Annotated in this window: 53 protein-coding genes and 1 tRNA gene (1 of these 54 only partly in view); 39 read left to right on the forward strand and 15 right to left on the reverse strand. The window is 64.5% G+C overall.

The genetic code is table 11. The features are described from left to right. The first annotated feature begins 56 nt into the window (after window positions 1-56). The 4 genes from trpB (at window position 57) to GTA51_RS12315 (ending at window position 3905) form a co-directional block, all read left to right on the forward strand. Window positions 57-1241: a tryptophan synthase subunit beta gene (trpB, locus tag GTA51_RS12300; protein WP_160961489.1), complete on the forward strand. Its 1185-nt coding sequence runs from the start codon at window positions 57-59 to the stop codon at window positions 1239-1241. After that, the gene (gene trpA / locus GTA51_RS12305; RefSeq protein ID WP_160961490.1) at window positions 1238-2008 is read left to right on the forward strand and encodes a tryptophan synthase subunit alpha; all 771 of its coding nucleotides are present in this window, start codon (window positions 1238-1240) and stop codon (window positions 2006-2008) included. Before trpB ends, trpA begins: the two co-directional genes overlap by 4 nt. Window positions 2009-2139: 131 nt before the next feature. Continuing rightward, complete coding sequence (locus GTA51_RS12310) at window positions 2140-2763, forward strand: LysE family translocator (RefSeq protein WP_160961492.1); 624 nt, start codon at window positions 2140-2142, stop codon at window positions 2761-2763. Between the two features lie 41 nt (window positions 2764-2804). Then, on the forward strand, window positions 2805-3905 hold the full coding sequence (locus GTA51_RS12315) for a hybrid sensor histidine kinase/response regulator (RefSeq protein WP_160961494.1): 1101 nt from the start codon (window positions 2805-2807) through the stop codon (window positions 3903-3905). On the opposite strand, the gene GTA51_RS12320 is transcribed toward GTA51_RS12315, so the two are convergent. Then, window positions 3880-4299 (reverse strand): response regulator, encoded by a 420-nt coding sequence (locus tag GTA51_RS12320; protein ID WP_160961495.1) that lies wholly within the window; start codon window positions 4297-4299, stop codon window positions 3880-3882. The two genes, GTA51_RS12315 and GTA51_RS12320, sit on opposite strands and share 26 nt — an antisense overlap. Before the next feature lie 356 nt (window positions 4300-4655). Between GTA51_RS12320 and GTA51_RS12325 the strand changes: the two genes are divergently transcribed. Then, on the forward strand, window positions 4656-5630 hold the full coding sequence (locus GTA51_RS12325; protein ID WP_160961497.1) for an ABC transporter substrate-binding protein: 975 nt from the start codon (window positions 4656-4658) through the stop codon (window positions 5628-5630). A 72-nt stretch (window positions 5631-5702) separates the two neighbouring features. After that, window positions 5703-7553: a methyl-accepting chemotaxis protein gene (locus GTA51_RS12330; protein ID WP_160961499.1), complete on the forward strand. Its 1851-nt coding sequence runs from the start codon at window positions 5703-5705 to the stop codon at window positions 7551-7553. Between the two features lie 31 nt (window positions 7554-7584). On the opposite strand, the gene phoU is transcribed toward GTA51_RS12330, so the two are convergent. Next, a complete protein-coding gene (phoU, locus tag GTA51_RS12335) occupies window positions 7585-8241 on the reverse strand; it encodes a phosphate signaling complex protein PhoU (RefSeq protein ID WP_160961500.1) in 657 nt (218 codons plus the stop codon). 182 nt (window positions 8242-8423) lie between these two features. Between phoU and GTA51_RS12340 the strand changes: the two genes are divergently transcribed. Next, window positions 8424-9812 (forward strand): MFS transporter, encoded by a 1389-nt coding sequence (locus GTA51_RS12340; protein ID WP_160961502.1) that lies wholly within the window; start codon window positions 8424-8426, stop codon window positions 9810-9812. A 195-nt stretch (window positions 9813-10007) separates the two neighbouring features. Here GTA51_RS12340 and GTA51_RS12345 read toward each other — a convergent pair whose 3' ends face one another. Further along, on the reverse strand, window positions 10008-10628 hold the full coding sequence (locus tag GTA51_RS12345; RefSeq protein ID WP_160961504.1) for a MarC family protein: 621 nt from the start codon (window positions 10626-10628) through the stop codon (window positions 10008-10010). A gap of 77 nt (window positions 10629-10705) precedes the next feature. Beyond that, window positions 10706-12142, reverse strand: coding sequence for a pyruvate kinase (gene pyk, locus GTA51_RS12350; RefSeq protein WP_160961505.1), 1437 nt, complete (start codon window positions 12140-12142; stop codon window positions 10706-10708). Window positions 12143-12322: 180 nt separating this feature from the next. Between pyk and GTA51_RS12355 the strand changes: the two genes are divergently transcribed. The 5 genes from GTA51_RS12355 to GTA51_RS12375 all read left to right on the forward strand — a co-directional run bounded on the left by GTA51_RS12355 (window position 12323) and on the right by GTA51_RS12375 (window position 15550). Then, a complete protein-coding gene (locus GTA51_RS12355) occupies window positions 12323-12634 on the forward strand; it encodes a DUF1844 domain-containing protein (protein WP_160961507.1) in 312 nt (103 codons plus the stop codon). Window positions 12635-12648: 14 nt separating this feature from the next. Next, window positions 12649-13701 (forward strand): N-acetyl-gamma-glutamyl-phosphate reductase, encoded by a 1053-nt coding sequence (gene argC / locus GTA51_RS12360; RefSeq protein WP_160961508.1) that lies wholly within the window; start codon window positions 12649-12651, stop codon window positions 13699-13701. Window positions 13702-13814: 113 nt separating this feature from the next. Then, window positions 13815-14060: a Nif11-like leader peptide family natural product precursor gene (locus GTA51_RS12365; protein WP_160961510.1), complete on the forward strand. Its 246-nt coding sequence runs from the start codon at window positions 13815-13817 to the stop codon at window positions 14058-14060. 3 nt (window positions 14061-14063) lie between these two features. Further along, window positions 14064-14759 (forward strand): DUF1847 domain-containing protein, encoded by a 696-nt coding sequence (locus tag GTA51_RS12370; protein ID WP_160961512.1) that lies wholly within the window; start codon window positions 14064-14066, stop codon window positions 14757-14759. A gap of 17 nt (window positions 14760-14776) precedes the next feature. Continuing rightward, window positions 14777-15550 carry a bestrophin-like domain gene (locus tag GTA51_RS12375; protein ID WP_160961513.1) on the forward strand — a complete coding sequence of 258 codons (774 nt, stop codon included), beginning with the start codon at window positions 14777-14779 and terminating at the stop codon, window positions 15548-15550. A 31-nt stretch (window positions 15551-15581) separates the two neighbouring features. Here the strand turns inward: GTA51_RS12375 and GTA51_RS12380 are convergent, their stop codons facing one another. Genes GTA51_RS12380 through GTA51_RS12395 form a run of 4 tightly spaced genes read right to left on the reverse strand, consistent with a single transcriptional unit; the run spans window position 15582 to window position 20501 of the window. Then, complete coding sequence (locus GTA51_RS12380; RefSeq protein WP_160961515.1) at window positions 15582-16106, reverse strand: cysteine hydrolase family protein; 525 nt, start codon at window positions 16104-16106, stop codon at window positions 15582-15584. A gap of 53 nt (window positions 16107-16159) precedes the next feature. After that, window positions 16160-17353, reverse strand: a complete 1194-nt coding sequence (locus tag GTA51_RS12385; RefSeq protein WP_160961517.1) for an MFS transporter — start codon at window positions 17351-17353, stop codon at window positions 16160-16162. Then, a complete protein-coding gene (gene asnB / locus GTA51_RS12390; protein ID WP_160961598.1) occupies window positions 17350-19260 on the reverse strand; it encodes an asparagine synthase (glutamine-hydrolyzing) in 1911 nt (636 codons plus the stop codon). The genes GTA51_RS12385 and asnB overlap by 4 nt, the downstream gene beginning before the upstream one ends. A 2-nt stretch (window positions 19261-19262) precedes the next feature. Next, window positions 19263-20501: a glycosyltransferase family 4 protein gene (locus tag GTA51_RS12395; protein WP_160961518.1), complete on the reverse strand. Its 1239-nt coding sequence runs from the start codon at window positions 20499-20501 to the stop codon at window positions 19263-19265. Between the two features lie 235 nt (window positions 20502-20736). Between GTA51_RS12395 and GTA51_RS12400 the strand changes: the two genes are divergently transcribed. From GTA51_RS12400 to GTA51_RS12460, 13 genes are all read left to right on the forward strand, one after another. After that, entirely contained in the window at window positions 20737-21708 is a 972-nt protein-coding gene (locus tag GTA51_RS12400; protein WP_160961520.1) for a chemotaxis protein, read from the forward strand. Window positions 21709-21785: 77 nt separating this feature from the next. Further along, window positions 21786-22508, forward strand: coding sequence for a PilZ domain-containing protein (locus tag GTA51_RS12405; protein WP_160961521.1), 723 nt, complete (start codon window positions 21786-21788; stop codon window positions 22506-22508). Window positions 22509-22521: 13 nt separating this feature from the next. Further along, window positions 22522-22611, forward strand: a tRNA-Ser gene (locus tag GTA51_RS12410). A 302-nt stretch (window positions 22612-22913) separates the two neighbouring features. After that, a complete protein-coding gene (locus GTA51_RS12415; protein WP_160961523.1) occupies window positions 22914-24239 on the forward strand; it encodes a sigma-54 interaction domain-containing protein in 1326 nt (441 codons plus the stop codon). Window positions 24240-24515: 276 nt separating this feature from the next. Next, window positions 24516-24953, forward strand: a complete 438-nt coding sequence (locus tag GTA51_RS12420) for a hypothetical protein (RefSeq protein ID WP_160961525.1) — start codon at window positions 24516-24518, stop codon at window positions 24951-24953. Further along, a complete protein-coding gene (locus GTA51_RS12425; protein WP_160961526.1) occupies window positions 24950-25795 on the forward strand; it encodes an Mrp/NBP35 family ATP-binding protein in 846 nt (281 codons plus the stop codon). Before GTA51_RS12420 ends, GTA51_RS12425 begins: the two co-directional genes overlap by 4 nt. Window positions 25796-25807: 12 nt before the next feature. Then, window positions 25808-26302 carry an iron-sulfur cluster assembly scaffold protein gene (locus GTA51_RS12430; protein ID WP_160961528.1) on the forward strand — a complete coding sequence of 165 codons (495 nt, stop codon included), beginning with the start codon at window positions 25808-25810 and terminating at the stop codon, window positions 26300-26302. 40 nt (window positions 26303-26342) lie between these two features. Next, complete coding sequence (locus GTA51_RS12435; protein WP_160961530.1) at window positions 26343-26675, forward strand: NifB/NifX family molybdenum-iron cluster-binding protein; 333 nt, start codon at window positions 26343-26345, stop codon at window positions 26673-26675. 3 nt (window positions 26676-26678) lie between these two features. Next, entirely contained in the window at window positions 26679-27569 is an 891-nt protein-coding gene (locus GTA51_RS12440; RefSeq protein ID WP_160961531.1) for a nucleotide-binding protein, read from the forward strand. Beyond that, window positions 27562-28449, forward strand: coding sequence for an ATP-binding protein (locus GTA51_RS12445; protein WP_160961533.1), 888 nt, complete (start codon window positions 27562-27564; stop codon window positions 28447-28449). Before GTA51_RS12440 ends, GTA51_RS12445 begins: the two co-directional genes overlap by 8 nt. Window positions 28450-28463: 14 nt before the next feature. After that, entirely contained in the window at window positions 28464-28844 is a 381-nt protein-coding gene (locus GTA51_RS12450; protein WP_160961535.1) for a NifB/NifX family molybdenum-iron cluster-binding protein, read from the forward strand. A gap of 120 nt (window positions 28845-28964) precedes the next feature. Next, window positions 28965-29219, forward strand: a complete 255-nt coding sequence (locus GTA51_RS12455; RefSeq protein ID WP_160961537.1) for an FmdB family zinc ribbon protein — start codon at window positions 28965-28967, stop codon at window positions 29217-29219. 9 nt (window positions 29220-29228) lie between these two features. After that, the gene (locus GTA51_RS12460) at window positions 29229-29588 is read left to right on the forward strand and encodes a hypothetical protein (protein WP_160961539.1); all 360 of its coding nucleotides are present in this window, start codon (window positions 29229-29231) and stop codon (window positions 29586-29588) included. A gap of 84 nt (window positions 29589-29672) precedes the next feature. Here GTA51_RS12460 and GTA51_RS12465 read toward each other — a convergent pair whose 3' ends face one another. Together GTA51_RS12465 and GTA51_RS12470 are read right to left on the reverse strand one after the other, a co-directional pair. Beyond that, the gene (locus GTA51_RS12465; RefSeq protein WP_160961541.1) at window positions 29673-31586 is read right to left on the reverse strand and encodes an autotransporter outer membrane beta-barrel domain-containing protein; all 1914 of its coding nucleotides are present in this window, start codon (window positions 31584-31586) and stop codon (window positions 29673-29675) included. A 123-nt stretch (window positions 31587-31709) separates the two neighbouring features. Continuing rightward, complete coding sequence (locus tag GTA51_RS12470; protein WP_160961543.1) at window positions 31710-32933, reverse strand: GAF and HD-GYP domain-containing protein; 1224 nt, start codon at window positions 32931-32933, stop codon at window positions 31710-31712. Window positions 32934-33147: 214 nt separating this feature from the next. Between GTA51_RS12470 and GTA51_RS12475 the strand changes: the two genes are divergently transcribed. The 7 genes from GTA51_RS12475 (at window position 33148) to GTA51_RS12505 (ending at window position 42645) form a co-directional block, all read left to right on the forward strand. Next, on the forward strand, window positions 33148-34212 hold the full coding sequence (locus tag GTA51_RS12475; RefSeq protein ID WP_160961544.1) for a glycosyltransferase family protein: 1065 nt from the start codon (window positions 33148-33150) through the stop codon (window positions 34210-34212). 185 nt (window positions 34213-34397) lie between these two features. After that, the gene (locus GTA51_RS12480) at window positions 34398-35576 is read left to right on the forward strand and encodes a BMP family lipoprotein (RefSeq protein ID WP_160961546.1); all 1179 of its coding nucleotides are present in this window, start codon (window positions 34398-34400) and stop codon (window positions 35574-35576) included. A 26-nt stretch (window positions 35577-35602) separates the two neighbouring features. Next, window positions 35603-37087 (forward strand): ATP-binding cassette domain-containing protein, encoded by a 1485-nt coding sequence (locus GTA51_RS12485; protein ID WP_160961548.1) that lies wholly within the window; start codon window positions 35603-35605, stop codon window positions 37085-37087. Continuing rightward, the gene (locus tag GTA51_RS12490) at window positions 37084-38154 is read left to right on the forward strand and encodes an ABC transporter permease (protein WP_160961550.1); all 1071 of its coding nucleotides are present in this window, start codon (window positions 37084-37086) and stop codon (window positions 38152-38154) included. The genes GTA51_RS12485 and GTA51_RS12490 overlap by 4 nt, the downstream gene beginning before the upstream one ends. Next, a complete protein-coding gene (locus tag GTA51_RS12495) occupies window positions 38151-39134 on the forward strand; it encodes an ABC transporter permease (protein WP_160961551.1) in 984 nt (327 codons plus the stop codon). Before GTA51_RS12490 ends, GTA51_RS12495 begins: the two co-directional genes overlap by 4 nt. Window positions 39135-39251: 117 nt before the next feature. Continuing rightward, window positions 39252-41123 (forward strand): radical SAM protein, encoded by a 1872-nt coding sequence (locus tag GTA51_RS12500; protein ID WP_160961553.1) that lies wholly within the window; start codon window positions 39252-39254, stop codon window positions 41121-41123. A gap of 58 nt (window positions 41124-41181) precedes the next feature. Continuing rightward, window positions 41182-42645, forward strand: a complete 1464-nt coding sequence (locus GTA51_RS12505) for an oligosaccharide flippase family protein (protein WP_160961555.1) — start codon at window positions 41182-41184, stop codon at window positions 42643-42645. Between the two features lie 119 nt (window positions 42646-42764). Here GTA51_RS12505 and GTA51_RS12510 read toward each other — a convergent pair whose 3' ends face one another. From GTA51_RS12510 to GTA51_RS12525, 4 genes are all read right to left on the reverse strand, one after another. Continuing rightward, on the reverse strand, window positions 42765-43928 hold the full coding sequence (locus GTA51_RS12510) for a glycosyltransferase (protein ID WP_160961557.1): 1164 nt from the start codon (window positions 43926-43928) through the stop codon (window positions 42765-42767). Window positions 43929-44203: 275 nt separating this feature from the next. After that, window positions 44204-44557, reverse strand: a complete 354-nt coding sequence (locus GTA51_RS12515) for a hypothetical protein (RefSeq protein WP_160961559.1) — start codon at window positions 44555-44557, stop codon at window positions 44204-44206. Window positions 44558-44744: 187 nt separating this feature from the next. Further along, the gene (locus GTA51_RS12520) at window positions 44745-45872 is read right to left on the reverse strand and encodes a glycosyltransferase (RefSeq protein WP_160961560.1); all 1128 of its coding nucleotides are present in this window, start codon (window positions 45870-45872) and stop codon (window positions 44745-44747) included. Next, entirely contained in the window at window positions 45872-47086 is a 1215-nt protein-coding gene (locus GTA51_RS12525) for a radical SAM protein (RefSeq protein ID WP_160961562.1), read from the reverse strand. The genes GTA51_RS12520 and GTA51_RS12525 overlap by 1 nt, the downstream gene beginning before the upstream one ends. A 275-nt stretch (window positions 47087-47361) precedes the next feature. On the opposite strand from GTA51_RS12525, the gene GTA51_RS12530 reads away from it, so the two are divergent. The 7 genes from GTA51_RS12530 to GTA51_RS12560 all read left to right on the forward strand — a co-directional run bounded on the left by GTA51_RS12530 (window position 47362) and on the right by GTA51_RS12560 (window position 55284). Next, the gene (locus GTA51_RS12530) at window positions 47362-49173 is read left to right on the forward strand and encodes a YIP1 family protein (RefSeq protein WP_246198119.1); all 1812 of its coding nucleotides are present in this window, start codon (window positions 47362-47364) and stop codon (window positions 49171-49173) included. Window positions 49174-49515: 342 nt separating this feature from the next. Then, window positions 49516-50313 (forward strand): SAM hydrolase/SAM-dependent halogenase family protein, encoded by a 798-nt coding sequence (locus GTA51_RS12535; RefSeq protein ID WP_160961564.1) that lies wholly within the window; start codon window positions 49516-49518, stop codon window positions 50311-50313. Next, window positions 50310-51035: an adenosylcobinamide-GDP ribazoletransferase gene (locus tag GTA51_RS12540; protein ID WP_160961566.1), complete on the forward strand. Its 726-nt coding sequence runs from the start codon at window positions 50310-50312 to the stop codon at window positions 51033-51035. Before GTA51_RS12535 ends, GTA51_RS12540 begins: the two co-directional genes overlap by 4 nt. Before the next feature lie 59 nt (window positions 51036-51094). After that, the gene (gene fliJ / locus GTA51_RS12545; protein WP_160961568.1) at window positions 51095-51538 is read left to right on the forward strand and encodes a flagellar export protein FliJ; all 444 of its coding nucleotides are present in this window, start codon (window positions 51095-51097) and stop codon (window positions 51536-51538) included. Beyond that, a complete protein-coding gene (locus GTA51_RS12550) occupies window positions 51531-52238 on the forward strand; it encodes a MotE family protein (RefSeq protein WP_246198120.1) in 708 nt (235 codons plus the stop codon). Before fliJ ends, GTA51_RS12550 begins: the two co-directional genes overlap by 8 nt. A gap of 177 nt (window positions 52239-52415) precedes the next feature. Then, window positions 52416-53231, forward strand: coding sequence for a tRNA pseudouridine(38-40) synthase TruA (gene truA, locus GTA51_RS12555; RefSeq protein ID WP_160961569.1), 816 nt, complete (start codon window positions 52416-52418; stop codon window positions 53229-53231). After that, window positions 53176-55284, forward strand: a complete 2109-nt coding sequence (locus tag GTA51_RS12560) for a hypothetical protein (RefSeq protein WP_160961571.1) — start codon at window positions 53176-53178, stop codon at window positions 55282-55284. The genes truA and GTA51_RS12560 overlap by 56 nt, the downstream gene beginning before the upstream one ends. 302 nt (window positions 55285-55586) lie before the next feature. On the opposite strand, the gene GTA51_RS12565 is transcribed toward GTA51_RS12560, so the two are convergent. After that, window positions 55587-56517: the 3' portion of a phenylacetate--CoA ligase family protein gene (locus GTA51_RS12565; protein WP_160961573.1), read on the reverse strand. It continues 371 nt past the right edge of the window; the window shows 931 of its 1302 coding nt (coding positions 372-1302); its start codon lies beyond the right edge, outside the window; the stop codon is at window positions 55587-55589.

Below are 56517 nucleotides of genomic sequence, written 5' to 3' on the forward strand. Positions count from 1 at the left end.
TGGGGAAACCCTTTTTTCAAAAAGGGTTTCCCCAGCCGCCGGAGGCATATCTCACTATGAAAAAGGGTTATTACGGCGAGTTTGGCGGGCAGTTCGTGCCGGAGCTGCTCATGCCGCCTTTGCTGGAACTGGAAGAGGCCATGCGCACGATTGTGCCGAGCGAGGGCTTTCAAAGCGAATTAAAGGCATTGTTGGCGGATTATGTCGGTCGGCCGTCGCCGCTGTACCGCTGCCCCAATCTGTCGCAAGAGTTGGGCTATGATTTGTGGCTCAAGCGCGAGGATTTGAATCACACCGGCGCGCACAAGATCAACAACACCATGGGCCAGGGCCTTTTGACCAAATATATGGGCAAAAAGGTGCTATTGGCCGAGACCGGGGCCGGCCAGCACGGCGTGGCCACGGCCACGGCAGCGGCCATGCTGGGGCTTGATTGCATCGTCTACATGGGGGCCGAGGACGTGGTGCGCCAGTCGCACAACGTACGGCGCATGAAACTGCTTGGGGCCGAAGTGGTGCCTATCGAGTCCGGCACCAAGACGCTCAAAGACGCCATCAACGCGGCGCTTCGCTATTGGATCGCCGAGCAGAATACCACCCACTATTGCTTTGGCACGGCGGCCGGCCCGCATCCGTTTCCGCTTTTGGTGCGCCAGTTCCAGGCGATCATATCCTTGGAAGCGCGCGCCCAGTGCCTGGACAAAATGGGCCGGCTGCCGGATTACGTGGTGGCTTGTGTGGGCGGCGGCTCCAACGCCATCGGCATGTTCCACCATTTCGTGCCGGATGCCTCGGTCAAATTGATCGGCGTCGAGGCCGGCGGCACGGGCGAGGCCGGCTGCTACCACAGCGCGCCCATCAGCCTTGGCACGCCCGGGGTGCTCCACGGCATGCGCACCATGCTGCTGCAAACTTCCGAGGGGCAAATCCAGCCGTCCCATTCCGTTTCGGCCGGCCTGGATTATCCCGGCGTCGGCCCGGAACACGCCCATCTCGGGGCCACCGGCCGGGTGCACTACGACGTGGCCGTGGACAGCCAAGCCCTGGCCGCCTTTGAGGCGTTGTGCCGACGCGAAGGCATCATTCCGGCCCTGGAGAGCTGCCACGCCGTGGCCTGGGCCTTAAACCCGGCCTCGGACATCCCCAAGGGGTCGCAGGTGGTGGTGTGCCTGTCCGGTCGCGGCGACAAGGATCTCGACATCATCGAGTCCTATGAGAACACGCAGGGAGGCGCGCAATGAGCCAGTCGATTCTGACCACCCGCATCATGGAGGCGCTGGCCGCCGGGCGCAAAGCGCTTATGCCCTTTTTGCCGGGTGGCTTCCCGGACAAGGAGCGGTTTTTCGACGAACTGGCCGCCCTGGATGCCGGCGGGGCCGACATCATCGAGATCGGCGTGCCCTTTTCCGACCCCGTGGCCGATGGCCCGGTGGTGGAACAGGCCTCCCTCGATTGCCTGCTCAACGGCACCTGCCTGTCCTGGCTGCTCTATGAATTGGAGAAGCGCAAAGGCCAGTACCGGGCAGGCATCGTGCTCATGGGCTATTACAACCCGTTTCTGCAATACGGCCTGGAGCAACTGGCTGAGGATGCGGCCAACGCCGGGGTGTCCGGGTTTGTCGTGCCCGACGTGCCGCTCGAGGAATCGGGACCGCTTCGCGCCGCTCTGGACAAGCACAACCTGGACCTGATCCCGCTGGTTGGCCTCAACACCTCCGAAGAACGGCTGGCCGCCTATGCCAAGGACGCGCGCGGCTTCGTCTATTTCGTCTCGGTGCTGGGCACGACAGGCATGCGTGATTCCCTGCCAACCGAGATCAAAGAGCGCCTGACGGCCGTGCGCCGCCTGTTTCACGTGCCCGTGGCCCTGGGTTTCGGCATCAAGTCCCCGGAACAACTCCTGGCCTTTGGCGATCTGGTGGATGGCGTGGTTTTCGGCTCGGCCCTTATCGCCCACATCAAGGCCGGCGGCACATCCGCCGAATTCATGCTCCGCTGGCGCAGCTGACCGCACCTGATACGGGCGACCGCCAGCCGCTGCCGCGTCCTGTCCCTGGGGCGAACGCAGCGGCAGGCGGGCAAAGGCTCCCGGCCGGCCTGCGACCCGGCCGGGCAGCCCCCCTGTCGCGGGAAGCCGCCATGCTCACCAAAACCTATCTCGCCTATCTGATGACCCTGGCCGCCAGCATGCCCACCCCCGGGCCGGCCATGCTGCAGGCCATGACCCTTGGCATGCGCCACGGTGCCCGGCCGGTGGCTGCGGCGGCCCTGGGCAATGCCTGCGCCACGGTCCTGCAGGTGACGGCCATTTTGTTCGGCCTGTCACTGCTCGCCCGGGAACCGATCCTGTTGCGGCTGGTCCGGTTTGCCGGCGCAGCCTACCTCATCTGGCTGGGGCTGCGCTTGTGGCGCGCCCCGTGCCGGCTGGCGCTGCCGGCAGGCGTCGCTTCCACCACCCGCCTGCCCCATCTCTTCGGCCAGGGCCTGCTCGTGGCGGCGGTTAATCCCAAGGCCTGGGGCTTTTTATCGGCCATGCTGCCGCCCTTTGTCACGGCCGGCATGCCGGACCTCGCGGCCGTCGCCCTGCTCGTCTCGCCGGTATGTCTGATCGGGTTTGGCGGCATGATGGCCTATGCCGTCTTCGGGGCTTGGCTTGTCCGTGTTCTGGAATCGCCTGCGGCCCTGCGCCGGGTGTTTCGGGCCATGGCCGTGGTTCTGTGGGCCTGCGCCGGCTTTTTCGCCGCCAGAGAATTCCCCTTGTGAAGCGCTTGGGGTATGGTCAGGCTGCCTGAGAAGGACGCCCCATGCCCCAATGCGCCAAAATCCTCGTTGTCGATGACGACCCGGCCGTGCTCGACGCCCTGCGCCGCACCCTTGGCCGCTGTTACGATCTGGAAACAGCCCTTGGCCCGGAAACCGGCCTGCGCCTGCTGACCGAACGCGGTCCCTTTGCCGTCATCGTCTCTGATCTGCGCATGCCGGGCCTGTCCGGCGTGGAGTTTTTGCGCCGGGCCAAGGCTCTCGCCCCCCAGGCCGTGCCGCTCATGCTCACCGGCCATGGCGACCTGGACACGGCCATGGAGGCGATAAACGAAGGCCGGATCTTTCGGTTCCTGACCAAACCCTGCCCCCCGGCGACCTTGCGCTGCTCCCTGGACGCGGCCCTGGCCCAGTATCGTCTGGCCGCCGCCGACCGGGAGCTGTTGCGGGTGACCGTGGAAAACGCCCGGCTGCGGGAAGACGTGGAACGCATCATGCGCCACGATCTGAAAACGCCGCTGACCACCATCATCAGCCTGCCCCAGGTCATGCGTCTGGCAGAGAATCTCGACGACGACCAGCGCGACATGCTTTCGCTTATCGAAGACGCCGGCTACACCGTCCTGGCCATGGTGAACCTGTCGGCGGCGCTGTTTCAAATGGAACGCGACCAGTACACCCTGGCCCCGGTCGCGGTCGCTATCGTGCCCATCGTCAAAAAGCTGTTCGCCGCCCATGCCTATACGGCCAACGCCCACAACCTGTCCCTGGAACTGACCCTGGACGGCCGCCCGCCGTGCGCTGGAGAAGCCTTTGCCGTCATGGGCGAGGAACTGCTGTGCTATTCCATGCTGGCCAATCTTTTGGCCAATGCCGTGGAGGCCTCGCCCGACGGCGGGCGGGTGTCGGTGGATTTGCGCCGGCAGGGGAAGCTGGCGTGCATCGTCCTGACCAATCAGGGCGCTGTCCCCGTAAGCATTCGGGAGCGGTTTTTCGAGAAATACGTCACGGCCGGCAAACCCAAGGGCACCGGACTTGGGGCCTATTCCGCCCGGCGCATCGCCCTGGCCCACGGCGGCGATATCATCTTGGCCACCGATGACACCACCGGCACCGTGGTCACGGTCTGCCTACCGCCAGCTTGAGCAGGCTCGGACAGCGCTCGCACACGGAACTGAGCTTTTTATACAGGGTGTCCGGCGAAAACGGTTTGACCACATAGTCGGTCACGCCGGCCTGCATAGCCGCCTGCACATGCTCGATATTGGCTTCGGCCGTAATCATGACCACCGGCAACCTGGCGTAGCTTTCGCTCTGGCGGATGCGCTCCAGCAGTGACAGGCCGGACAGGCGGGGCATGTTCCAGTCGAGCAGCACCAGATCCACCCGCGCGTTATTGATCAGCTTCCAGGCCTCGTCGCCGTCCTCGGCAAACTCAATGTGCTTAAGGCCCAACTGCCGCAGGATGTAGGCAATGGTTTTGCGCATGGGCTGCTGATCGTCCACCACCAGGACAACCATCCCTTTGGGAACATTCATGGCCGCCTCCTTGGCGTCTCAGCCAGAAGGATACGCCGGCGGACGGAAATATTCCATGTCCAAATGCGGCGGCACCGGCCGGGTGCAGCCAGAGGCCCCGGACCGAAACGCACCACGGGTGAGCTGGCGCAGCCCGTTATTTGATCAGAATGTGACGCCTCCATGTGCAATAGGGTCTTTTCCAGACGATTCGTTGACAAAGCCCCCAACAGCTTCCCCGTGCTGCCTTTTTCATGAATAGGTGTTGGGACCGTAACGGCCACGCGTCGCAGCGTCCGCATCATCCCCGCATCCTCCTGGACTCCTCAAAAAAAGCTGAGGCCAGGGGCAGCACCTTGAGACTTTGGAGGTATTTTGTGCGTCGTATCATTGTAGCCCTTGTTGTTCTCGGCTTCCTGACGTCAACCGCTTACGCCAAACAGTATAAAGTTGGGATGATCCACTGGATTGCCTTTTCACCGCTCAATGTGGCTGAGGCCAAGGGCCTGTGGAAAGACCAGGGCCTTGATGTGGAGGTCGTTAATTTCGGCTCCAACCAGGAACTCAACGCCGCCCTGGAAAACAAACGCATCGACATCGCTCTGGATATGCTCGGTTCCTGGGTGGGACTTACCATGAGCGGCACGCCCATCGCCATTCTGGGCGAGACGGACTGGTCCAACGGCGGCGACAAGATCATTGCCAAAAAGGGCCTGGACATGGCCGCACTCAAAGGCCAGACCGTCGGCATCTATTTGAATCAGCCGTCAGTGACCTTTTTCCTCAACAGATTCCTGGCCGCCAATGGCTTAAAGCTTGCGGATATCAAAACCGTCGAAGTCGAGCCCGAGGCCATGGCCGACAACTTTATCGCCGGCAAGATGCCCCTGACCGTCAACTATGATCCCCAGGCGCTACGCGCCATCAAGGAAGGCGACGGCACGGTGGTGGCCACCAGCGCCACCTATCCCGGCGTCATCCCCGAGGGCTTCGCGGCCCGGGCAGACACCCTGGCCGAGCTCCCCGCGGCCGATCTGGCCAAATTCTTCGCCGGCTGGACCAAGGCCGTGGCCTGGACCAAAGACCCCGCCAACTGGGCAGAGTATGCCACCATCCTCAACACCAAGACCTTTGAGGGCGAAAAGCCCTATTCCGAAGCGGAACTCAAGGAAATGCTCGCCGCCGTGTCCATCCATGACAAAGCGACGCAGCTTGCGCGCAACACCGTCGGCCTCAAGGCGTATATGACGGAGCTGCACGCTTTTCTCAAGGACAACAACCTGCTGCAGGCAGATTTCGCCTCGGATGCCATCCTGCAAAACACCGTCCTGATCGAGTCGCTCAAGCAATAAGCAAACAGCCCCGGCGCGTCGGAACCCTTCCGGCGCGCCAAACCGTGCGTCTTTTCCCAAGGGAGTTCTGCCGTGCAGCAAAAGTATCTTCCCCTTGTCACCAGGCTCGGCATTATCTACGCCGTACTGGCCGTGGCCTTTGTTGCCCAGACGGTCCTGTCCTACTCCAACGGGCAAAGGCTCAAAGCCGTCTATCAAAGCCAGATCCAGGCAGCCCGGGGCCTGGACGACCTCACCCAGGCTCTCTACGCCCTGCGGCTCAAGGTTTTTCAATATCTGGGGACAAGCAAGCCGGCTGAAATGGACGCCATAAAAACGGAAGCCGCCGCCCTTTCCGCCGCTATCGCCAAACAGCTCCAATACGGGGCGCTCGGGGAATTGGCGCCGCTTTTTGCAAAGGCCCAGGCGCAATACGACAGCATCATCAAGGAACACGGGGATTTTAAGACCAAACAGGCCTACCAGGCGATCTATGGCGACTCCCAGGCCACCTTCGAGCAATCCAAGACCAGCATCACCGGACTTTCCGGCAGAGCCCGGGCCCAAGCCGAGGCTGCGGAGCAGTCTGCGTTTAACACCATCCTCGGCGTCACCATCGGGGCGGCCGTTTTAGTGGCCGCCGCCCTCGGCTTTCTGGTCTATTACTCCAAGCGGGCCATCGTCTCCCCGCTGAATCGACTTTCGGTCTATGCCGCGAAAGTCTCCCAGGGCGAGATGGAGGCACCCATCGACGGCGTCTACCAGGCCGAACTGCACATTCTCAAAGAGTCCCTGTCCCAGATGGTGGTCAACTTGCGGGATCAGATCAGCCTGGCCGCCCGTGATGAGGAAAAAGCCAGACTGTGCGCCGACGAGGCCATCGCAGCCAGAAGCCAAAGCGAAGGGCTCAAGATCCAGGCCGAGAGGTCGTTTGACCGCATGAAGGACGCGGCCGGCCAGCTTGAGCAGATGGCCGACACCCTGGCCAGCGCCAGCCAGGAACTCTCCCACCAGATCGAGGAATCGGCCCAGGGCGCCAACATGCAAAAGAGCCGGGCCTCGGAGGCTTTCGATGCCATCACCCAGTTGAGTCAGGTCTCCCTGGAAGTGTCCCAGAAAGCTTCGACCTCGGCGCAACTGGCCGAGCGTACCCGCACCGAAGCCGACAAGGGATCGCAGGTGGTGGACTCGGTCGTGGAAATCATCCTGCAAGTCCATGCCAAAGCCCAGGCCAACAAAAACGACATGGCCGAACTCGGCAAACAGGCCCAGGCCATCAGCACCATCATTGACGTCATCAACGACATCGCTGACCAGACCAATCTCCTGGCTTTAAATGCCGCCATCGAGGCGGCGCGCGCCGGCGAGGCCGGCCGGGGATTCGCCGTGGTGGCCGATGAGGTGCGCAAGCTGGCCGAACGAACCATGAACGCCACCAAGGAAGTGAGCCAGGCCATCGGCAACGTCCAGGACGCAACGCGTCGCAATCTCGCCTACGCCGAGGAAACCAACAGCGCCATTGCCAACAGCGTGGAACGGGCCAACCAATCCGGCGATGCCCTCAAGACCATTGTTGGCCTCATCGACGAAACAGCCGGGCAGGTCCAATCGATCGCCGCCGCTGCTGAGGAGCAGTCGGCCACCACGGACCACATCATGGAGGCCCTGCGGCATGTGAGCAGCATTGCGGAAGAGACGGCACGGTGCATGGATGAATCGAGCGCAGCCGTGTCTGATCTGGCCCTGACTTCAAGCCGCCTGTCCGAACTCATCATGGAAATGCGCGAACAGGAGTCTGCCGAGGAGATCGCACCGACGCCCGCCCTGGCCCGGAGCGCTCCCCTGGGGAGGCTGGCCCTCCCGCCGCGCCTGCCTTCGCCAGTCGGTGGAACGCGGGCACAGCCCCTCAGAGCGCAGCCCGGACAGCGGCGCGAATATTCCTAACGTCCCGTCGTTTTTGTTGCGGGCTGCAGCCCTAATCGCAACGATGCCGGCTGCAAGCCCCTTCGCGGGTAAAGACCACGGATTCGGCGATGTTGGTGCACTGGTCGCACACGCGTTTGAGGCCGTGGGCGATAAAGCAGATCTGCACGGCCCGCTCCACCGGCCGGGCGGCGTCGCGCATGAATTCGGCCATCTCTTTAAGCAGCGCCACATTGAGTTCCAGGATGTCCAAGGACTCCTCGCACAGCCGCCGGGCCATATCCATGTCCAGATTGGTGAAGCAGACGGCGGTGTTGGCCAGAAAATCCCGCGTGGCCTCGGCCAGCTCCAACAGCTTGGGCGGCGGGGCAAACGCCTCCAACTCCAAAAGAATCAGACCGCGTTCGGCAATGTTGACGGCCTGATCGCCGATGCGTTCAATGTCGCCCACACAGCGCATGCAGCCAAGGATCGCCCGCAGATCGCCGGCCACGGGCTGGTACAGGGCCAAAACGCGCAAAATTTCCGCGTCCAGGGCACATTCCAGGGTGTCGATGGCGGCGTCCTCGACGATAACGGCGTCGGCCAGAGCCGGGTCGCGCGTAAACACCGAGCGCACGGCCTTGTCCACGGCGGCCTGGGCCATGTGGAAGGCGGTCAGGGTTTCGGTCTTTAAACGCTGTAAATCGGCCTCAATAATGCGTTCCACACACTCCCCCGTCGGTCGGCTGGTTCATGGTCTGACCGTTATGGGTACCCGTCGCCGGGAAAACTGGCAAGGGGCGCACCAAAATGTCACATTCCCGCCATCTTTCCCCGCCCGGCCGCCGGCCGGCTTGACGGCGTCGGCCGGAAAGCCGACACGGCGGGGAAACTGCCAAGGAAGTTCACATGATTCGTGACAAGGCCGGTTCCCCGGCCATGGTGCTCGCCACCGTCTGCATCGCCCAATTCATGGCCCCGTTCATGCTGACCGCCGTGGGCGTGGCCCTGCCGTCCCTGGGGCGCGATCTCGGGGCCTCGGCCATGCAGCTGGGCCTTATCGAACAACTCTACGTCGTGTCCCTGGCCATGGCCATGCTCACCTTCGGCCGCTTCGGCGATATCGTGGGCCAGCGCCGGGTGATGCTGCCGGGCCTGGCGCTTTTTACCGGCCTGACCTGCTCCCTGGGCTTCACCACCTCGGTGGAAATGATCCTGCTGCAGCGCTTTTTCCAGGGGCTGGGCGCGGCCATGATGCTCTCCGGCTCGCTGGCCCTGGTGGCTGCCGCCTATCCGCCGGAAATCCGGGGCCGCAAAATCGGCCTCGTTTCGGCCTTCACCTACGCCGGCCTGTCCATGGGACCGGTCCTTGGCGGCTACGTCACCGGCCATTTCGGCTGGCGGCTGGTGTTTCTCATGTCTGCGCCGCTGGGGCTGGCCGCAACCGGCATGTGCCTGTTTGGCATGCGCGAGGCGGTCAAAAACGCCTCGGGCGAGCGCATGGACTGGCGCGGCGGACTGGCCTACGCCGCCAGCGTCGGACTGGTTATGCTGGGCGCGGCCCATGCCCGGGAGATCCCGCTGGGACCGGCCATGATCGCCGGGGGCATTCTCGGTCTGGCCCTTTTCCTGCGCCTGCAAACCCACACCCCCTGCCCGCTCCTGGACGTGGGCCTGTTGCGCCGCAACCGCTTTTTCACCCTCAGCTGTCTGGCGGCGCTGGGCAGCTACGCCGCCACCTTCGGACTCACCTTTTTCATGAGCCTCTATCTGCAATACGCCAAAGGCCTGCCGCCGCGTCTGGCCGGTTTCGTCCTTTTGGCCCAACCCGTCATGCAGGTCATTGCCTCGCCCCTGTCCGGCCGGCTGGCCGAACGCATGGCCCCGGCGCGGCTGGCCACCATCGGCATGCTCATCAGCGCCGTCGGACTCTTCGCCGCTGCCGTGACCATCGGCCCGGATACGCCGCTGTGGCTGCTGGTCCTGGAACTGGCTGTCATCGGCACGGGCTTTGGCGTCTTTGTCACGCCCAATTCCACCGCCATCATGGCCAGCGTGCAAAAACGCCAGTTCGGGCTGGCTTCAGGCATGATCGCCAGTATGCGCACGCTTGGCATGGCCGTGTCCATGTCCAGCATCACGCTCATTTTCGCCCTCTTCATGCACGATGCGGCCATCGGCCCGGACACGCTGCCGGCCTTTCTGACCAGCCTGCGGGTGGGGCTGACAGCCTTCGCCATCTACTCCTGCGTGGGGGTGCTCCTGTCGCTGCTGCGCGGCGCGCGCAGCGCGCGCTAGCGAAGGGAGAGAGGGGACGAGTTGAAGAGAAGAAGAGAAGGCAGAAGAGGCCTCCGGCGGCCAAAGGGGTGGCCCCTTTGGAATCCCTCCTGAAAGGCAAGGGGTAAAGTGGGGACGGCGTTGCCGCGATGGTGGGCGGGAGCGGAGAAAGCACTTCCGTCGGGTGGGAATGCCGCAAGGCAAGCTTGACAGGGGCTAGTGCAGCACCGGAAAGGCGGCGATGACGCCCGTAATAATGAACTGGATGCCCAGGGCCAAGGTGATCAGGCCAAAAATCTTGGTGAAAATGTCCATGCCGGTGTGGCCGAGGAAACGGACGATGACCGGGGAATAGAAAAAAGTCAGGTAATTGATCAGCGTCACGCCGCCTATGGCCGCTCCGATCTTGAGCAGCCCGTTCATGGAACCGGCGCTTTCGGCAAATAAAATGATGGTGGACATGGTGCCGGCCCCGGTGGTCAGCGGGATGGCAATGGGGACCACGGCCAGCGGTATCATCTCGGACAGGGTGGCCGGAATGAACCCTGCGGGTTCGTCGCATTTGCTTTTAAGCATACCCAGGCCGCTGGTGACCAGGAGCAGGCCGCCGGCTATGCGGAAGGCGGCGATGGAGATGCCGAAAAATTCCAGCACTGCCGCGCCGATGACCAGGGAAACGACCATGGTGACCAGCGAACTGCCCGTGGCCACGGTACACATGCGGTGCTGGCCCGCAACGTCGATGCCCCGGCACAGATTCATGTGCAGCGGCAGGGCCGGGATGTTGTTGGCCACGGCAAAAAGGCCGAGCAGATAATGCTGAAAGGTCATTTCCATGGGTTGCCGCTTCCTTTGGCGCACAAACCGAAGCCGGGGAAGACGCCGTCAGCCGACGCCCTCCCCGGCTCCAGTTGTTACTTGCAATAGATCTTAATTTCGTTGGTGCCCGGCGTGTCGTTGCCCGGGGTCGGCCGGCCGGCCGTGATGACCACCGCCTCGCCCGGGGCGAAATCCGGACAATCATCCACGAACGACTCCACCCGCTCCATGTAGTCCGCCTCGCCGTCCCGGCCGAACTCGAGCAGGCGCGGCTTGACGCCCCAGGAGAAGTTCAAAAACCGCATGACCCTGGGATCGGGCGTCAGGGCGTAAATGGGCTGGCGCGGCCGGCGGGATGACGTCAGCCGGGCGTTGGTGCCGCTGACCGTGTGGCACAGGATGGCCTTGCTCTCCATATTGTCGGCAATGAGGCAGGCCGAATAGGCCACGAACTTGCGCGGATTCTTCTCGCGCTTGGGCGCATACGGAGCCTGGATGCGCTCCAGATAATACTCCAGGGCGTTTTCCGAAATCTGCTGCATCACCTTGACCGCTTCCACGGCATAATCGCCAACCGCCGTCTCTTCCGAAAGCATGACACAATCCGCCCCGTCGAGGATGGCGTTGGCCACGTCCGTGGACTCGGCCCGGGTGGGGATGGGGTTTTTGACCATGGACAAAAGCATCTGCGTGGCCACGATGACCGGCCGCTGGGCATGGCGGCAGGCCCGGATGATCTTTTTCTGCATGATCGGCAGTTGCGGGATGGGGCATTCAAGCCCGAGATCGCCGCGCGCCACCATGACCGCGTCGGTGACGGCCAGGATTTCGTCCAGGTTGTCCACGGCGTTTTGCCGCTCAAGCTTGGAGACCACCGGTGCCCAGACCCCGTGGCGCTTGATCTCGTCCTTGGTCTGCACCACGTCGGCGGCGTTCTGGACAAAGGAAATGGCCACGGCGTCCACGCCGACATCAAGCCCTTCGTGGAGATCCTTGATGTCTTTGGGGGTGAGTGCCGGCATGGGATGGTGCTTGCCCGGAAAGGCGATGCCCTTGTTGGAGGAGAGCAGGCCGGCGTTTTGGGCCTCGATCTCATAGAGCCGGTCGGCTTTGATCTCCCGGGTGACGTGGAATTGCAGCAGGCCGTCGCTCAAATTGACCGGCATGCCGACCCGCAGCCCGGCCAGCAGCTCAGGCACATCAAGGGAGACGAACACGCGATCGTCCCGGGCCGGATCAGGGCGTTCGTCGGGCAGGCCCAGCAGCAGCGCCTCGCCCTTGTCCACGGTGCGCGGCGAGGCAGCCACTTCGCCGATGCGGGTCTTGGGGCCGCACAGATCGGCCATGGCCGTGAGCGGCACGCCCATCTCGCTTTCCAGCGACCGGATGGTTTTGATGATGGGCGCGAAATAGGCCGCGTCGGCATGGGAAAAGTTCAGGCGGAAAATGCGCACCCCGTGCCGCACCATCTCGCGCATGGTGTCCGGCGCAAGGGATGCGGGGCCTAGGGTGGCGACGATCTTTGTCAGCATGGTGTTGCCTCCGGGGTCCGAAGCCGCATCCGGCCGGCCGGGCCGGGAAAAAGCGGATGCAAGCTGGACGGGTTTGGGGTAAGACTACCCCCGGCTGGTTGCCGTCTTGCGTCATTGCCTTCTGTAATAGGGAGTGCGGCGCAGGACAAGGCCCAATGCCACGCAAGGAGGACGTCGTTTATGGTCAACGCATCCGACACCACAGGGTCAGGCTCCTGCAAGGAGCGCCGGCCCGGCCAGGAGCCTTGCTTTCCCCCGGTCTCGTTTATCACCTTCATCCTGTCCCTGGCCCAATCGGCCATGGTGCTCATGGGCGAGGCCCCGGAACCGGAAAGCGGCCGCATCATCACCAATCTGGCCGAGGCCAAGCACACCATCGACATCCTGGCCATGCTCGACTGCAAGACGCGCGGCAACCTCTCCGCCGAGGAAAGCGACGTGCTGGCCAGCCTGCTGTGCGACCTGCGCCTGATTTTCGTCAAGAAACAGTAAGCCCGAGGACCGTCATGCAGACCATCCCCGTCGGACTTGTGGGCGTGACCGGCTATACCGGCATGGAACTGGCCCGGATTCTGGCCGTCCATCCGATCTTAAAACTCACCCGGGCGACATCCCGGGCCGAAGCCGGCAAGCCCTTAAAAGCCATCTATCCCTTTCTGGAAGGCTTCCCGGCCGGCGACGTGGGCATTTCCGCCCCGGACGCCGCCGATCTGGCCGGTTCCTGCAAGCTGGTCTTTCTGGCCGTCCCCCACGGCGCAGCCATGGACTATGCCGCCGAACTGCTGGCCGCTGGCCTTAAAGTCGTCGATCTGTCGGCGGATTTCCGCCTGCTCGACGCCGGCATCTATGCCGACTGGTACGGCCTTACCCACCGCCACCCGCAGCTTTTGCCCGAGGCCGTCTACGGTCTGCCGGAACTGTACGCCGAGCGCATAAAGACCGCCAAATTGACGGCCAACCCGGGCTGCTATCCCACCTCGGTCATCCTGGGACTGGCCCCGGCCCTCAAAAACGGCCTCATCAACATTATCGACATCATAGCCGACAGCAAATCCGGGGCCTCCGGGGCCGGGCGCAAGGCCGCCACAGGCATGCTTTTCTGCGAGGTCCACGACAGCTTCCGGGCGTACAACCTGGGCAAGCACCGCCACACCCCGGAGATCGAGCAGGAACTGGGCAAGCTGGCCGGTGCCGATATTACCGTGTCGTTTAATCCGCACCTGCTGCCCATCGACCGGGGCATTCTTTCGACCATCTATGCCAAGCTGACCCGGCCCATGCCGGTGGAAGAGGTGCGGGCCGTCTACGCCGCCCACTACGCCGACAAGCCCTGGGTGCGCGTGCTGCCGGTGGGCAAACTGCCGGAAACGCGCTTCGTTCGCGGCACCATGTTCTGCGATATCGGCCTGGTGGTCGATCCCCGCACCAATCGGCTCATCGTGGTGTCGGCCATCGACAACCTGTGCCGGGGCGCTTCGGGCCAGGCCGTGGCCTGCGCCAACCTCATGTCCGGCCTGCCCGTGGACGCGGGGCTTAACCTCGCGCCCATGATGCCCTAGACGGCACAACAATGCGGGGAGGGAAACCCTTTTTTCAAAAAGGGTTTCCCTCCCCGCGCCCCTCCCCTCCCAAAAACTTGCAACGGGGGAAGGGTGAATCGGGGGGGTATTTGATGACCCAGGACAATGTGCGCCGCTTTTATGAACAGTTCGAGACCAATCTGGAACTGCGCAAGCTGCTCTACGCGGCCGAGGGGGCCGAAGGCCGTGAGGCGGCCCTGCGCGAGGCCGGCTTTCATTTCACCAACGAAGAATTCGACTCCATGGTCGATGTGCTCCACGTCAAATGCCAGACCCACGAAGAAGCCGAACGCTTTTTCGAGTTCCGCAACTGGTGGAACTTCCTGCGCGGGAACTAGGCCATGACCGACACGCCCCAACTCCCCCAATGCGCCATCTGCCCGTTTGACTGGTCCGAACGCTGGTGCCGCGCCGCCAAGGGCAAGGCCCCGAGCGATTGCCCGTCGTTGCGCCTGCGCGATCTGGCCGACACATCGGTGGCCTGCATGGTGGCCGAGCCGTGCGCCACGTTTGCCAAGCAGGCCTCGCTCCAGGAAGCGTCGTGCTACGGCGGCCGCACAGAAGGCTACGGCGCGGTCGTGCCGCTCAAACCCCGCATTGTCGAAATCGTGGAATTCGCCCGACGCCTGGGCTATCGCCGCTTGGGACTGGCTTTTTGCATCGGTCTTCGGGCCGAGGCCGCAGTGGTGCACGAGATTTTGACCACCAACGGGTTCGAGGTCGCTTCCGTTGGCTGCAAGGTCGGCGGCAAGCCCAAGTCGCTCCTGGGCTTGGGAGCGAGCGATCAGGTCGATCCAAACGCCGCCCATGAAACCATGTGCAACCCGATCTTCCAGGCCCTGGCGCTCAATGAGGCACGCTCGGAGTTTAATATCCTCCTTGGCCTGTGCGTGGGGCATGATTCGCTCTTTTTCAAGCACGCCACAGCCATGGGCACGGTGCTGGCCGTCAAAGACCGGCTGCTCGGGCATAATCCCCTGGCCGCGATCTTTCAGTATGAAAGCTATTACCGGTATCTGAAACAGCCGCTGCCCTAGGCGGAGACAGGCCGGCCATGCACAACCTTTTCTGGTACAGCGAAACCGCGACCATCGTCATTCTCGGGGTGCCGACCCTGTTCTATCTCGTGGTGGCCTACCGCCGCAACGCGCCGCCCATCGAATATCTGTCGGAAACCATCTCCAACTACAGCCTGTTTAATTCGCTCTATTCCATCTTTTTAAGCATGGCCCTGGTCACCCTGCTCGTCAACTTCAACACCGTCCAGGACGACACCCGCAAGGAATCCGAGGCCATGGTCTCCATGGGCCGGCTGCTCAACGGCCTTTCCGACGCCGAGGGCCTCAAAAAAGGTCTGGTCGCCTACGCCAAAAGCGTGGTGGATTATGACATTGCGGCTTTGCAGGAAGGGAAGATGTCGCCCCAGGCGTCCGAGGCCTTCGACGCGCTTTGGAAGCAGGCCTATGCCATCCCGCTGACCAGCAAAAACGAGGAGACAATCCACCGGCTGGTGCTGGGGGATTTGACCGACATGACCAAATGCCGGCTGACACGGAGGATCAAAGCCGCGTCCAACCTGCATCCCTTGATTTTCAGCCTCATCGTGGCCGGCTACTATGTCATGCTCTTAAAGACCTGGCTGACCCGGGTGGGCAACAGAAAGACCCAGCTCGCCTTCGAGCTGCCCATGTTCGCCATGATCCTCCTGGTCATCACCGTCATCATCGATCTCAACACGCCCTTTGTGGGTATCGTCAACATCGACGTCTCTGCCTTTGACTTCGCGTTTAAGCGTGTCACCATCCTGGCCGGTCTGCCCTACCCCTGACCGGCCCGCCGCGTCATTCCAGCCTGCGCCCTTACCCCGCCAACGCCTCGGCGCTGGTCGTCACAATCCCGCGCGTCGAAACGGCATTGAGCGCAATAAGATGCAGCAACTCGCTGACCGTGGTGCAGCAGTCGCCCAAAATCGAGACGCGGTACTTCTCGGCCGCGCGGGAGATGGCCGTGTGGGTGACGCAGTTCTGGGTCATCATACCGCAAAAAAGCAGATGCTCGGCCCCGCAGCCGGCCAGCACCGTCTCCAGGTCGGTGTCCACAAAACCATCCGCATGGCCCTTGACCACCACCGGCGCGTCGGGCGCGGCAGCCAGCAGCCGGGGATGAAACGCCACCCCGGGTGTGCCGGGGTTAAAAAACGGCGCGCCACCGGCCTTGGCGACATGTTGCACCAGCACCACCGGGATGGCGAGCTCCTTGGCCCGGCCGATGGCCGCGACCACGGCGTCAAGGATCGCTTCCGCGTTCCAGAGCGGAAACAAGCCCCCCGGAAAATAGTCATTTTGCAGATCAATGACCACGAGCACTTTTTTTTCCTGACGCATGGAAATCCTCCGCTGTTACCCGTTGGCGCGGCCGCACGCCCCTTCCCCGCGCGCTATGCCTTGGCGGGCGTGCGGATGCACTGGGCAAAGGCCAGGGAGACGAGGCCGAGGCCCACGCCGATGAAAAACGGGATTTTGTAATCGACCATCCACAGGATGCCGCCGAGCACGGGCACGACCACGGCCGCGATGTGGTTGATGGTGAACCCCAGGGCCATGCCCGAGGCCATGTCTTCAGGGGCGGCGATTTTTTGGTAGTAGGTGCGAATGCCCACCGAGAAGTTAAACAGCAGGAAATCGAGGACGTACATGATACCGGCCACGATGTGGGAGTCGGTGTAGGCGTAGGTAAGAAACACCAGGATCATGCCGGCGTATTCAATGGAGAGCAGATGGCGTTCGCCAAAGCGGTTGATGGCCCGGCCGATCATGGGATTGAGAAAGTAGTTGATGCTGTTGTTAATCACGAATAGCAGGCTGATGGACTGGACAGAGTAATCGAATTTCTTGACCAGCAAAAAAATGGCAAAGACAATAAAGATCTGGCGGCGCGAGCCTTCGAGAAACGTCAGCAAATAGTAAAGCCAGTATTTGCGCCGCAGATACATCTTTTTTTTCTGGGGGACCGCGTTGGTTTCGCAGGGCTTTTTAACCAGTCCCCACAGACCGACCAGGATGACCATGGCGCCGGTGGCGGCAAAGATGCCGTTATAGCCCATGGTGTCGGCCATAAAGTAGATGAGCACGCCCACCGCGATGTTGGCCAGGGCTCCAACGGCCCGGATGCGCGACAGGACAACGGGCGCTTCGAAGGTGTTAAAGTGCTGCAGGGTCAGCGATTGGTTGAGCGGCTCGTAATAGTGAAAGCCGGTGGACATGAGCAGCGTGGTGGCGGTCAGGCCCCAGAAGCTTGGAAAATAGCCGGTGAGGCACAGCCCGACGCCCAGCAGCAGCACGGCCAGGGAGGCAGCGCGCTGTTCGGTGAAAATGAGGAGCACGTAAATGACGAGCATGGACAAAAAGCCCGGCACTTCGCGGATGGACTGGACAAAGCCAAGCTGTCCGGCCGAGAGGTGGGCCGCTTCCACGGCGAAGTTGTTAATAAGCGTCTGCCAGGCTTGCAGGCCGGCGGTGGTGGCGATGGTGGAGACGAGCAGGAAGAGGAGAATATCGTGGCGTCCCGTGGCGCGCAGGGCGTCGCGGGTGAGCGCGTATTCCGGGCGGGCCGGATCAAGGTGTCGTTTCACGGGATAATGGTTGGCTTGTGCTTGGCGAGCCAGAGTTGCAGGACGAGCAGCGTCCAGAGTTTTTTGCGGTGATCGGCCGTGCGCGAGGCGTGTTCGGACACGAGGCGGGCGACCTCTTTGGGATTAAATAGGCCCTGTTGCGTCAAATGGCGCTGCCCCAGCAGGTCGTCCACCTGCGGGCGCAGCTGCTTGCGCAGCCAGTCGGCGGTGGGGATGAGAAACCCGCGTTTGCCGCGTCCCAGGATGCCCTTGGGCAGCAGATCGGCCACGGCCTTTTTGAGCAGATACTTGCGATTGGTCCCGCGCAGCTTGTAGCGCGAGGGCAGCCGGCAGACAAATTCGGCCAGATCGCGGTCGAGAAAGGGGGCGCGGGCTTCCAGGGAGTGCATCATGGAGCAGCGGTCCACTTTGACCAGGATGTAGTCGAGCATGTACTGGCGGGCAAAGACATAGCCGACCCGGGCCAGAGGGTCGCCTGCGGCGTAGCTGTCAAACAGCTCCCGGGTGGGGGCGAAAAGATGGTGCGGGGCGAGCATGCCGGCGGCCGGATTGCGCCACAGTTCGGCCTGGGCGTCGGCGGTAAAGGCGGACAGCCAGGTCTGGACGCGCAGCCACTGGGGGGCGGTGGCCCCGGCCAAAAAAGTGTCGGCCACGAACCGGGGGTTGATATACCCGGCCGAGTGGGGGAGCATTTTGACCAGGGGTTCGATGAGGCGGCGGCGCACAAACGGCGGCAGCTTGTCGTAACCGGCGGCCAGACGAAAGGCCGGGAAATATTCGTAGCCGTAAAAGAGTTCGTCCGGGCCGTCGCCGCCCAGAGCCACGGTGACGTTTTCCCGGGTCACCTGGGAGAGCAGATAGGTGGGCACGATGGACGGATCGGCCATGGGTTCGTCAAAGCGGGCCACGATTTCGGGCAACAGCGACCCGCAGGTGTCGGCCGAAAGGATGCGTTCGTGGTGGTCGGTGGCAAAGCGCGAGGCGACGAGGCGAGCATAGCGCGATTCGTCGTAGGAAGCTTCGGTGAAGCCGATGCTGAACGTCTTGATGCGGCTGACCATGCCGGCGGTCAGCGCGGCCACGGTGGAGGAGTCGAGGCCGCCGGAGAGAAAAACGCCAAGGGGCACGTCGGCCACAAGACGGCGCTTGACGGCCTGGGCCAGCAGCAGGCGCAGCTTTTCACACAGCTCTTCTTCCGATTCCCTGGGCTCGGGACCGGGCAGCGGCATTTCCCAATAAGGCGCGGTGGTCAGCTGCCCGTCTTTGAAGAGCAGATAATGGCCGGGGCGCAGCTTATAAACGCCCTTGTAGATCGTTTCGGGCGTGGGCACGTATTCGTAGGCCGCAAAGCGCATAAGCGCCGCAACCGGCGTTTCCAGGCGCAAAAAGGGCAGCTTGGCCAGGGCGGTCAGTTCCGAGGCAAAAGCCAGGACGCCGCCTTGGATGGTGTAGGCCAACGGTTTTTTGCCGAAGCGGTCCCGGGCGGCAAAAAGCGTGCGGCTGGCCCGGTCCCACAGGGCAAAGGCGAACATGCCTTCCAGGGCGTCAAGGCCGGCCGGCCCGTCGAGGAGCCAGGCGGCGAGAATGACCTCGGTGTCGGACTGGGTGCGGAACCGAAAGCCCCGGGCGGCGTAGCGGGCTTTTAATTCGCGGTAGTTATAAATTTCGCCGTTAAAGGTCACCACGGCCCGCCCCTCGGCATCTTCCATGGGCTGGGAACCGGCGGCCAGATCGATGATGGACAGGCGGCGATGGCCCAGGGCGGCCGGGCCGTCGATAAGCAGCCCCTCGCCGTCAGGCCCGCGATGGGCCAAGGCCCCGGTCATGGCGGAGAGCAGCGCCCGACGCTCGTCAGCCGGGGGCGGGGTTGCGCCGTGGGGCCAGATGAAACCGGCGATGCCGCACATGGCTAGCTGTGCCTCCGGGTCGGGATGGACGCGAAAAAGTCGCATATCGCCTGGGTATTGGTGGCCGGATCGAACAGGGCGGCCACGCGGGCGCGCCCGGCCTCGGCCAGGGCCAGGGCCTGGTCGCGGTCGGCGGCCAGGGCCATGATGGCCTCGGCCAGGGCTTCGGGGTCGCGTTGGGCGACGAGGCGTCCGGTCACACCATCTTCAATCACTTCCGGGATGCCGCTGACGTCGGTCGCCACCACGGGAATGCGGTGGGCGAGCGCTTCCATGATGACGTTGGGGATGCCGTCGCGGTCGCCCGAGGCGTGGACCACGCTTGGCATGACGAAGATGTCGGCGGCGGCGTAGAGTTCGCTCATGCGGTCGTGGCTGACGAACCCGGGCAGAAAGACCCGGGCGCGCAGGCCGTGGATGCGGATGCGGCGGCGTATCAGCGCCGTTGGCCAGGGCAGGCCCGACCCGACCAGGGTAAGCTGGAAGGGAAAATTGCGCCGGGCCAGGATGGCGCAGGCGTCGATGAGCACGTCAAAGCCCTTGGTGCGGCAAAACCGGCCCACGGCCAGCAGGCGGTAGGGCGGCTCCAGGTGCACCGAGGCCGCGTCGCGGCCGGTGAGCGTCAGGCTGTTGTAAATCTGGCGGATCTTGCCGGCAGCTTCGGGCAAAATACCGGACAGATAGGCGATATTGGCCTTGTTGTTGGTATGGATGGCGGCGGCGTCGCGCATTTTATCGGCCAGGGCGCCGTCTTGGGGATAGATGTCGCCGGCCCGGGCCGAGAAGGAAAAGGGGATGCCGGACAGGCGCGAGGCCACCCAGGCGGCGGTGGCCGGACCGTTGGCCCAGCCGGCGTGGATGTGGCGGATGCCGTCGGCTAAAAACCGTCGGGCCAGGGAAAAACCGGCGCACATGGCAAAGACGTTTTCACCGGCCACTTCCAGGCAGCTCCAGCGCCGCCAGGGGAGGGTCGCCAGGATGCGGGCGGTTTCGACGGGCCTTTTTACCGCCCACCAGGCCATGTCGGCCAGGATGGCGGGGATTGCCCTGGCCCCGAGCCGGACCACGGACGGGGCCACGGCCGCCATTTGGGGCGAAAGGTGTTTGCGGGCCTCGCCGTACAGGGCATACACCTGAAACGGCATGCCGGCGGCCTTGGCGTTTTCCACCTCACGGAAAATAAACGTTTCCGAGGGCAGGGGATACCACAAGAGGATATAGGCTGTTTTGGGAAGACTCAAAATAGGTGCTCGCCGATTGAAGGCTTGGCGTTAGAGGACATCGGCGGCTTTGTAGTCCAGGGAAGCGGCCCCTGTAAAGCTGTGGGATCGGCCCGGCAAACCCTTGCGCCTGGAGCGGTGAAACGCTAAAGACATATTTGGGGCCTGCCGCATCCGGCAGCTTCGAGGCTCGGGGCGGGTTGGGTTCGACACAAAATCATTCGCGCGCGCAGGCGGGCGGCATTCGAGGGTGGCCATGGCGCAAACCAATATTTTGCTGGAGACGGGTACCAACGAGCTTGAGATCATCGAGTTCTATATCGATGAGGACGTCGAGCCGGGTGGGAAGCCGTACCGGGCGTATTACGGGGTCAACGTGGCCAAGGTGCTGGAAATCATCCGGCTGCCCAAGGTCACGGGCATGCCCCAGACGCCGCATCCGTGCGTGATCGGCACCTTCAACCTGCGTTCCCGGGTCATCCCGCTGATCGACTTGAGCCTGTGGCTTGGCAAGCCCATGGCCCGCGATGAAAACACCAAAGTCATCGTTTCGGAATTTAACAAGGTCATAAACGCCTTTATGGTGTCGGGCGTGACCCGCATCCATCGCCTGAGCTGGTCCGAGGTGGAACCGCCGTCGGGCTATGTGGCCCAGTTTGCGGCGAATAATTTTACGGGCGTGGTGAAGTTTCCCGACCATATCGTGCTGCTGCTCGATATGGAGCAGATCATCTGGGACTTAAATCCCGCCCTGGCCATGAAGACCGAGCGCGCCCGGGAGCAGATGGCCATTCCCGAACCCGACCGTTCGGCGTTTAAGACGCTTGTGGTGGACGATTCCAATTCCATCCGGCGGCTTATCGCCTCGTACCTGGAAAAAGACGGGTTCGAGGTCGTTCAGGACATCAACGGCCAAAACGCCTGGGATCGGTTGGTCCAGTGGCGCGAGGCAGCGGCCAAGGGCGACGCACCGCTGGCCTCCAACGTCAATCTTGTCGTAACCGACATCGAAATGCCTTCCATGGACGGGCATACGCTGTGCAAGAAAATCAAGGACGATCCGGAGCTCAAGGCGCTGCCGGTCATTTTGTTTTCGTCGCTCATTAACGATCAACTGTACCACAAGGGACTGTCTGTCGGAGCCGACGACCAGGTGACCAAACCCGAGGTGGGCACCCTGGCCGAGCGGGCGCGCAAGTTGATTGAGGCCGGTCGTTCCCACGGTTGACGCGCCAGGGAGGCAAAAGCCCCGCCCTGGCCCGGACGGGTTGTTTGTCCGCGATTTTAGCTTGGGCGGTTGTATCGATGCACATGCTGCTTGTGGCCCGCAGGGGGCGCGCCAGGGACCGTTTTCTCGAGGAGTTGGCCCGGCTTGGCGCACACTGCCAGGTGGCGGAAACCCCGGAAGAACTGACCCAGGCCGCGCGCCTTTGCCGGTACAACGGGGTGCTCTTCGATGTGCCGACCATTGTCCGGGAAAAGCATTTCGACAAGGGGGCGTTGCAGAAGCTGGCGGAGATTTATCCTTCGGCGCGCCTCAAATACGATGCCAGCACGGACGCGGTATTCGCGCTGGGGACGGACGCCGGGCCGCCTTCGCGGGACGGTTTGTCGGTCTTCGTGGCCGCCTGCCGGGACTTTTTGCCGCGCATCATCCGCCGCGGCGAGCGGGTGGAGGCGCATCTGCCGGCCATCTTGTGGCGCACGCGCCCGCCGGTTGGAGACCCGGGCGACGGTGACCCGGGCGGCGAACGGACCTGCACCCTCAATGTTTCCATATTGGGCTGTTTTCTCTTCACGACGACGCAGTGGGCCATCGGCGAAGAAGCCTGGGTGGTGTTTCCGGACGTGACCGAGGAGCCGGTGCGCATGCGTGTGGCCTGGCACGAACCCTGGGCCAAGCGTCGCACGGCACCCGGCGTCGGACTGGCATTTTTAGAGACGCCGCCGGCGCTTGTGGCGGAACTGGGACGTCTTGGCTGCGTTACGGGCGAAATGGCTATTGCGTGCGCGGGCAAAGGGCTTTAAACAGCCTGTCTGCGGAGGGATGGCCGAGCGGTTTAAGGCGGTGGTCTTGAAAACCATTGACGGGGCAACTCGTCCGGGGGTTCAAATCCCTCTCCCTCCGCCAGTTTACGGGAAGTCCCGTTGGCGTCGAACCGTTCCCTGGCGCCCGCCGCCGCAGGGACCGGAAAAAAACCTCCCCCATACGCCACGCCCGCACGTCACCGGGGCATTGCCTCCATCGTTTAGCAGCCTGCAGCGATTCGCCCACAGTCCGGTTCATGGCGTCGAGGCATGGGGCGCTCGTGGTCCTTTGGGTGCGCCTGCATGCAGGCCCTCCCTGCGGCCGGCGGCGCAGCCGGCCGTTGCCTGACGGGCAGGAGCGCGGCCGCCGTCGAACCGCTGCGGCCCGCAAAGAGAGAAACAGGCATGGCCCTTCCCGGCAACATCCCCTGCGAAGCCATCATGGAGTCCCTGGCCGACGGTGTTTTCACCGTGGACACGGATTGGAACATCACGTTTTTCAACCGGGCGGCCGGCGACGTGGCCGGCATTGCCCCGGCCAAGGCCTTGGGGCGCAAATGCTGGGAGGTCTTCCATTCCAGCCTGTGCGACGGGGCCTGCGCCCTGCGGGCCTGCATCGACGGGGACAAGACCTTAGCCAACCAGGCCATTTTCATCGTGCGCCCGGATGGCACCAAAGTCCCGGTCAGCATCAGCGCCGCCCCCCTGCGCGACGCCTCGGGCCGCATTGTCGGCGGCGTGGAAACGTTTCGCGACATCTCGGACCTGACCCGGCTGCGCAAGGAGCTGGAAGGGGTCTGCACCCTTGACGACATCCTCACCAAAAACAAAGCCCTGGCCAGGACGCTGGCGCTGTTGCCCAAGATCGCGGCCAGCGCTTCCCCGGTCCTGCTGCTGGGCGAATCCGGCTCCGGCAAGGAGCTGTTCGCCCGGGCTTTGCACAACCTGAGTCCGCGCCGGGCGGGGCCGTTTGTCGCGGTCAACTGCGGGGCCATTCCCGGGGAGTTGCTGGAATCCGAGCTGTTCGGCCATGTCCGCGGCGCGTTTACCGATGCCAAGGCCGACCGCAAGGGCCGCTTTGCCCTGGCCAAGGGCGGCACCTTGTTCCTGGACGAGGTCGGGGACATGCCCTTGGCCTTGCAGGTCAAGCTCCTGCGCGTGCTCCAGGAAAAGTCCTTTGAACCCGTCGGCTCGGACAAAAGCCAGCCCACCGACGTGCGGATACTCGCCGCCACCAACCGGGATCTGGCCGCCATGGCTGCGACCGGGGAATTTCGGCGCGATCTGTTCTACCGGCTGGGCGTGGCCCGCCTGGTCCTGCCGCCCCTGCGCGAACGTCCCGAGGACATTCCCTTGCTGGCCGCTGCATTTATCGACCGGTTTAATCTGGTGCAGGCCAAAGCGGTCACGGGCCTGTCCGAGGCGGCGCTCAAGCGCCTCGTGCGCCACGACTATCCGGGCAATGTCCGGGAACTGCAAAACATCCTGGAATACGCCTTTATTTTGCGCAGCGAAGGACGCATCGGCCTGGAGGATCTGCCTGACTATCTGCGGGCGCAGCCGGGGGAGGCGCTCCTGCCGGCCGCTTCGGGCACCATGCAGGCCGTAAAGCATCAGGCCGCCGTCGCCACCCTGGCCCGCCACGGCGGCAAACCCATGGCAGCCTGTCGGGAACTGGGCATCACCAAGGACACCTTGCGGCGCATTCTGGCCCTTGGTCCCGGAGATTAGGCGCGTTCGCGGGAGAGCTGCACCCTTGGGCGCATTTTTCGCCCTCGGCCAAAGCCCGCCCGACCTGCCCCTCCCGGTTCCAGGCCCCCCTTGCCCTGGCCTTGGCGTCAGCGAATTCCTGTCGTTGGGATAAAAAAAAGCCCCGGCACTTGCCTGCGGGCGTATTTTTCGCCTGGACTCCGTCGCACCCGCCTGCTCTGTGCATCTATCCCGCTCCCATTGTTCCGTATTTCTATCATGGCATCGACCATGCTTAAGCCTGGTCGAGGTTTCGCCATGCCCTTGATCCATCACACGCCCCATACAACACCCTGCTGCTGCACCCGCGTCTGCCTGGCCTGCCACGGCGACCGGCTGGCCTCGCTGTTGGAGACGGCCACCGCCTTTCGGCTCTTTCGCTTCGAAGCCCAAGCCGTGGTTGCAGAAGGGAGTTGGGACATGCCGGACGGCGGGCTTATTCCCCTGGCCGGGTTTCTGGCCGGGGCCGGCGTGGTGCTGCTGGTCTGCGGCGGGGCGACGTGCTGCTGCCTCAAGCATTTTACCCGCCACGGCGTGGCGGTCGCTCCCTGGATCGTTGGCGAGGTGTCTGCGGTCCTTTCCGCCCTGGGTCAAAACCGCCTGGATACCCTGCTCGCCCCGGGGGCGCGCCCGAGTCGCGCGCTGGCCCGCCGGGTAAGGGTTGGCACAAACGATTTGGAGAGCACGCAATCATGAATAAAGACGGCCTGCGCGATCTCAATGAAACAATTGGAAGCAAACCGCAAAACGGACTCGACGACGTCAAGGCCGTGATCGTCGTCCTTTCAGGCAAGGGGGGCGTGGGCAAGTCCACGGTGGCGGCCAATCTGGCCGCCGGGCTGGCCATGGAAGGCAAACGGACGGGCCTGCTCGACGTGGACGTCCACGGGCCGAGCATCCCACGCTTGCTCAAGCTCGGAGATTGCCGTCCGGCCATGACGGGGACTTTTATGGTCCCGGTCGAATGGCACTGGAATCTGGGTGTCATGTCCATCGGGTTTCTGCTGCCGGGCAAGGACGACGCCGTTATCTGGCGCGGCCCGGCCAAAGCCGGGGTCATCGAACAATTGGCCAAGCAAGTGGCCTGGGGCGAACGCGATGTGCTCGTGGTCGATTGCCCCCCGGGCACGGGCGACGAACCGCTCTCGGTGCTCCAGATCTTTGAAGACAAGGCCATGGCCGTCATCGTGACCTCGCCCCAGGACATGGCCGTGGACGACGTGCGCCGTTCCGTCACCTTCTGCCGGCAGCTTTCCACACCCATCCTGGGCATTGTGGAAAATCTGAGTGGTTTCGTCTGTCCGTCCTGTGGCGCTGTCCACGACATTTTCAGCGCCGGCGGCGGGGAACGGCTGGCGGCCGAGACCGGCGTCCCCTTTTTGGGCCGCATCCCCATTGATTCGGAAGTGGCCCGCTCGGGCGACGACGGCGACGTGTTCCTGGCCGTGGCCAGCCAGAATCCTTCGGCTCTGGCCTTTAAGGCCGTCATCGCCTCAGTGCTTAAAGCGCTTGAGGCCAAGCCCGCTGCCACAGCGTAAAGGAGGCTGCCGATGTCTGCCGAGCCGGATCAGGCAACGCTGGATATGATTCTCGATGTTTTTACCCAGGAGCAGCAGGCAGAGTTGATTGAGCGGTTTGGTGAGCGCGGCTTCGCCATCTGGCGCGACGCGCCGGACCGGTTGCGACTGGCCGACCCTGCCGTGGTCGGCGTGGTCACGGGCGCGTGCGGCGACACCATCTCCATTGCCCTGGCCATTGACGGCGAAGCCATTGTCCAGACCGACTTCGATACCGACGGCTGCGCCTCAAGCTGCATTGCCGCTGCCACCGCTGCCGCCCTGGCCCGGGGCAAAACCCTGGACGAAGCCGTGGACATTACCGAGCAGGCCGTTGTTGCGGCCGTGGGCCGGTTTCCCGACGACGACCGGCATTGCGCCTATCTTGCCGCTGCCGCTGTGCGCGAAGCCGTGCACCGCTGGATGCTTCAGGGCGGCGGGTCAACACTTGGAACGGGAACCGCCGTCGCCAGGGCCGCCAAGGCCTGACACCGCCCTTCCCGTCAAACACTTGGAAAAGGATGTTGCCATGAAGACGATTCTTGCAGTCAGCAGCGAAGGCCCCACGTTGGAAGCCGCCGTGGACCCCCGGTTTGGCCGGGCCGCCGGATTTGTTGTCGTCGATGCCGCAGACCAGGTCAGCTACCTGGATAACGGCGGCTCCCAGGCCATGGCCCATGGCGCGGGCATCGAAGCCGCCCGGCGCATTGCCGAGGCCGGGGCCAAAGTGCTGCTGACCGGGGTGGTCGGTCCCAAGGCGGCCAGCGCCCTGGCTGCGGCCGGGGTCACGGTGGTCGAAGGCCTGGAAGGCCTGACCGTTGGTCAGGCGGTGGCCAAGTACCGGGCCGGCCAAGGAGCGTAGGGGATGATCGCGGCCATCGCCAGCGGCAAAGGCGGCACGGGCAAGACCACCGTGTCGGCGTCCCTGGCCTCTGTCTGGACCCAAGCCCTGGGACGCCCTGTCCTGGCCGTGGATCTGGACGTTGAGGAGCCCAATCTCCATCTGTTCCTGCACCCCGTGATCGCCCGCAACACTGTCGCCAGCCTGGAAATTCCCGTGGTCGATGCGACCGTGTGCACCCGGTGCGGGGCGTGCCGCACCCTGTGCCAGTTCGGGGCCATCACCATTTTGGGTGACGCGCCCGTGGTCTTTGCCGAAATGTGCCACGGCTGCGGCGGCTGTCTGGCCGTGTGCCCGGTCGGGGCCATTACGCCTGGAGCACGCGAACTCGGCTGTATCGAGGAAGGGGCGGCCGGCTCGATAGGATTTCTTTCCGGCCGGTTGCGGGTGGGCGAGGCCATGAGTCCGCCGCTTATCCGGGCTGTCACCCGGCGTATGGAGGAACTGCTGGCCGGGCCGGCGGCGACAGCGCTGCCGGACGTCCTCCTCGACGCCCCGCCAGGGGTGAGTTGTCCGGCTGCGGCTGCCGTGGCCAAGGCCGACTGCATCGTGCTGGTCGCCGAACCAACCCCCTTTGGCGTCAACGACTTCATACTGGCCGTGACGGCCTTTGCGCCCCTGGGCAAGCCCATGGGCGTGGTGGTCAACCGGGCCGGGGCCGGCAATGACGAACTCTACGATTTTTGCCGGCAGGCCAAGCTGCCCATCCTGGCCGAAATACCCAACGACCGGCGCATTGCTGAAACCTATGCCCGGGGCGGGCTGCTGGCCGAGGTGAACGAGGACTGCCGCAGGCTGTGCCACACCCTGGCCCAGGCCGTGGACAGGCTGGCCCGGGAGGCGCGTCATGCCTGAAATCGTTGTCATTAGCGGCAAGGGCGGGGCTGGAAAAACATCGCTCACGGCGGCCTTTACCGCCCTGGCCCCCAAAAAAATCCTGTGCGATCTGGATGTGGACGCCCCGGATCTGCACATCCTGCTGGACCCGCACAATACCGTCAGAAACGATTTCGTGTCCGGCCATCTGGCCCACATCGAGCCTGATCTGTGTTCCGGGTGCGGCCAGTGCCGGGACTGGTGTCGGTTTGAGGCGATTTCGCCCCATGCAAACGGCGGCTGGCATATTGACGAGCGCCGCTGCGAAGGGTGCAAGACCTGCGTGGTCCTGTGTCCGCAGCAGGCCATTGCCTTTTCGCCGCGCACCTGCGGCTATAGCGCCGTCTCCGACACCCGCTTTGGCCGCCTCGTCCATGCCCAGCTCGATCCCGGCGCGGAGAACTCGGGCCGGCTGGTGTCGCTGCTGAAAAAAAAGGCCCGGGAGCTGGCCAAAAAGGACGGCCTGGACCTTATCCTGTGCGACGGCGCGCCCGGCATCGCCTGTCCGGTCATCAGCTCCCTGTCCGGGGCGACGTTGGCCGTGCTCGTCACCGAGCCCACGCCGTCCGGCATCCACGATCTGACGCGCGTGGCCGGGCTGTGCGACCACTTTCGTCTGCCGACCGCCGTCATCATCAACAAGGCCGATCTCAACGCCGAGGCGGCGGCCCGCATCAAAACCTTTTGCACCGATGGCGGCCATACCCTGGTCGGCAGCCTGCCCTATCACCCGGACGTGACCCTGGCCATGGTGCAAAAACTGACTCTGCCTGAATACGGCGGTCCCCTGGCCGCCAGCGTCGCCAGCCTGTGGGACGCCATAACCACTCTGGCCGGGCAAGCTCCCCGGCCCCTCTAAAAAGGAATACACTCATGGAAACCTGCCGCATTGCCATTCCCTCAACCATGCCCGGCGGCATGGACAGCGCCCTTGGCGAGCATTTCGGACATTGTGACTGCTACACCGTCGTGGACGTGGCTGACGGCAAGATTGCCCAGGTCGGCACGCTGCCCAACGTTCCCCACATGCAGGGCGGCTGCATGGCCCCGGTCAACCACCTCTCCCAAAACGGCGTCACCGTCCTTGTGGCCGGCGGCATGGGCATGCGCCCGCTGCAAGGGTTCATGCAGGTCGGCATCAAGGTCTATCACGGCGGCAGCGCTGCCTCGGTCAAAGACGCCGTGGACGCGTTCATGACGGGAACCCTGCTGCCCTTTTCGCAGAATCAGACCTGCGGCGGCGGTCTTGGCTAGGACTGTGTTCGGGCATTCCGGGTTTGGAGCGGCTCGCCGAACCCTTTTCCTGACAAGGGGGTCCGGGGGGGATTATCCCCCCCGGCCGCCGGAGGCATTCTTTTCTCAAGGAGACCGCCAATGCCGATTTACGATATTTCCTGTCCGGCCTGCGGCTATCGCGGTGAGGTGATCCGGCAACGGGCCGAAGACGCCCCGGCCTGTCCCCAGTGCGGGGCGGCCTCGGAAAAACTGGTGTCCCCGACAAGTTCGCTCACGGGCAAGGCGGCGGCCGGTCTGCCGGGCCCGGCGGACCATGGCTGTTGCGGTTCGCGGCCGGGGCAGGCGGGTTGCGCCGGTCCTGGCTCGTGTTGCGGCAAAACCCCGGCATTCTAGGAAGACAACATGCAGATAAGCATCATCACCCATCGTCCCGAGGACTTTACGGCCTTTGCCGCCGCCCTGGCTGAGAAAGGGGCGCAAACAAGCCTCGTTGCCACCGGGCAGGCCGCTTTGGATCAAGCGCGGCAGGCCCCGCCGACCCTGGCCGTGGTGGACGAGGCCTTGCCGGATATGGCGGCCTTTGCCCTGGTGTCCCAACTGTTGCAGGTAAACGCCTTCATCCACACGGCCGTGGCGACCAAGCTTTCGCCCGAAGCCTTCCACGAGGCTGGCGAAGGGTTGGGGATTCTGGCTGCTTTGCCCATGCAGCCAAGTGCCACAGACGCGCACACGCTCTTGGCAAACCTGAAGGCCTTGGTCTGATTGCTTTTTTCCGTTTCTGGCTGGCGGGGCGCGCCGTCTGTTGGAAGCCGGCTGGGCAGCTTCCAACGGACGGCGCGCAGCCCTTTAGAAGCTGACGTTGATTCCCAGTTCGCCGCCGTAGGTGACGACTTGCGGATTATCGATTGAGGCCGAGGCCGCGCCGCGCAGCAGCACCCGCTCACTGAGTTTAAACGACGTGCCCAGGCTGGCGGTGGTCCAGTCCGTGGCCGTTGGCGCGGCGGCCAGACTGTAGTGCTGGGCCGCCGTCGTGGTCAGCGCGGCCTTGACCAGACGGTCCTGGCCAACCAGTTCGTGGTTCCACTTGGCTTCGGCAAAGGGCTGCCAGCGGCCTATATCCACCAATACGCGCCAGCCGAGCTGGCTTACGGCCGAATCCCGGGTCTGGCCGCCAAACGACAAGGCGGTGACGCCGCTCGTGCCGGATTCGGTGAACCCTTTGATCCGCACCTGCTGCACAATCAAGCCCGCCACCGGGCCGGTGGTGACCGGTCCCAGGGTGAGGTCGCCGCCGGCGCGAAGGGCCAGCCCCAGGGATTGGCCGGTGGTGTGGGCGCTGTTTTGGTCCATGAACTTGCCCAACACCGCCTGCCGGGAGACGCTGTCCTGGTAGAGGCCACAGGACGCGGTCACGTTGCCCCAGACCGGACCATACCGGCCGGCGGTGTAGAGGCTTAGGGCCTCGCCGGTCTGCTCAAAGTCGCCGCCGTCCGAGGCGAATTTCTGGGTCTGGTGGCCAAGGGTCACGGCCGCGCCCACGATCACCCCGCCCGGCAATTGATAATCTGCTCCCAGCGAACCGGTCAGGGGCGTGCCGGAAGCATCGGGAAAGCCCGGGGTGTTTTTATAATCAAACGCATTCAGGCCGCCGCTGGCCCAGACGTTTAAGCCATTTGGCCCGCGATGCTGGCCGGTGAGGTCGATCTGGCCCTGGATGGTGGCAAATCGGGCCAGCCCATCCTGCACGGCGCATTCGGCCAGCAGGGAAATCTGGCTGGGGGCGCTTAAGAGACTGTACTCGTAATCCGACTCGATCTGCTGCCCGGCCGTGGTGAAGTGGACGCCGTTGGCACCGATGAAAAGCGAAGTCTCCAACTGGGCCGGCGTCACGTCCTGCCAGCTGTCGTAGAGGGGGCTTTGGGCCGAGGCCACGGCATTGGCGGAAAGCACCGAAGACGGGGTGAAACCGAACAGCACGGGGTTTTGCACCACAAAGCGGTACAGGCTGTCGATGTCGGCAGGAATAAAGCGCACGCCGGCAGCGGTGAGGCTGGTCCAGCGCATCATACTATAGGACTGGGACCGGGCGTAGAGTTCGGCGTTTGCAGCGGGAATATAGCCGCCTTCGCTGGCAAAGACCGCGTAGTTGTAGGAATTGGGCACGAGGATGGTGCGCGCCCCGGCCGCCTGCAGGGCAGCGACGTTTAAGGCCTGGCCGACAGCCAGCTCGGGCAGAAAATCGGGGTTGGCGGCGATCCAGGTCGCACCCATGGCCCGAACGAACTGCAAGTCGTTGTCGCCGGTCTTGACCACGTACAGGGCATGGGGATTGGCCACGCCGCCGACCGAGGCCAGGTAGTTCTGGATCTGTTGGTTGGTGGCCACATTGGTCCGGGCGGACACGCCGGAAAGGGGCGTGCTGTCGGCAGTGGCGCGCAACGGAGCGGAAAACGCGCCGCCATTGGCGAAGTTAAAGCCACCGCCGCCGATGGCCACACCGCTTTGGCCAAACCGGCCGGCCAACAGGATGGAATTGACGATGCCGGGTCCGGCAAAGGCTCCGCTGGCCCCGTTGGCAACAGCTGCTGCGACCAGGGCGTCCTGTGTCGCACTTCCTGTCGTATTGTAGCGGAAATAGCCGCTGTCCAGGGTGCTGTCGCCAAAGCCGACGTACTGGTTAAACCCTGCGGCGTCGGCCGGACCGGACAGGCGGCCGGCGATCAGCACCAGCAGCGCGATGAGAAAGAAGACGTGTTTCATGGGGGGAGCCACCTTGCGTGGAGTTGCCGCAGGGGAAATAGCGCCGGGAAAGACGCGCACTGCACCGCCGCAAGCATGGCACAGAGGGGTATCGTATATTTTGCCAGGCGCATAGCGTTCAGTTTAGTCCGGATATCTGGACCGTATGGCGGCGATGACGTCGGCGATGGACAAAAAAGCGTCCACCACGGCCGGATCGAACTGGCTGCCGGCGCCTTCGGCGATGATACGGGCCGCATCCGCCTCGGCGAAAGGCGGCTTGTAGACCCGGCGCGACACCAGGGCGTCGTAGACGTCGGCCACGGCGGTAATCCGGGCCGGCAGGGGAATATCCTCCCCGGCCAGGGGCACGCTTCCCGCCATGTCGTGGCCGGCCGGATCATCGACCCGGCCGGGGTAGCCCGAGCCGTCGAAACCCTGATGATGATACAGGGCCACGTCCCGGCTCCAGGCATCAACCTCGCTGGAGGGATTGTCGAACAGGGCGGCACCCAGCAGGGTATGGTTCTTCATGGTGTGGTATTCAGCGGCAGACAGCGGGCCGGGCTTGCGCAGGATCTGGTCGCTGATGCCCACCTTGCCCACATCGTGGAGCATGGCCGCAATGCGCATCATGTCCTTGCGCCGCTTGGCCTCCGGCACCGAGAGCCCGTGCCGGACGGCCAGGGTGTGGCAGATTTCGGCGGCGTAATCCCCCACCCGGCGCACATGGGGGCCGGTTTCCGCCGGATCGCGCAGTTCGGCCATGCGAGCCATGCGCAGGATGAACTCCTCGGTGACCAGCCCCGCTTCAACAACCGCCGTGGCCTGATCGGCTAAGAGCGTAAGCAGATCGATGTCGGCCGGGGTAAACCGGGCGGGGCAGCCGGCGGCGTCGCCGGGATTGATCAATTGGATGACGCCCACGACGCGCCCCCGGCTGGAAACCAGGGGCAGGGTGGCCACGGCCCGGGTGCGGTAGCCGGTGCGCTGGTCAAACGAGCTGTTAAAGTGCACGGGCAGGGCCGGGTCCATGGCGTAGACGTCGTCAATGACCAGGGGGGCGGCCTTGCGGGCGGTGAATCCGGCCAGGGACAGGCCGTCCACCGGCAGGCGCGAGGCCAGATAGACGTGGCGGGTCACGTCGTCGGCGGAAAACAGGCTGTCGTTGTGGACATAGCGGAAGACCAGATCGTGGCCGTCTGCCAAAAAGATGGTCCCGGCATCGGCCCCGACCAGGGCGCGCGCCTCGAAAAGCAGCCGGTCGAGGATGGCCCCCAGGCTTTTGAGGCCGCGCAGCGCATTGGTGATGGTGAGGACGCGGACCACCGTGTCGGCCGAGTGGGTACTGCTCTGGCCTGGGGCCATGGACGCCTCCGAGCTTTCATGCTGATACCACTTTCCTTACTTGTCGAAATGCTGCCCTGGCGTCAACCCGGCCACCGGGCGCGCAACGCAGCCGCCAGGGTCGTCCTTGCCGTTTGGCGCTCTCCGGGCTATCCACACCGCAACCGGATCGTTGCCGTCCCCACGCCTGGGGGCGGTCCATGGCCCGACCTTCCCGGAGGCACACCCCGCACCCATGGCCCGCATCCTCTACGGCGTCCACGGCACCCAGCACGGCCACGCCATCCGCGCCCTGATCCTGGCCCGGCATCTGGCCGCGCTTGGCCACGAGTTCCTCTTCGTCTCCAGCGAAGAGGGGGCGGGGCTGCTGGCCCGCGAATTTCGCGTGGAGCGCTTTGAAAACCCCGGCACGCGCTATAAAAACCAGCGCCTGGACACCCCGGCGACCCTGGCCCTGGCCGCCAAAACCCTTGCCAAACGCCCGGCGGAACTGGCCCGGCTGGCCCGGCTCATCGACGCCTTCAAGCCCGACGCCGCCATTTCCGACTACGAATATTTCGTGCCCATTGCCGCCAAGCGGGCCGGCATCCCCTGCCTGTCCATCGACCACCAGCATGTCATCTCCTGCTGCGACCATCCCGTGCCGCCGCGTCTGTTGCCGGACTACTGGGGCATCCGGGCCTCTATCCGCTTTTTGTTTTCGGCCTGCTCGGACTATCTGGCCATCTCCTTTTTCCAGCCGCCGGCCAAGCCCGGCGCGCGCGCTTTGGTGGCCCCGCCGATCCTGCGCCAGAGTGTGATCGAGCGCACCCCCAGCCAGGGCAGCCATATCGTGGTCTACCAGAGCTGCGGCATCTGCGACGCCTTTGCCCCGTATCTGCGCACCATCGACCGGGAATTCCGGGTCTATGGCTATAAAATGGACAAGGTGGACGGCAATCTGACCTTTCGCAACTATAGCGAAAACGGCTTCCTCGATGATCTGGCTTCGTGCGCCTATGTCGTATGCGGCGGCAGCCACAATCTCATGAGCGAGGCGTTGTATTTTGGCAAACCGGTGCTGTCCTTCCCGGTGGCCGGGGCCTTTGAGCAGCAGTTGAACGCCATCTATCTTGACAAGCTGGGCTACGGCCGGGGCGCGTCCATGGACCGTCTGGAGCCGGACTTGCTCCCGGCCTTTGAGCATAATCTCGATGCCATGCGCCGCCGCATCGCCACGGGGCGTTTTTGCGGCAACGACGAAGTCTTTGGGCTTCTCGACGCTTTTTTGCGCCACGGTCGTCTGCCGGGGCGCTCCTAGTGGTGTGTCCGGCACGTGCCGCGAGCCTTTTTCCAAGCCGCAACACTTTGAATTAATGCTTTTTATTTCCAAAAATCAGGAATGTTTTTTGGAAAGTCCCAACGAGGGGTTTCGCCCCTGGCGTATTGCCGGCGCTTTTGGTAATGCGCCCCCACGCCACGTCCACACTCAAGGAGAGATGCCCTATGCGTCGCCTCATGCCCCTGGCCCTTGCTGCCGTCCTGACCATTGTCTGCGCCGTTGCTGCTACGGCAGCGGAGAAGCCGCTCACCTTCGGCCTGTTGCTGGTCGGTCCCTACAACGACAAAGGCTATAGCCAGGCCCAGTACGAGGGCGGCAAATACGTCGAAGCGCAGCAGCCCGGCACGAAGATGCTGTACCTGGACAAGGTCAACCCGGCCGACCGCCCGGGCGTGACCATCCCCCAGTTGGTGGACGATCTGGCGGCCAAGGGAGCCACCCTTATTCTGGCCGGTTCCGACGACATGAAGGACGGCATCCGCGAGGCGGCCGAGGCCCATCCCGACCTCACCTTCGTCCATCTTTCCGGCGACGACGCCCTGACCGGCAAGGCTCCCAAGAATCTCGGCAACGTCTTTTCCAAGATGGAATACGCCAAGATGATGGCCGGTTTTTCCGCCGCCATGACCACCAAGACCGGCAAGATCGGTTTTCTGGGGCCGCTGATCAACGACGAGACCCGCCGTCTGGCCAACGCCGCCTACCTCGGCGCGCGCTACGCCTGGGAGACGGTGCGCGGCCAAAAGCCCGAAGCGCTGACCTTCAAGGTGAGCTGGATCGGCTTTTGGTTCAATATCCCGGGTGTGACCTCCGATCCCAATCAGGTGGCCGGTTCGTTTTACGACCAGGGCTACGACGTGATCATTTCCGGCATCGACACCCCCGAGGCGCTCACCGTAGCCGGGGCGCGCAAAAAGACCGGGGCCGACGTCTACGCCCTGCCCTACGACTTCAAGCTGGCCTGCCAGGGTGCCCCGGACGTGTGCCTGGGCGTCCCCTATTTCAACTGGGGACCGCCGCTTTTGACCATCGCCAAGGCCGTGGCCGCCGGGACGTACAAGCCGGGCTTTGAGTGGCTGGCCCCGGATTTCGCGGCCTTAAACGACCCGGATAAAAGCCCCATCGGCTTTACCGAGGGCAACGCCCTGTCGCCTGAGACCAAAAAGGCCCTGGCCCAGTTCATTGCCGATATCGGGTCGGGCAAGATCAACCTCTACGCCGGCCCGCTCCAGTACCAGGACGGCACCACTTTTGTGCAGGCCGGGTCCGTGGCCACGGACAAGGACATCTGGTTCACGCCGCAACTGCTGCGCGGCATGGAGGGTGCCAGCGCCTCCAAATAGGGGCGACTGGCCAGGGAAATAACCGCGTGGACGTCGTCCTGTCCCAAATCGTGAAGCGCTTCGGCCCGCTTGCCGCCAACGACGACGTCACCATGCGCTTTGCCCCGGGGACCATCCACGGCCTTTTGGGCGAGAACGGGGCCGGGAAATCGACGCTCATGCGCGTGTTGTGCGGCGTCCTGGCCCCGGATGGCGGGGAAGTTGTCGTGAACGGCCGGGCCTGCCCCGGCCTGACCCCGGAAGGGGCCGGGGCCCTTGGCATCGGCATGCTCAGCCAAGACCCGCTGGATTTTCCGCCGCTGCCAGTCTGGGAAAACTTCGCCCTGGGCGGCGGGCCGGTGCTGTCGCGCTCGCAAGCCAAGGCCCGGCTGGCGGCCGTGTGCGCGCGCATGGGCTTTGTCTTGCCGCCCGACGCGCCGGTTTCCCGCCTCACCGTGGCCGAGCGGCAACAGCTCGAACTGGCCCGGCTTTTTGACCGCGACGTGCGCCTGCTCATTCTCGATGAACCCACCACCGGTATTTCCCCGGCCCAGAAAGAGGCTCTTTTTGGCGTGCTGCGCGCCTTTGTGGCCGACGGCGAGCGGGTGGTGGCCCTGGTCACCCACAAGCTGGCCGAGGCCAAAGAGCTGTGCGACACGGTGTCGGTGCTGCGCCAGGGCCGGCTGGTCGGGAGCTTTGCCGCCCCGCTTTCGACCACCGCCATTCTGGGTGCCATGTTCGGGGCCGAGGCCGCCTGCGCCGTCGGGGCCGTGCCGCCCCGGCCCGCTCCGGTCGTTGGCGGCGAGGCGCTCTTGCGGGTCACGGACGCCGTCATTGCCGATGAAAAAATCGTGTTGCAACCGCTGTCCGTGGCCATCCGGCCGGGCGAGATCGTGGGGCTGGCCGGTATTTCCGGCGGCGGCCAGGAGGCCTTTTTGCGCGGGCTGGCCGGCATCGCCCCGGTGGTTGCCGGCTCCCTCGCCGTTGCCGGCCGGGAGTTGGCCGGCAAACCGGCGACCCGGTTTCTAAACGCCGCCGTCCACTATCTGCCCGCCTCGCGGCTGGAAGAGGGGCTTTTCCCGGGACTGACCCTTTTGGACCACGTCCGCCTGGCCTTTCCCGAACGCCGGGCCGAGGCCCGCGCCATTTTTGCCGAGCGCTGCGTCGGGCGCTTTCGCCTGACCAATCTGCCCGAAGCCAAGGCCGCCCGGCTCTCCGGCGGCAACCAGCAGCGGCTGCTGCTGTCCCTTGTTCCCGACGACACGCGCCTGCTTTTGGCCGACAACCCCACCCGGGGCCTGGACGCCGCCTCCATAGCCCAAATCTGGGACCATTTTCGCGAGCGTGCCGCTGCCGGGGCGGCAGTGGTCTTTTTTTCCGAAGATCTCGACGAATTGCTGGCCCACGCCGGCCGGGTGCTGGTTTTTTTCAATCGCGCCCTGGTGGCCGATTTAAAGGCCGGCATTTTTGACGCCGCCTGCGTCGGCGATCTCATGACCGGCCGCACCGTCCCCGGACAGGCGGTCGCATGACCGGGCGCACCTCTAGCCTTGCCCGGGCCGGCTTCTCCCTGGCCCTGGCCCTTTGTGTCACCCTGGCCATCGTGGCCGCCGCCGGCGCGCCGCCGCTGACCACCCTGGCGGTCATGCTCGATGGTGGCCTGGGCTCGGGACAGGCCGTCCTTCGCACCTTGTCCGCCCTGGTGCCGCTGCTGCTGTGCGGCGCGGCGTTATGCGTGACCTTTGCCGCCAATCTCTGGAACATCGGCGTGGAAGGGCAAATCACCCTTGGCGCGGTTTGCTGCGTCTGGTTTCTGCGCGATCTGGGCCTTGCCGGCCTTGTGCCGCCGTTTCTCGCCGTGCCAGGTGCCCTGGCAGCGTCCATGGTTGGCGGGGCGGCCTGGGCGCTTTTATCCGGCGTCCTTCGCACCCACGGCCGGGTGCATGAGATTTTTTCCGGCCTGGGCCTGAATTTCGTGGCCATGGGCGTGTCCCTGTGGCTCATCCTCGGCCCCTGGAAACGGCCCGGCATGGCCTCCATGTCCGGCACCGAACCCTTGCCCGCCGCCCTGTGGCTGCCGGCCCTGGGCGGGCGGCCCATGAGCTTGTGGGGCCTTATTCTGGCTGTGGCCGCCTTTGTCCTGGTGGCCTGGGTGCTCAACCGCACCTTTTTCGGCCTGACCCTTTCGGCCGTGCGCCAAAACGCCATGGCGGCCGAACGGCTGGGGCTTCGGCCCAAACGCCGGATGCTGGCGGCCATGGCCCTGGGTGGCGCGCTGGCCGGTCTGGCCGGCGGCGTCCTGGTGGCCGGCCTCTATCATCGCCTGATTCCGTCCATTTCCGGCAACTACGGCTACACCGCCATCATGGCCGTGCTGCTGGCTTCCGGCAGCCTGCGCTTTTTGCCGTTGGCCTGCCTTTTCTTCGCCGTCCTGACCGTTGGTTCCATCCAACTCCCGCTGGCCCTGTCGCTGGATTCCTCTCTGGCCGGGGTGGTGCAGGGCGTACTTGTGCTGACCCTTTTTGCCGCCAGACGCCTGTGGCCGGCCGGCAACACCGGGAGTACCGGGGGCACCAGGAACAGGGGGAGCGCGGCATGAGCCTGGACTACCTGACCGCGCTTATTGCCGCCGTGCTGTTCGCGGCCGCGCCGCTGATTCTGGCGGCCCTGGGCGAAACCATTTCCGAGCGGGCCGGGGTGATCAATCTGTCCCTGGACGGCACGGTGCTCTTTGCCGCCATGGTCGCCTTTGCCGCTGCCCGGGCCACGGACAATCCCTGGCTGGGGCTGGCTGCCGGCGGGCTGGCCGGGGCAGGCATCGCTGCCGTGCTCGGCGTTTTCGGGCTGCTCCTGGGCGCGTCCGAGCTGGCCGTCGGGTTTGTCCTGACCCTTTTTTGCCGCGAGCTGGCCTATTTCATGGGCCACGGCCAGGCCCGCCAGCCCGGCCCGGACCTTGGGGCGCTCAATCTGCCGTTTCTGTCCGATCTGCCGCTTTTTGGCCCGGCCATTTTTCGTCAGAGTCCGGTGGTGCTCCTGAGTCTGGTTGCCGTGGGGCTGGTCTGGTTTTTCCTTATGCGCACCCGGGCCGGACTGGTGGTGCGGGCGGTTGGCGAAGCGCCGGCAGCGGCCGTGGCCCGGGGGCTGGCCGTCACACGGACGCAGTTTCTGTGCTGTCTGGCCGGCGGCGCTTTGGGCGGTCTGGCCGGGGGGCTGTATTCGCTGTCGGTCAAGCCGGGTTGGGGCCATCCCCAGGGCTGCGAAGGAGCGGGCTGGATTGCCCTGGCCATCGTTATCTTTGGCGGCTGGAAACCGGTGCGGGTGGCCTTGGGCGCGCTTTTTTTCGCCGCCATCCAGGTGGCCGGCATTGCGCTGCAGGACGTGCTGCCCGGTCTTTCCGGCACGCTGTTTCAGATCGCCCCCTTCCCGGTCATGATCCTCACCCTGCTCGTGGTCAACCTGCGCCGCTCGGCCGCCTTTCGCGAGGCTGCCCGGCGGGTGCCGCTTCTGGGGCGTCTTGTGCCGCGCACGGCCGGCGGCGCGCCCGGGGCCATCGTCGGTGCCCTGGACAAGGGCTTTTAAGCCGCGCCGCAACCCGGTTTCCGGGGTGGCGCGGTTGCCACTGGCGGCCATTTACGGTAACGCAACGCCAAGTCGCCATGAGAGCGGCAAAATCATCGCCCAATGGACACCACTGCCATGCTAAAACGCCCGCTTACTCCGGAGACGTACTACAGGCTGCCCTGGAATCTGGCCGACAACGCCATTACCTGGCTTGAACCGACCACCAAGTGCAATCTCTACTGCGAAGGGTGCTACCGCGAAAACGATCCCTTCGGTCACAAGCCCCTGGCCGACGTCATTCGTGATCTGGAGCGGGTCAAGCAGATGCGCCGCACCGACGGCATCTCCATTGCCGGCGGCGAGCCGCTTATTTATCCCGACATCGTGCCACTGGTGCGCTATGTGGCGGCCCAGGGCTGGAAGCCCATCATCAATTCCAACGGGCAGGCGCTCACCCCTGAGCTGGTGCGCGAACTGGCCGCTGCCGGACTGGTCGGATTCACCATGCACGTGGATTCGCATCAGGTCCGCCCAGGGTGGAAGGGAGCCAGCGAAAAAGACCTCAATGCCCTGCGCTTAAAGCTCGCCGAGATGATCCACGAACACGGCGAAGGCAAAGTGTCGTGCTCGTTTAACGCCACGATTTACCGTGACACCCTGTCCGAAATCCCCATGCTCACCCGCTGGGCCCACGAGCACATCGACATCGTTCAGACGATGGTCTACATCCTGTTTCGCTCGGCCAGAAAACGCAGCAATTTCGATGTGTTCGCCAACGGCCGCCCGGCCGATGTGGGCGATCTCGTCTACCAGCTCGACAAACAGGAACAACACGAAGACATCGACTCCCAGGAGATCGCCGACGCCATCCGGCTGGCCTATCCCGAGCATGAGCCGTGTTCCTATTTAAACGGCACCGAGGACTCCCGGTCCATGAAATGGCTGCTGACCCTTCGGGCCGGCAACAAGGACGAGATCATTGGCTATCTCGATGCCAAGTTTGCCGAGTGGATGCAGATTTTCCACCATCTCTTTTTTGGTACCTACCTGGCCTACACCCGTCCGTGTTGGACGGCCTGGCTGCAAAAGCTCATTTTCCTGACGCCCTTTAACAAGAGCCTGCGCCAGATCTTTGGCAAGCTGCTCACGCGGCCCAAGATGTGGACCAAGCCGGTGCACATCCAGTCGATCATGGTCATCCAGCCCTGCGATCTGTTTGACGACGGTCGCCAGAACATGTGCGACGGCTGCCCGGACGCCATTTTCTACAAGGACAAGCTGGTTTGGAGCTGCCGGGTGGACGAGCTGGAGAAGTTCGGCGCGTTTATCCAGTGCGCCCCGCGCAGTTGTTGCGGCGGCGGCACCTGCGCTCCCCAGCCGGCCCCGGCTCCCGAAGCAGCCAAGGCACCCGAACCGGCCGCCGCCCCGGCACCCGAACCGACGCCGGTGCCTGAACCGACTCCGGCCCCCGAACCGGCCCCGACGCCTGTGCCCCAGGCCGAGCCGGTGCAAGCGCCCGAGCCGACTCCCGAACCTGCCCCGGCCCCCGAGGCCGTCATTGCGCCGGAACCGACGCCCGAACCGCAGCCCGAGCCGGTGCAAACGCCCGAGCCGACCCCCGAACCGGCCCCGGTCCCCGAGGCCGTCATCGAGCCGGAACCGACGCCCGAACCGCAGCCCGAGCCGGTGCAAGTGCCCGAACCGGCCCCCGTGCCTGCGCCTCGCCAGGACACCGCCCCGGCCACCAAGGGTATGACCGAACCGGCAGTCAAGGTGATGACGCCGCCGGCCGTGGTCGCCCCCGAGCCGACTCCGGCCCCTGCGCCGGAACCGACTCCGGCCCCTGCGCCGGAACCGACCCCCGAGCCGACGCCGGAACCGGCCAAGGCCGCACCAGCCAAGGCCGCCCCGGTCAAGGTAGCCCAGCCGGCCGCCGACAAGCCGGCCAAGGCTGCCCCGGCCAAGAAGTCCGGCAAGGCTGCCAAGAAAAAATCCAAGGCTCGTTAGCCGCACCGCCTGATCAACCCTGCCGACCGCCATGCGCGGTCGGCAGGGGGAATACCCGATGCCCCAAAAAACGACCGCCGCCCCCAAGGCCGTACCCCGCCAATCCTACGGCATTTTCTCAAAATTCCTGCAGCTTGCCGGCGCACAGTGGATTCACGACGCGCTGCATACCTTTTTCCTTATTTATCTGGCCCGGTTGTCCACCAGCGATTACGGCGAATTCATGGTGGCCTTTGGCCTGGCCTCCATTATCCTCTTTCTGGGCGAATTCGGCCTCAACCAGCCGCTGGTCGCTTCGCTGTGCAAGAAATACAGCCACAAGGGCGACATCCTGGCCCAGTACACCCTTTTAAAGGGCGTGCTGCTGGTGGCGGGGTGGCTCGGCGTGGTGGTCTTTATCCACTGGCAGGGCTACACGCCGGGGCTTAAAAATCTGGTCATGGTCATCTCGGCCGGCGTGGGGCTGGAAGCCATCGCCAGTTCCTTTTTCGTGGCCATCCGGGTTGAGGGCCGCCAGGATCTCGAAGGCCGCATCCGCGTGGTGGCCGGCATTCTCGGCTACGGCTACGCCATTGCACTCCTTTCCATGGGGGCTGCGCCGCATTGGATTGCGCTTTTCAAGCTCATCGAAAACGTGGTCAACCTCGTTGGCGGCGTGTGGATGGCGCTGCGCACCACCGACTTTAACGGCCTGTCGCTCAAACGCAAATCCATGGCCCGCACCTGGGCCACCGCCAAAAACGGCATGGTGTTCGTGCTCATGGCCCTGGCAGCCATCCTCTACAACAAAGCCAACCTCTACTTCCTGCAAAGCCAGGGCGGCCCCACCAAAGTGGCCCAGTACAGCGTCACCTGGGAACTGGTGGATGGCATCTCCATCCTAGTGTCCAATCTGCTGTTGCGCTCCATCCTCTATCCGCTGTTTGTGCGCTTGTGGAAAAGCGATAAGACGGAATTTACGCGACTGGCCAACAACTCGGTGCGCTGGCTGATCGGCGCGTCGATCCCGGTCATGTTTGTGCTTTTTATCGAATCCGACCGCATTATCGGTCTCATTTACGGCGGGGCCTACTACGAAGCCATGTGGATGCAGAAATGGCTGGTCGGCACGATCATCTGCGGCTTTGTGCACAATCTGGCCGCCTATCTCATGATGAGCCAGGGCAAGCAGCGCCTGCTGCTGTTCGTCTACATCGGCGGGCTTTTGCTCAACCTGGCCCTGTGTTCCACGCTCATTCCCATGGACCCGCTCCTGGGCACCTGTCTGGCCATGCTGATTACCAAGGCGGCCGTGGCCGTGGCCACCACCACCTATTGTCAGGTGAGCATGCGCATCATCGACATCAAATCCATGTGGCGCATCGCCGCGGCCTGCGCGGCCGGGGCGGCGCTCTATTTCGCCACCTATCGCTTCGGCATCCGCGAAATACCGGAAATCCTGGCGTTGGTGCCGTTTATCTTCCTGGTGCGCCAGTGGCAAAAGGAATTCAAGGCCCAGAAGGCGCAAGCCGGCATGAGCTGAGTGTCGCATGGCACCCAGCAGGAACGGCCGCGCGCCACGCAAAAGGGCCGCTGCTCCCGTACGGGAGCAGCGGCCCTTTCATTTCCCGGTGGGGGGGCCGGGGGCATCTTCCGTCTTCTCTATTCAGTTTCCCGGATCACCCGCTTGACCACGCCGCCCCAGCCGACTTTGTAGCGGATACCGCGCCAGGCCATGGTGTTGGTGGTAAAGGTGCGGCCAAAGCACCAGGCCAGCATCAAAAACGTCGCCGCATAGCCGCGCAGCCAGGGGAAAAGCGCCACCGGCCGGGGACATAAGCTGCGAAAGCACAGCCCCAGTCCGGTAAAGGCGGCCAGATAGGCTGCCCCGGCCACGGCCGATGCGCCGCTGCCAAAGCCAAAAATCCAGCCCCCGAGTATGCCGACAGCCAGGAGCTGCGGTGCGGCCAACAACAAGACGGCCACAATGGACACCAGCCATCCCGGCGGGATGCAGAATTTGAGATAGAGGAGTTGGCGCGTGAGCCAGTCGTCCCAGCGGGTGAGGCTCACCCCCGATAGCGGCGTGGCCAGACAGGCCGCTGCCACGGGCCAAGCGGCCACACCAAAGCGGTGCAGATGCGGCCCCATGGAGAAATCGTCCACGATGTTGTGGCCCCAGAGTTTGACCAAACCAAACCGGTCAAAGGCCGGCCGGGAGATGGCCATGGCCCCGCCCCAGGGCTGGGTGATGGCCCGGATGGGCTGGAGCAGATGCAGGGCCAGACAGGTGACAGCCATGCCGATGGTGGCGGTGGCCCCGTCGCCGGGCACGATCTTGTGAAAGCCGCTGGTCATGGGCGCGTCGCCGCGAGCGATGGGGGCTACGAGATTGGAAACAAAGTGGCGGTCGGCCACATGGGTCGAGTCGCAGAAAACAAACACCTCGGCCGTCTGGGCCGCCCGCACGCCGGCCAGGATATTGTGATTTTTCTGACCGCAGGTCGTCGCCGGCCCGGCCACCAGCTGCAACACCCGGGGATCGTTGCCGGCCTCGCCGCACACCAGGGCCACGGCCGGATCGTCGGCCTGCCCGGCGACGAAAATAACCGTCATATCCGGGTAGTCCTGATCAATCAGCGAAGAAACAGCCTGCCGCATGCCGGGCGTGTCGCCGGTGACCGGCACAATGACCGCCACCCGGGGGCAGATAGCAGGCAACGTCTCGGGACCGTCGCCGCCGCGCACATGCTTTTGGCCAAGCAAATAAAGGGCGGCAAGCACGCACAATTGCACGGCCATGACACCAAAAACAAACAACTCCACGCAGCCTCCTGAGGAGCGCCCCGGAAGTTTCGCCGGGCCGCATCGAAAAATTATACCCTGAGCCGGGTTCCGGTGGGATTGTCGCCAGCCACCAGCGCAACGGTGGTTCCTGGCTAGCACACACGCCGGCTCTCAGGGCCGGAGCCGACCAGTGTACCGACCAACGCCCAAAACCCCCTTGAAATACGTCTTCCTTTCAGGGGGTCCGGGGGGGATGATCCCCCCCGGCCGCCGGAGGCACTCTTCTCTTTCTTCTATCTTCTCTTCGTAAATAACTACGGCGTGCGCGTGGCGCGCAGTTCGACTTTGCGGCCACCTTTGGTGGTCAGGGTGCCGGTCAGTTCGTTGCCGCGCGCGTCGCCTTCAAAGACATGCCCGCTGCCGTGGATCATGTAGACGTGGCCGTTAAAGACGGCCCCGACCACATGGTAGACATTGGTTTCGCCGGTGAGGGCGCAGACCACCACTTCGCCTTTGACGGAATTGCCATCCTGTTCGATGGTGGCCGAGAGTTGCGACCCATAGAGCGAGGCACGCCACAAACCGGCCATCTGGGCTTCTGCACAAGCCAAGGCTGGCAGGGCCAGCAGCAGACTGGCGAGAAACGCAAGGAGGGCAAACAAACGCATGGGGTTCTCCATCCCGCACGCCCTTTCCGAAGAGGACCGACGGCGCGCGGGTCGTGTTGCGGCAAGGCGCTGACCGTGGCGGGTGTCAGCTCGCAACACGCTGCATCGACGATTTCTGTGTATAACACGTTGCATACTTGTGGACACGGCACGCGGGGCGACGGCACCCCAGCGGTCGCGGCGGTGGTCAATCCCTGGCTGGCCCAGCACCCGCCGGGCGCTGGGCCGGACCGCCGGCGAGCACATGCTCGAAGACGGCTTCGTGGCGGCGCACCATTTGCGCCATGGAAAAAAGCGCCTCCACCCGTTCCCGGGCGTTTTTCCCAAAGGCCAGCCGCTTGTCCTCGTCGGCCAGCAGCGCGGCGATATTTTCGCCCAGGGCTTCGGGATTGCGCGGCGGGCAGAGCAGGCCCGTTTGATCCGGAACGACCAGATCCGGGATGCCGCCAACGGCCGTGGCCGCCACCGGCAACCCCATGGCCATGGCTTCGAGCAGCACGTTGGGCAGCCCTTCGCGCACCGAGGACAGGGCCACAACCGAGGCCTGCTGGAAAAACGGACGCGGGTCGGGTGATGCGGGATAGGTGCGGATCAGGCCGCGCACCGGCGAGCGGCTGGCCAGGGTGCGCACGCGCGTGCGCAGCGGCCCGTCGCCAACCAGCCACAACTCGGCCCGGGGGCGCTTGGCCGCCACGTATTCAAAGGCCCGGATCAGCGTCTCGTGGTCCTTGTCCTCGCAAAACCGGGCCAGACACAGCACCACTTCGCGCACCGGCCGCAACTCGTCGGGCGGCGGCAGGAAATAGCCGGTGTCCACGCCGTTGGGGATGCAGGTGATGGCAGCGGCCGGCCGGCCCAGGGCTTCCAGGGTGCGGGCCAGCGGCGCGGCATTGACGATATGATGGCTGCAAAGGCCCTTTAAAAACCGCTCATGCTGCCGGGCAATGGCCCCGCCGCCGCGACAGGTGCCGATCACCGGGGCCAGTCCCTGCATTTTGGCAAAGATGCGGGCCCAGATGTTGGGCACGGCGGTCAGCGGCACGAGCACATCCGGCCGGTGCTCCTTGAGCCTGTGCCACAAAGCCGCAAGCGAGGCCAGCCCCACCGTGGGATTGGGCGAGAGCCACACCAGCGGGATGCCCGCAGCCTCGGCTTTGGGTGCAAAATCGCGCACGTCGGTAAGCATCCAGAATTCCGGGGCAAACAGCGACCGGTCCAGACGCGTCCCAAGCTCCAGGGCCTGGCGCTGGGTGCCGCCAAAAGCCAGATCCTGGAGCACAAAGACAACGCGGGCCGGTTTCTTCACGTCAGTCATCAATACCCCATCAGGCCACAGCAGCGGGTACACGAGGGCATAAGTCCTTCGGTGTGCAGGCTGGCCCGGAAACGCCTATAGGCTTCGCTGTTCCACAATTCGGTGATGGTTTTGTCGCGCACATTGCCCACGATATAGTCATGGTAGTCGCGGCACGGCGACATGTCGCCGTTGGAATCCAGTTCCACCGCCTGATAGATGGAGATGCACTGGTTGTAGCCGAAGGTGGCGTCGTGGTTGCTGTAGTATTCGCGCAGATCGGGCACGCCGGAGACGTTGGGAATGATATTGACCGGCGGGTTTTTAAAACCCTTGGAGCGACGCTTCACTTCGGCCAACTGTTTGTTGAGCGTCTCGTGGTCCTTGATGGTCCAATCGCCCACCCAGCCCCAATGGAGCTTGGGCTTAAAGCCAAACCGCCGGGCAAAGTCCTCGTCATGGGCCGTGGCGCTTTTTTCATCGATCCACCACGACAGGTAATAGACGAAAAGGTCCACCCGGTCCTTGTAGGCCTCGTAGATATCCACCAGATGATGGACGTTGGCGCTGGAGATGGTGGTCAGGGCGGCCACCAGCGGCAGTTTGGTGTTATGGGCCTTTTTGGCCTCGGCGATGGCGGACAGCGAATCCTGGATAACCTTGTAATTGTCGCCGCCGCCGGCCGAAGGCCGGGCCGCGTTATGGGTCTCGGGCGAATGGCCGTCGATGGAAATCTGGAGCAGGAACATGGGCGCGGCCGCCAATCGATCCGCCGCAGCCACGAGTCCGGTGGCGTTGGTGGCAATGGAGGTCGGCATCTTTAATTCGGTGGCCCGGTCGATGATGTCCAGCCAGCCTTTGTACATGGTCGGCTCGCCGCCCCACAGATAGACCGAGGGCCGGTGGCCGTTGGCTGCCAGATCATCGAGCAGGGCCAGATAACGTTCCGGGGAGATTTCCTGCTTCTTTAAATCTTTGAGATTGCTCCCGTGCAAAAAGCCCTGATCGCCCCACTGACCGCAGGTGTGGCAGCGCAGGTTGCACATATCCGTGATACGAATGGAGAGTTGCCGGATGCTGCGGGCATTGCCGGTTTCGGCCTGGGGATTGAGGAAGGAAAAGAGGAACTTCTCTTTTTCCAAGGCCGCCAACCGGCCGGCGATCCAGGGATGACGAGCCACTTTGACCGACTGTTTGAGAATCGTGCCAAGGGCGACGCTGCTGCGTTTGCTCATGAAGCCTCCAAAATAAAGCCTGACGGCGAAATGTCGCCTTACGCCGAAAAGGCCCATGGTTCAAGCATTGTGACGCCAAGCCCCTGGTAGGCAGGTCGCCCGGTCTTGTAAAGAGCGCCTGCGGGAAACCCTGGCGACCGCCGGCCCGGTGTCACCGGACTGGCCCCAATGGCCCGGTTGCCAATGGCCCGGTTGCCTTGCGGGCGGCGAGGGGCTACACTGGGGTTTGCAGATTTGCGCCCGGCGGCTTTCTCCGGGACGTTTTGCGAAGGTATATGATGCGCATCAACTGCCCCCAATGCGGTTTTTTCAGGGAGTTGCCTGACACCAAGGCTCCGGTGACCCCGACCATGGCCACCTGTCCCAAGTGCCGCCATCGGTTCCGGTTCCGCCCGGAGCCGACTCCCGCCACTCCCGCCAGCCACCTCCCGGTTGGCGAGGAAGGCGTTTCCTCATGGCGTCGGGGCAGCCCCACCAAGCTGGATCGACAGCAACCACCCCCGGCCGCCTGGGAACCCCTCGGCGACGCCGGCGAAAACGCCGCGTTGGACCCGGCCGAGGCCCACGCCGTTGCCGACGATGCCACCTTTGCCACGCCGCCCGCAGCAACGGCCCGGCCCCAGGACCACAGCCCGTCCCCCCACGACGTCCCGGAGCAGCGCCAATGGGCCGACCCGGACGCGGGGAACCCGTCGGCCAGCGAAGCCGCGACGGACGACGCGCTGGACCCGCCCAGCCATTGGGCCCAGCCGGTCGCTCCCGAACAGCCCGTTTTGCGCCGGCCGCTCGATCCCGAGCCGCCGCTGCGCTCCCGCGCCCGCACCAAGGCTGCCCCTGGCGCGCCCAGACAGCCCGCCGCACCGACGCTGCCGCCGATGACCGACGAGGCCGCATTGCCCCCTGTTGCCGACGAACCGGCGCTGGCCCGTCCGCCCCGGTCGGCCCGGTCGGCCGCGCCGGCGCCGCAACCCGAAAAAGCCGCCCCCCGCAGCATGCCGCCGGCTGCGCCCGAAATTTCCATCCCCCCGGTGGTACCCGAGGATTCCAGCCCCCAGCCGGAACCCGAACAGCGCACCCCGGCCGAGCCTTTGGTTGCGCCCACGGCTTCGCTGCGGCCAAGCGGCACCGGCCCGGCCGAACACCCCATTCCGGCCACTCCGGCCGAGCCTTTGGTTGCGCCCTTGGCTCCGGTTGCGCCGGCACCCGCGCCAGCCCCGCCGGCTGTCGCGCCCCAGCTCGCCCCGGTCCAGGCCGATGCCGACCAAACACCGCCAGCGTCTGACACGCTACCGCCGGAAACGTCCAAGCCGGTCGATACCCCCGGACCAGCCCCGCGCGCCGATGGTGTGCGCGATATCTGGGCCAGACTGCAGGCCATGGACGACAACCGGTCCAAAAAACGCCGCGCCGACCACCACCGGCCAGCCGAAGACGAGCCGGATGCACCGCCGCGCGATGCGGTCGTTGACCCCATCCCCTGGGAGCGCCAGGACGCCTACGGCTTTTTCCCGGGCCTGTTTTTGACGCTGAAAAAAATTCTGCTCCAACCCATGGAATTTTTCGGCTCCCTGCCCGAAGGGCGCCCCAAGACCAAGGCCCTGGTTTTCAGCCTGCTGATCAGCGAATTCCTGCTGGTCATCGATTTCCTGTGGTCGCTTATGAATCTGCGCGTCCGCGTCGGCGGTCCGGCCCAGCAGGACGCCCTGCAGGCCATGGGCAATTCGCCGAGCCTGTATTTCCTGGCCGCGCTGCTCCTGGTGCCGGTGGCCCTATCGGTCGGCATCTACCTCGACGCCTGGTTCACCCATCTGCTGCTGCTGCTGTTTCGCAGCAACAAAAAAGGCTTTAACGAAACCTTCCGGGTGCTGTGCTATTCCTCCGCGCCCACCGTGCTTTCGGCGGTGCCGGTGGCCGGCCAGCTCCTGTCCCCGATCATTCTCATCTGGTACATGGCGCTGCAGGCCATTGGCCTCAAAAAATGCCATGAGGGTGCCTATACCCAGACCCTGGCCGCCATTTTCATCAAATGGTCGATCTATCTTTTTCTGACGCTGGCCGTGCTGCAAAGCATCACGCCAGGGCAATGACCCCAGGGCCGCTCTTCGCCTGGAGATAACCGCTTGCGACCGGCGGCCTGCTGGAGATCTTCTTTCTTTTCGGCTGCTCTTTCTCCATACCATCGGCCCCGCTTCGGGGCCGTGGGCCGGTTGAGGTCGGGATTTGGGCCTGGACCGGCGCGCCAGCGACGGCCCAGACCCAAATCCCGACCCCATCCTAGCAAGCCCCCGCCGCCGACCCAGCCTCCCAACCGCCTGCCCCACTCGGGGGTCCGGGGGGGTGACCCCCCCGGCGGGTCCGGGCAGAGCCCGGTCTTCGCCTTTCCGCCTTTCCGCTTTTCCTTCTTACCGCCAGAGGAGGCCATACCCGCCATGCACACCGCGCCGCTTATCGCCTTGCTGACGGATTTCGGGCTGGCTGATCCGTATGTCGGCCAGATGCAGTCTGTCCTTATCGCGGCTGCGCCGGGCGTGCCCCGTGTGGACATAAGCCATGGGGTGGCCATGGGCGACGTGGCCCAGGCCGCCTTTTTCCTGGCCGCGACCTTGCCGTGGCTGCCGCCGGGAGCGGTGGTTCTGGCGGTGGTGGACCCGGGGGTGGGCACGGCCCGGCGGGTGCTGGTCGTTGAGATCGCGTCCCGGCTGGTGGTGGCCCCGGACAATGGGCTGCTCACCTTGGCCCTGGCCCACGAGACCGGCTTTCGGGCCTTTGACGCCACCCCCCGGTCGGTGCCGGCCAGCGCGACGTTTCACGGCCGCGACGTGTTTGCGCCGTTGGCCGCCCGGCTGGCCCAGGGTGAATCGCCGACGGCCCTGGGCTATGCCCTGTCGCCGGACGAGTTGGTGAGGCTGCCGGGGCTGGCCGCAACACGCCAGGGCGATGTGGTCACGGCCCGGGTCCTGTCTGTGGACGGGTTTGGCAATGTGGCCACGAGTTGCGACGTGGCCCGATTTGGCGGGCGGCTCTCCCGGGCGCAGGTGCTGGCACCGGTGGCGCGCCGGCTGGTGCCGGCTGTGACGTACGCCGATCTCGGGCCGGGCGAGGTGGGCCTTTTGGCCGGCAGCCAGGGCTATCTGGAGCTGGCTGTGGGCGGCGCTTCGGCCGCGGCGGCGCTCGGGCTGGCCCGGGGGGATCGCCTGGAACTGTTCTTGCCGCTGGCGGGCGTATGAAAATCGTTAGGAATTTTCTGGCGGCTTTGGGCTTTCTCACACGCCTTGGGCCGGTGGCGACAGACCCGGACATGGCGGGCTGCGTGCCGCTTTTTCCCGTGGTCGGGGCCACCCTTGGGCTGGTTTTGACCGTGCCGCTGGCCCTGGGCCTTTTCGGGGGCCATCCCCTGGCCGGGGCCTTTGTCTATGCCGTGGCCAATCTGGCCCTGACCCGGGGCCTGCACCTGGACGGCTTTGCCGACGTGGCCGACGCCTGGGGCAGTCTGGCCCGGGGCGAGCGCTTTTTCACCATCATGAAAGACAGCCGCATCGGGGCCTTTGGCGGCATGGCGTTGGTGGTGGCCATTGCCGGGCAGGCCTGCTTTGGGGCAGAACTCTTGTCGTCCGGGCAGGTGTGGCTTTTGGCCGCTGCGCCGGTTGCCGGGCGCGCGGCAGCGGTGGCGCTCATGCGGGCCTGCGCCGATATTCCCCGGCCCGGTCTGGGGTCGCTGTGCCTGCCTGGGGCCACCTGGCCCAACACGCTTTTTGCCGTGGGCTTGGGGTTGGTCTGTCTGCTGGCGGCAGGCGGGCTGCGGGCAGCGGTGTGGGGGACGGTGTTGGGTGGGCTGACGCTGTGGCGTCTGGCCCGGCTGGCCCGGCAAAACGGCGGCGTAAACGGCGATTTTTTGGGCGCGGCCATTGTCGGCTGCGAGTTGACGACCCTGGCCGGCGGGTTGTTGTAGCAAGTGGCCCGGGTTTTGCTGTTGGGGAGAACGACCGACAAAAAACCGGCAGGGGACACATGGCCAAACCTTTTCGTTTCAATCTCCAGCGCGTCCTGGACATCCGCGGCCAACTGGAAGAGCGGGCCAAGATGGAGCTGGGCAAGGCCATGGCCGCCTGCTCCGAGAAAGAGCGCGAGATTCACCGGCTGGAAAACGAAAAAAACGCCCGCGAATCCTCCATGTCCCAAAAGCCCACGGTGACGCCCGAGGAACTCTGGCTCTGGCAGGCCTACCGCACCCGGCTGGTGGACGACATCCGCACCTCCCATGTCCGGCTGGCCGAACTGAACGAAGTCCGGGAACGCTGCCGCCGCACCCTGGTGACGCGGGCCAAAGACAAGAAATTGCTGGACAAACTCAAATCAAATAAGGCCGAAATCCATGCCTACGAAGAACGCCTCGCCGAGCAGAACGAAAACGACGATATGGCGTCCATCCGCTATCAGCCGCCGCTTGTCTGAGCTGGGCGAGCGGGTGCTGGTGGTCATGGAGCGCGTCTCCGGCCGCATTGCCCCCCGGGCCACCAAGGTGCTCGGGATTTTCGTCATGCTGGCGGCCATCAAGCTCGGCATCCTTTTTTTCATGGGCCTGGATTTGCTGCTGCCCGATCCGCCTGTTCAGGTGACCCAGAATTCCCGTCTGGCCGCGCCGGTCCTGCCCGGACCGTTTGCCGGCCCCACGCCGGTCCTGGCCCAGCAGGCCCCGGCCCCCATGCCCCCGGCCACCATGCCGCCAAGCGCCACGCCGCCAGCCAATACCACGGGCGCGCCCGACTCCAACGCTTTGCTTAAGCGCCAGGACGAGTTGGATCAGCGCGAACAGGGGCTTAAAAGCCTTGAGGGCGAGCTCAATTCCCGCATTGCCAAGCTTAAAGAGATGGAAACGAGCATCAAGGCCATGCTGGAAGAGGCCAAGGGCGTGAAAGACCAGAAGCTGAAGCATCTTATCGACGTGTATTCCAACATGAACGCCAAGCAGGCGGCCAAGGTTCTCGAAACCCTGGACAACGGCATCGCAGTCAAAATTCTGGCAGGCATGCGCGGTCGCGGGGCCGGCGAAGTGCTCAATAACATGGAAGCCAAAAAAGCCGCCGGCTTAACGGAAATGCTCACCAAGATCCAACTGCCGCCCACGGCCGGGGAAAACCCCGGCGACATGTAGGGGGTGCGCCCGGTCTTTTCCGGGGAGCCGGGCCAGCAGGAGCCACGGGCACTTGGCCGGCGACATGGAGGGGATGCGTTCGGTATTCACCGAGCTGGTTGCCACGCTTTGACCATCGGGATTTATGATTGTCATTCACAAAAAGCAGCGATGTCATTTTGCCATCGCGACCGTAGTATGCCCAGAGTACGCCTGACGCTGGCCTATGACGGCACGCATTTCGCGGGCTGGCAGTTGCAGGCTCCGGGCTTTGGCCGCACGGTCCAGGGCTGTCTGGAGGAGGCGCTCGCCAGGCTATGCGCCGGCCCGGTGCGGGTCCACGGGGCCGGGCGCACCGACTCCGGGGTCCATGCCCTGGCCCAGGTGGCCCATTGCGACGTGCCGGAATCCCGGGCCGGCTTCCCCTGGCAAAAGGCGCTCAACGCCTTGCTGCCCAAGGACATGTCGGTGGCCCACGCCGCCGAGGTGGCCCCGGATTTCCACGCCCGCTTCGATGCCGTGGGCAAGGAATACCGCTACACGCTGTGGACCGACCCCGGCTCCCTCCTGCCCTGGCGACGGGCCTACGTCTGGGACGTGGGGCGCTACGGCCCCCTTGATGTGGCGGCCATGGACGCCTGCGCCGCGCTTTTCGCCGGCAGCCACGATTTCGCCGCCTTCCAAAACGCCGGCACCGACGTGAAATCCACGGTGCGTCAGATGCATGGCGCCTGGCGTCTGCCGGGCACGCCGGAACAGGAGATGGTCTGGCAGTTTCGGGCCGAAGGGTTTCTCAAACAGATGGTGCGCAATCTCATGGGCGCGCTGGTGGCGGTCGGGCGCAGTAAAGTTTCCCCCCAAGATATCCGATCAGTTCTGACGAAAGGGCAAAGAAGCCTTGCGCCGGGGACTGCTCCGGCCTGCGGGCTTTGCCTGCACGCGGTGGAGTACGCGTCAGATGGCCGGGGGCATAAGCGACATCTATTTCACCAGCCTGAGGCTGGCCAAGGGTGAGTCCGTAGCCGAGGCGTCTTCAGCCACGTCCGTGCCCTCGGTGCCCGGTGCCTCGTCCCAACTGCCGCGCGATGCCTGGACCAGCAGCGAGAATGCCGGCAACCTCCTTACCGCCGGCTTGTCCCTGCGTCTGTCAAAGTTCGAGCGGGCGCTGTCGCGATTTAACTGGCCGACCCTTGAAGCGGGCTGGCAGGACTCCCGGCTGGTGGTGCGTGATCCGGGCCTGACCGGCCAGATCCGGGCCGAGGCCGCCCCGGTGGGCACGGCCATCAATCCGCTCAAATACCTCTCCAGCGCCAGGACCTCCATCGCCGCCTCGGGCATAGCCCCGGGGGATTACCGGTTTGCCCTGACCCAGGGCGGGCACAAGGAAGCGTTTGCCGTGTCCGTGGCCGCGAACGACTCCTGGGGAAAAGTGCTGGGGAAGGTGGCCGAGGCGGTCAATAATTCCGGGAAATTAAGCGTTCACGCCGATGTCGCCCTGCAGCAAGCCCCCTTTGCCCTCGACACCTCCCTGCCGGGCACAGGCACGACCCTGACCCTGTCGGTCAACCCCAACCGCGTGGCCCAGGACGTCGCCTGGTCCGATACCTCCGGCCGGCTCCTTAACGCGCTTGGCCTGCGGGCCTCGGCCACGCCCACCGGCCCGGCCGAGGCCCGCCCCTGGCTTATCAGCTCGCCGCAGCAGGCCCGGCCGACGTTTCTCCATACCACAGGCTACGATCCCGGGGCCGCCACGACCCTGGCCACAGGCCTGCACACCTTTTCCTTTGCCACCGGCAGCGCAGCCCAGCCAACGACATATGTCTCGGCCGCCCACGGTCCCGACGCCGCAACGACCATCGCCCCTGGAACCTACGATTTCACGTTGACCCTCGGCAATCAGACCCGCAACCTGTCCGTGGCCGTCAAGGCCGGCTGGACCTGGGGCGATGTCCAAAACGTGGTCGCGGGGCAGATCAACGCCCAGCCCGCCTCGGTCTGGACGGCCGATAAGACCGGCGTCGAGCTGGTGGACAGCCCCTTTTACGCCCTCCCTGGCGTCACCGCCACGAGCGCCACCGTGTCCGTGCCCTCCGCAACCGATGCCACGGCCAATACCAGCCAGCGCCGGCTTACCGTGCAGACGGCGGCCGGTTTCGAAGACCAGACGCTCAAATTAACCGACGGCACCGGCGGCATCCTGTCCGCCCTGGGCCTGACCACCGCCCTGCGCGGCACGGTGGTGTCCATGCCCGTACGCCAAGGGGATACGGCTGGCGATGTGCTTGGCTCGGTGACGCGGGCCGTTGCCATGGCCACCAGCCGGGTGGCCGCCACGACCATCAAGGAAATACTCCCTTCTGCCGTGCTCCCGGGGCAAAACCTTTCGCTGCTTGGCCAGGCAGCCACGCTGACGCTGCAAAATCGCCGCCTGGGCGAGACGCTGACGCTTAATGACGGCGCAACCGGCCTCCTGACCAGCCTGGGGCTTAGGAACACGTTGCCGGGCCAGGACGGCGAACTGATCGCGAATGGGACGGCCCACGCCTCGGAAAACAACCACTACGCCCTGGATTCCGGCCGCCTGCGCCTGGAAACCAAGGCCGACATCGGGGAAGTCTTGCCATTAAGCGTCACCAAGGCCATGGACAGCCTGGAACAGCGCCTGGGCGATGTCGTGTCCAGCTACAACGACGTGCGCAAATACCTTTTCCAAAACAGCGGTTTTTTCACGCCGCAGGTGTCTGAACACCTCGGCCGGCCCGTGACCAACAACTGGGACGGCCTGAACAACCTCGGCTTTGGCAAGACCCGCCGCGACGAACAACTCTGGGTGCAAAGCGATGCGCTCTGGCATGGCCTGTACACCGCCAGCACAGCAGCCGAACAAACCCTGGCCCTGGCTCCCGCCGGCCTTATCCCGGCCTGGAAAACCGCTGTTGGCGGCATCAAACAGGCTGGCGTTTCCAGCTTCCTGACCCCGGAAACCGAAAATCTACGCCGCATCGCCCCGCGCGTCAGCGAGTTCGAACTGGAACGCAAACACCGGCTGGTCAACCTGCTGGGATGACGGCGGGTGGCGCGAGGCGCGGGCGTGGTGCGAGGAGAAAAGCGGAGAGGAAGACCGGGCTCTGCCCGGACCCGCCGGGGGGATGATCCCCCCGGACCCCTCGGTGGGGGGTGGGAGTTGGGGACGCGGGTTGGAGGGGACGGCGGCGGCGGGAGTGGTGCGTGAGAAGATGGGGGTTGGGATTTTGGCGGCCGGGTCGGCCGTCAAAGCCCGGCCGGCCCGGCCGCCAAAATCCCAACCCCCAACTCGCCAGCGGCCCAAGGGGCCGCATTTGTTCGGGTCGGGGGACTGCTGCGCCCCGGCTATTCTTCTTCGAGGCCGTTGCGGTCGTCGATGACGCGTTTGGTCTTGCCGCAACTGCGCGGCAGCGCGCCCGGGGCCAGGACATCGATCCAGCCGCGCACGAACAGGTGTTTGCGCATCTCGATGGAAATGGCTTCGGACAGGTTCTGGTCCCGGTCGGCACTGACATCCGGTTTGCGCTCCACCCGCACCACCATCTGATCGCGGCCGTCGCGGCGCACCAGGCGAATCTGAAATTCGCTGTCCACGTCCTTAAACGTGGCCAGGACGCTGGCGATCTGGCCGGGGTAGATATTGACGCCGCGAAATACGAACATGTCGTCGGAACGGCCGAGAATCCGGTCATGGCGCGGCAGGCTCAGGCCGCAGGGGCAGGGTTCGGGGAGCAGGCGCGTCAGGTCGCGGGTGCGGTAGCGGATAAGCGGCGCGGCTTCCTTACATAAGGACGTCACCACCATCTCGCCCACCTCGCCCGGGGCCACAGGGGCCAGGGTCACCGGATCAAGGACTTCGAGAATGAACATGTCGGCCCAGTAGTGGATGCCGTCGTGGGCCGAACACTCCAGGCCCGAACCCGGGCCATAGAGTTCGGTCATGCCGGTGATGTCGAAACTCTCCTCGATGCCAAGCCATTTTTCAAAGCGCTGCCGCATCTTGTCGGTATGCGTCTCGGCTCCGAAAATGACCTTTTTAAGCTTGATGCGCTTGCGCATATCGCGCTTGTGGACCTCTTCGGCCAAAAGTAAGGCCATGGAGGCGGTGGAGCATAAGCAGGTCGGTGCCAGATCTTCGAGCAACTGGAGGTGGATCTCCATGTTGCCCGGACCGATGGGGAGCGCCATGGCCCCGAAATGTTCGCAGCCGAGTTGAAAACCGGCCCCGGCCGTCCACAAGCCGTAGCCCACGGCGATCTGCACCCGGTCAAGGGTC

Origin of the sequence: Solidesulfovibrio aerotolerans (genome assembly GCF_009856865.1) — a bacterium.
Classification (GTDB): Bacteria; Desulfobacterota; Desulfovibrionia; order Desulfovibrionales; family Desulfovibrionaceae; genus Solidesulfovibrio; species Solidesulfovibrio aerotolerans.

Bases quoted from the DNA above. Each gene is read 5' to 3' on its own strand.
- GTA51_RS12435 (WP_160961530.1), top strand. From the start codon at position 26,343: ATGAAGACGATTCTTGCAGTCAGCAGCGAAGGCCCCACGTTGGAAGCC.
- GTA51_RS12320 (WP_160961495.1), bottom strand. From the start codon at position 4,299: ATGAATGTTCCCAAAGGGATGGTTGTCCTGGTGGTGGACGATCAGCAG.
- GTA51_RS12500 (WP_160961553.1), top strand. From the start codon at position 39,252: ATGCTAAAACGCCCGCTTACTCCGGAGACGTACTACAGGCTGCCCTGG.
- GTA51_RS12560 (WP_160961571.1), top strand. From the start codon at position 53,176: ATGGCCGGGGGCATAAGCGACATCTATTTCACCAGCCTGAGGCTGGCC.
- GTA51_RS12420 (WP_160961525.1), top strand. From the start codon at position 24,516: ATGCCCTTGATCCATCACACGCCCCATACAACACCCTGCTGCTGCACC.
- GTA51_RS12540 (WP_160961566.1), top strand. From the start codon at position 50,310: ATGAAAATCGTTAGGAATTTTCTGGCGGCTTTGGGCTTTCTCACACGC.
- GTA51_RS12530 (WP_246198119.1), top strand. From the start codon at position 47,362: ATGATGCGCATCAACTGCCCCCAATGCGGTTTTTTCAGGGAGTTGCCT.
- GTA51_RS12430 (WP_160961528.1), top strand. From the start codon at position 25,808: ATGTCTGCCGAGCCGGATCAGGCAACGCTGGATATGATTCTCGATGTT.
- GTA51_RS12520 (WP_160961560.1), bottom strand. From the start codon at position 45,872: ATGACTGACGTGAAGAAACCGGCCCGCGTTGTCTTTGTGCTCCAGGAT.
- GTA51_RS12310 (WP_160961492.1), top strand. From the start codon at position 2,140: ATGCTCACCAAAACCTATCTCGCCTATCTGATGACCCTGGCCGCCAGC.
- GTA51_RS12470 (WP_160961543.1), bottom strand. From the start codon at position 32,933: ATGGCCCCAGGCCAGAGCAGTACCCACTCGGCCGACACGGTGGTCCGC.
- GTA51_RS12415 (WP_160961523.1), top strand. From the start codon at position 22,914: ATGGCCCTTCCCGGCAACATCCCCTGCGAAGCCATCATGGAGTCCCTG.
- GTA51_RS12490 (WP_160961550.1), top strand. From the start codon at position 37,084: ATGACCGGGCGCACCTCTAGCCTTGCCCGGGCCGGCTTCTCCCTGGCC.
- GTA51_RS12370 (WP_160961512.1), top strand. From the start codon at position 14,064: ATGACCGACACGCCCCAACTCCCCCAATGCGCCATCTGCCCGTTTGAC.
- GTA51_RS12380 (WP_160961515.1), bottom strand. From the start codon at position 16,106: ATGCGTCAGGAAAAAAAAGTGCTCGTGGTCATTGATCTGCAAAATGAC.
- GTA51_RS12480 (WP_160961546.1), top strand. From the start codon at position 34,398: ATGCGTCGCCTCATGCCCCTGGCCCTTGCTGCCGTCCTGACCATTGTC.
- trpA (WP_160961490.1), top strand. From the start codon at position 1,238: ATGAGCCAGTCGATTCTGACCACCCGCATCATGGAGGCGCTGGCCGCC.
- trpB (WP_160961489.1), top strand. From the start codon at position 57: ATGAAAAAGGGTTATTACGGCGAGTTTGGCGGGCAGTTCGTGCCGGAG.
- GTA51_RS12375 (WP_160961513.1), top strand. From the start codon at position 14,777: ATGCACAACCTTTTCTGGTACAGCGAAACCGCGACCATCGTCATTCTC.
- GTA51_RS12465 (WP_160961541.1), bottom strand. From the start codon at position 31,586: ATGAAACACGTCTTCTTTCTCATCGCGCTGCTGGTGCTGATCGCCGGC.
- GTA51_RS12515 (WP_160961559.1), bottom strand. From the start codon at position 44,557: ATGCGTTTGTTTGCCCTCCTTGCGTTTCTCGCCAGTCTGCTGCTGGCC.
- GTA51_RS12365 (WP_160961510.1), top strand. From the start codon at position 13,815: ATGACCCAGGACAATGTGCGCCGCTTTTATGAACAGTTCGAGACCAAT.
- GTA51_RS12345 (WP_160961504.1), bottom strand. From the start codon at position 10,628: ATGGAAATGACCTTTCAGCATTATCTGCTCGGCCTTTTTGCCGTGGCC.
- GTA51_RS12425 (WP_160961526.1), top strand. From the start codon at position 24,950: ATGAATAAAGACGGCCTGCGCGATCTCAATGAAACAATTGGAAGCAAA.
- GTA51_RS12355 (WP_160961507.1), top strand. From the start codon at position 12,323: ATGGTCAACGCATCCGACACCACAGGGTCAGGCTCCTGCAAGGAGCGC.
- GTA51_RS12315 (WP_160961494.1), top strand. From the start codon at position 2,805: ATGCCCCAATGCGCCAAAATCCTCGTTGTCGATGACGACCCGGCCGTG.
- fliJ (WP_160961568.1), top strand. From the start codon at position 51,095: ATGGCCAAACCTTTTCGTTTCAATCTCCAGCGCGTCCTGGACATCCGC.
- GTA51_RS12505 (WP_160961555.1), top strand. From the start codon at position 41,182: ATGCCCCAAAAAACGACCGCCGCCCCCAAGGCCGTACCCCGCCAATCC.
- pyk (WP_160961505.1), bottom strand. From the start codon at position 12,142: ATGCTGACAAAGATCGTCGCCACCCTAGGCCCCGCATCCCTTGCGCCG.
- GTA51_RS12340 (WP_160961502.1), top strand. From the start codon at position 8,424: ATGATTCGTGACAAGGCCGGTTCCCCGGCCATGGTGCTCGCCACCGTC.
- asnB (WP_160961598.1), bottom strand. From the start codon at position 19,260: ATGTGCGGCATCGCCGGTTTCATCTGGCCCCACGGCGCAACCCCGCCC.
- GTA51_RS12525 (WP_160961562.1), bottom strand. From the start codon at position 47,086: ATGAGCAAACGCAGCAGCGTCGCCCTTGGCACGATTCTCAAACAGTCG.
- truA (WP_160961569.1), top strand. From the start codon at position 52,416: ATGCCCAGAGTACGCCTGACGCTGGCCTATGACGGCACGCATTTCGCG.
- GTA51_RS12475 (WP_160961544.1), top strand. From the start codon at position 33,148: ATGGCCCGCATCCTCTACGGCGTCCACGGCACCCAGCACGGCCACGCC.
- GTA51_RS12455 (WP_160961537.1), top strand. From the start codon at position 28,965: ATGCCGATTTACGATATTTCCTGTCCGGCCTGCGGCTATCGCGGTGAG.
- argC (WP_160961508.1), top strand. From the start codon at position 12,649: ATGCAGACCATCCCCGTCGGACTTGTGGGCGTGACCGGCTATACCGGC.
- GTA51_RS12450 (WP_160961535.1), top strand. From the start codon at position 28,464: ATGGAAACCTGCCGCATTGCCATTCCCTCAACCATGCCCGGCGGCATG.
- GTA51_RS12495 (WP_160961551.1), top strand. From the start codon at position 38,151: ATGAGCCTGGACTACCTGACCGCGCTTATTGCCGCCGTGCTGTTCGCG.
- GTA51_RS12405 (WP_160961521.1), top strand. From the start codon at position 21,786: ATGCACATGCTGCTTGTGGCCCGCAGGGGGCGCGCCAGGGACCGTTTT.
- GTA51_RS12440 (WP_160961531.1), top strand. From the start codon at position 26,679: ATGATCGCGGCCATCGCCAGCGGCAAAGGCGGCACGGGCAAGACCACC.
- GTA51_RS12445 (WP_160961533.1), top strand. From the start codon at position 27,562: ATGCCTGAAATCGTTGTCATTAGCGGCAAGGGCGGGGCTGGAAAAACA.
- GTA51_RS12400 (WP_160961520.1), top strand. From the start codon at position 20,737: ATGGCGCAAACCAATATTTTGCTGGAGACGGGTACCAACGAGCTTGAG.
- GTA51_RS12535 (WP_160961564.1), top strand. From the start codon at position 49,516: ATGCACACCGCGCCGCTTATCGCCTTGCTGACGGATTTCGGGCTGGCT.
- GTA51_RS12460 (WP_160961539.1), top strand. From the start codon at position 29,229: ATGCAGATAAGCATCATCACCCATCGTCCCGAGGACTTTACGGCCTTT.